We start from the raw sequence: 57,671 nt of genomic DNA on the forward strand, positions 1-57,671 counted from the left end.
CTTCTCCTTCGGCTGCGCGGCGATGACGGTCTTCGCACTGCTCGTGTTCTGGTTCATGCCCACGGCGATTCCGAACTTCGCGGTCGATACCGCGCCGGGCACCTCGCTGCAATTCCTCAAGATGGTCGATTCGGCCGGCAACGCCTTTCCCTCGCTGCACGTCTCGTTCTCGGTGTTCACCTGCGTCGCGCTGGCGCGGCAGCTGCGCGAAGTGAGGGCGCCGAGCTGGCTGCGCATCGTCAACGTGGCCTGGGCCGTGGGCATCGTCTATTCGACGATGGCGGTGCGCCAGCATGTGTTGGTCGACGTGCTGGGCGGCCTGGCGCTGGGCGTGGCGCTTGGTGTTGCCACACGGCAGCGCGGCCCGGCGCTCGCACCGGTGCACGCGCGCCCGGCGTAGGCCGATTGCGGTATTCCGCCGCGGCGGAGTGCGCGGTACAACCCGGGCATCGTCGTTCACCGGTGTGGGAGCTCGCCATGAAGATTCGTTTGTCCGCCGTCGCAGCCTGCATCGCGGCCATCGCATGTCCTGCGTTCGCCCTCGACTTCCCTTCGCGCAAACCCGGCCTGTGGGAAATCCAGACCGGGGACGGCACGGGCACGGGCAAGGGCCCCGGCGCCGGCCACACCATGCAGCAGTGCATCGACGCGGCCAGCGACAAGGCGCTGCGCGACATGGGCCAGGGCATGAGCAAGGACATGTGTTCGAAGCAGGAGCTGCGTTCCGACGGCGGCAAGCTGGTGATGGACTCGGTCTGCAAGATCGGCAACACGGTCGCCACCTCGCATGCGGTGTTGAGCGGCGACTTCGGCACGGCCTACCGCATGGAAAGCAAGTCGACCTACAACCCGCCGCTGATGGGCCGTGCAGAGGGCGCGAGCGTCATGGAGGCCAGGTGGATCGGCCCCTGCAAGGCCGACCAGAAGCCGGGCGACATGGTCATGTCCAACGGCATGAAGATGAACGCGCTCGACATGATGAAAAACCGGCCGAAGAAGCCGTAGCCCGCCGCACACCGGGTAGGCGCCGGCCCACAGCGCTTTGCGCCTGCCGTGGTGCGGCGGGAAACCGCCGCTGCGCCTACGATGGCGTGCCATGCCCGCACAGCAGGAAGAAGACCTCCTCGTCGTCGCCCGGCCCGAGGGCCTTTATTGCCCACCCGGCGATTTCTACATCGACCCGTGGCGGCCGGTGGCGCGCGCCGTCATCACGCATGCGCATTCGGACCATGCGCGCGCCGGGCACGCGCACTACCTGGCCCACACCGACAGCGCCGGCACGCTGCGCGCGCGCCTCGGCAGCGACATCGATCTGCAGACGCTGGCCTACGGCGAGGCCATTGAGCACCGTGGCGTGCGCGTCTCGCTGCATCCGGCTGGCCATGTGCTGGGCTCGGCGCAGGTGCGGCTCGAACGTCGCGCTCGCGTGTGGGTGGCCTCGGGCGACTACAAGACCGAACCCGACGGCACCTGCCCGCCCTTCGAGCCCGTGCCTTGTGACACCTTCATCACCGAGTCGACCTTTGGCCTGCCGATCTATCGCTGGCCCACGCAGGCCGTGCTGTTCGCGGAGATCGACGCGTGGTGGCGCGCCAATGCGCAGGCCGGGCGCGCGTCGGTGCTGTTCTGCTATGCCTTCGGCAAGGCGCAGCGCATCCTGCATGGCGTGGATGCGAGCATCGGGCCGATCGTCGTGCACGGGGCGGTGGAGCCGCTCAATGCGGTGTACCGGGCGGCGGGCGTCTCTTTGCCGCCCACCTTGCGTGCGGATGATGAGGGCGTCGACGCCGCATTGCTGAAGCGTTCGCTGGTGCTCGCACCGCCATCGGCGCAGGGCTCGCCGTGGATGCGCCGCTTCGGCAACTACGCCGATGCGTTCGCCAGCGGGTGGATGCAGCTGCGCGGCACGCGCCGCCGAAGAGGCGTGGACCGCGGCTTCGTGATGTCCGACCATGCCGACTGGCCCGGCCTGCAGCAGGCGATTGCAGGCACCGGTGCAGAGCGCGTGTTCGTCACGCACGGCAGCGTGCAGGTGATGGTGCGGTGGCTTACGGAGAACGGCCTCGATGCGCAGGGCTTCAAGACCGAGTACGGCGATGAAGACGATCAGGAAACTTCCTCCTCCTCTGGGGGCGGGGTGGGGAGGGGGCAGGCGGCGCTCGATGGGGACGCTGAAAGCCCCCATCCCAGCCTTCCCCCGGAGGGGGAAGGAGAAATACCGTGAAAGCGTTTGCCGCGCTTTACCGCGAGCTCGATGCGAGCACGTCTAGCCTCGCCAAGCAGGCGGCGCTGCAGCGCTACCTGCGCGAAGCCGATGCCGCCGACGCCGCATGGGCCGTCTACTTCCTCGCCGGTGGCAAGCCGCGCCAACTGGTGCCCACCAAGCTCCTGCGCCTGCTCGCGCAGGAGGCGGCCGGCCTGCCCGAGTGGCTGTTCGACGAAAGCTACGACGCCGTGGGCGACCTCGCCGAGACCATCGCGCTGCTGTTGCCGCCGCCGAGCGAGGTGCACGATCTCGGGCTCGCGGGTTGGGTCGAGCAGCATCTGCTGCCATTGCGCGACGCCGCGAAGACGGCACCCGAGCAGCTCGCGGACCGGCTGCGCGCGCAGTGGCGCCAGCTTGCGGCCGAAGAGCGGCTGGTGTACTTCAAGCTCATCACCGGTGCATTCCGCGTGGGCGTGTCGAAGCTGCAGGTGACGCAGGCGCTCGCCGCGGTCGGCGGCATCGACGCCAAGCGCGTCGCGCAGCGGCTCATGGGCTACACGCACATCGGCGCGCGACCCCGGTCCGATGACTACCGCACGCTCATCGCACCCGAGTCGAGCGCCGAACAGGAGCAGAAGACCAGCGGTCAACCGTACCCCTTCTTCCTCGCGCATCCGTTCAACATTCCGCTCGAGCAGTTCGATGCCGTGCTGGGATCACCGTCCGGCTGGATCGTCGAGTGGAAGTGGGACGGCATCCGCGCGCAGCTCGTGAAGCGCGCGGGCGTGGTGTGGGTCTGGTCGCGCGGCGAAGAGCTGGTGACGGAGCGCTTCCCCGAGCTTGCCGTGCTCGGTGAGGCGTTGCCCGACGGCACGGTGCTCGACGGCGAAATCGCCGTGTGGCGCGAAGACCGGGTACAGCCCTTCGCCGAGCTGCAGAAGCGCATCGGCCGCAAGACGCTCGGTGCCAAGTTGCTGCGCGTCATTCCCGTGGTGCTGCTGGTCTACGACCTCCTCGAATGGGAAGGCCGTGACCTGCGTGCAGTGCCGCAGTCGGAGCGGCGCGTGTTGCTCGATGAACTGGTCACGCGCATGCAGCATCCTTCGCTGCTGCCGAGCCCGATGCTCACCGGGCTCGACTGGCCCGATCTCGCAAGGCAGCGCGAAGCCGCACGCACCATGGGCGTCGAAGGGATGATGCTCAAGCGGCGCGATGCGCAGTACGGCGTGGGCCGCACCAAGGACGTCGGCGTGTGGTGGAAGTGGAAGATCGACCCGCTCAGCATCGACGCGGTGCTGATCTACGCACAGCGCGGCCACGGCCGGCGCGCGAGCCTCTTCAGCGACTACACCTTCGCGGTGTGGGACGGCCCGCCCGGGCAAGCCGACCGCAAGCTCGTGCCTTTCGCCAAGGCCTACTCGGGCCTCACCGACGCCGAGATGGCGCGCGTGGACGCGATCATCCGCAAGACCACGGTGGAAAGCTTCGGACCGGTGAAGAGCGTGAAGCCGACGCTGGTGTTCGAGCTGGGCTTCGAGGGCATCGCGCGCAGCGCGCGGCACAAGAGCGGCATCGCGGTGCGCTTTCCGCGCATGCTGCGGTGGCGGGAGGACAAGCCGGTGGCGGAGGCGGATACGTTGCAGACGCTCGCTGCGTTGCTTCCCTCATGACCGACCCACTGCATCCCGAATTTCTTCCTCCTCTTCCGGGGGAGGGCAGGGGTGGGGGCAAGCGGCGTATCCAAAGTCAGCTGCCTGTCGCAGGCCGCTTGCCCCCATCCCAGCCTTCCCCCGGGAGGGGAAGGAGCAAATCCAAGGCCGTGAAGGCTGCGCTCGATGCATGGTTTGCCGCGCGCGGGTGGAAGCCTTTCAAGTTCCAGCGCGAGGTGTGGAAAGCTGTCGCCGAAGGCAGGTCCGGCCTGCTTCACGCGACCACCGGCGCGGGCAAGACCTACGCCGTGTGGCTCGCCGCACTGCAGGCTTTCTCTCAGGCGCGCAAGGAAGCGGCACGCCCCGCCGCCCAGCCGCTCACCGTGCTGTGGCTCACCCCGATGCGCGCGCTTGCGTCCGATACGCTGCGCGCACTGCAGCAGCCGCTCGACGCCCTCGGCGCCGAAGTGCATCCATGGAGCGCGGGCGCACGCAGCGGCGACACCTCTTCGTCCGAACGCAGCGCGCAGAACCAGCGCCTGCCCACCGTGCTCGTCACCACGCCTGAAAGCCTGTCGCTGCTGCTCTCGCGCGCCGATGCCCGCGAAGTGCTCGGCCATGTGCGGATGACCGTCGTCGACGAATGGCACGAGCTGCTCGGCAACAAGCGCGGCGTGCAGGTGCAGCTCGCGCTGGCACGGCTCAAGCGCTGGAACCCCGGCCTCGCGATCTGGGGCATGTCGGCCACGCTGGGCAACCTGCACGAGGCGATGCATGCGCTGCTGGGCCGTGCGGACGGCGTGCTCGTGCAGGGCCAGGTGCCGAAGAAGCTCGTCATCGATTCGCTGCTGCCCGGCACCGCCGAGCGCTTTCCCTGGGGCGGTCACCTCGGCCTCACGATGCTGCCGCAGGTGATCGCGGAGATCGCTGCGAGCAAGACCGCATTGGTCTTCACCAACACGCGCTCGCAGGCCGAGATCTGGTACCAGGCGATGCTCGAGGCCAGGCCCGAGTGGGCGGGCCTCATCGCGCTGCACCACGGCTCGCTCGACCGCGAGGTGCGCGAGTGGGTCGAGCTGGGCCTCAAGAGCGGCGAGCTGAAGGCGGTGGTCTGCACCTCGAGCCTGGACCTGGGCGTGGACTTCCTGCCGGTCGAGCGCGTGCTGCAGATCGGCTCGCCCAAGGGCGTGGCGCGGCTGCTGCAGCGCGCGGGTCGTTCGGGTCACGCACCGGGGCGGCCGTCGCGCATCACGCTCGTGCCCACGCACAGCGTCGAGATGGTCGAAGGCTCGGCCGCGCGCGCGGCCATTGCGGCGGGGCACATCGAGGCGCGCCATTCGCCGCGCCAGCCGCTCGACGTGCTGGTGCAGCACCTGGTGACGGTGGCGCTCGGCGGCGGCTTCGTGCCCGAGGACCTGTACGGCGAGGTGCGCGGCACGGCCGCCTACGAAGGCCTCTCGCGCGAGAGCTGGCAGTGGTGTCTCGACTTCGTCTCGCAGGGCGGTCCCTCGCTCGCGGCCTACCCGGACTACAAGCGCGCCGTGCCCGACACCGAGGGCGTCTGGCGCGTGCCCGATGCGCGGCTCGCGCGGCGGCATCGCACGAACATCGGCACGATCGTGAGCGACGCGAGCATGTCGGTGCAGTACCTCGGCGGCTCGAAGATCGGCAGCGTGGAGGAGGGCTTCGTCGCGCGCATGAAGCCCGGCGACTGCTTCCTGTTCGGCGGCCGGCTGCTGGAGCTGGTGCGCATCCACGAGATGACCGCGTGGGTGCGGCGCGCCAGCGGCAAGCGGGCCGTGGTGCCGCGCTGGAACGGCGGGCGCATGCCGCTGTCGAACACGCTGGCCGATGCGGTGGTGCAGCAGCTGGCGCTGGCCGGAGAGGGGCGCTACGACTCGCCCGAACTGCAATGCGTGCGGCCGCTGCTCGAGATACAGCAGCAGTGGTCGGCGCTGCCGACGCCGCAGACGCTGCTGGCAGAAACGCTGGGCACGCGCGAGGGTTCGCACCTGTTCCTCTATCCGTTCGCGGGCCGGCACGTGCACCTCGGGCTGGCGAGCCTGCTGGCCTGGCGCGTCGCGCAGCACGAGGCGCGCACCTTTTCCATCGCGGTCAACGACTACGGCTTCGAGTTGCTGAGCGCGACCGAGGTCGATTGGGCCGTGCTGCTGCCGCAGGTGCTGAAGCCGCCGGAAGGCGACGCGCCCGAGGCGCTGCTGCACGAGGTGCTGGCCTCGCTCAACGCGGGCGAACTTGCGCAGCGGCGCTTCCGCGAGATCGCGCGCGTGTCGGGGCTGATCTTCCAGGGCTACCCTGGCGAGAAGCGCAGCAGCAAGCAGCTGCAGGCCTCGTCCTCGCTGTTCTGGGAGGTGTTCCGCAAGTACGACCCCGGCAACAGGCTGCTGCAGCAGGCCGAGCAGGAGCTGCTCGCGCAGGAACTCGAGATCGGCCGTCTGCGCGCCAGCCTCGCGCGCATGGCCACGCAGCAACTCGTGCTGAAGCCGCTCGCGCGGCCGACGCCGTTTTCGTTTCCGCTGATGGTCGAGCTGTTCCGCGAGAAGCTGTCGAACGAGAACGTGGCCGACCGCATTGCCCGCATGGTCGAGCAACTCGAGAAGGCCGCGGGTGGCGTGCTCACGGCCGGCGGCGTCGAGCGCGTGAAGGGCACGCTGGCCTTCGGACAGGAAGGCTCGGGCAAACCGGCGAAGCCGCCGGCCCCACGGCGCGAGCGCAGGCAGCCGTCAAGGCCTTTGCCGCCGCTGTGAGCCGGTCAGCCGGCGCCGTGCGCCTTCACCCACCGCACGATGTCCGCTGCGCCCATCGCGCCGGCCTGCCGCGCCACCTCGCGGCCGCCGCGGAACAGCGCCAGCGTCGGGATGCTGCGGATGTTGAAGCGCGCACCCAGGGCGGGCACGGCCTCGGTGTCGACCTTGGCGAGCCGCACCCGCGGTTCGAGCTGGGCCGCGGCCTGCTCGTAGCCCGGCGCCATCTGGCGGCAGGGGCCGCACCAGGGCGCCCAGAAATCGACCAGCACCGGGATCTCGTTGCGCGCAATGTGGCGGTCGAAAGTGGCTTCGTCCGGCAGCGCGGTGGAATGGCCGGCGAACAGCGGGCGGTGGCAGCTGCCGCAGTCGGGCGCACTGTCCAGCTGCGCCGCGCGCACGCGGTTGGTCGTGTGGCAGTGCGGACAGACGATGTGCAGCGGGGGCGATTCGGTCATGTGCAAGAACTGGGGGTGGGCGGGGGCTATTGCAAGGCGGCCGCCGGCCCGGTCGTCTTTTGCGACACTTCCAGCCCGTGACGCATCCAGACTCTTCCGCCTCGTCGTTCCCGGTCCACTGGGCAGGCGAACTGCTGCAGCTGCTGCCGGAGCGGGCGCTGTGGTGGCCCGATGCGCGCGTGCTGTTCGTGGCCGACCTGCACCTGGGCAAGGCCGCGACCTACCGCGCGCTCGGCCAGCCGGTGCCGGGCGGCACGACGCAGGAAAACCTTGCGCGGCTCGATGCGTTGATGACCCGGCTGGCCCCGCATCGCATCGTGTTCCTCGGCGACTTCCTGCATGCGGCGCAGGCGCGCACGGTGCTCGCCACGGTGGAGGCCTGGAGGGCGCGCCATGCGGGCATCGCGATGACCCTGGTGCGCGGCAACCACGACAGCCGTGCGGGCGATCCGCCGGACGCGCTCGGCATCGACGTGGTCGACGAGCCTTTTCTGCTCGGGCCGTTCGCCTGCTGCCACCATCCGCAGACGCACGCCACGCACTTCGTGCTCGCGGGGCACCTGCATCCAGTTTGCAGGCTCCACGGCCCGGGGCGCGACAGCGTGCGGCTGCCCTGCTTCGTGAGCGATGCGCAGCAGGCCGTGCTGCCGGCTTTCGGCGAGTTCACGGGCGGGTGGTTGATGGAGCAGGCGCCGGGGCGGCGCTTCCATGCGGTGGGTGGTTCAGCCGTGTGGGCGCTGCCCGCATCGGATTGAATCTCAGAGCACGACGGGCTCGTCCGGCAGTTCGTTCACGTCGATTTCGTTCTCGCCCAGCGGAAAGTACCGCACCAGCAGGGCCGAGATTTCTTCCAGCGCCTGCGTGAGCCCGTCCTCGAAGCGCCCTTCGCGAAAGGCCGCGCCCATGCGCTGCGCCATCGCGGCCCATTCGGCATCGTCGACGCGCGCGTTGATGCCGCGGTCCGCCACGATCTCGATCGCGTGCTCGGCCAGCAGCAGGTAGATCAGCACGCCGTTGTTGTGCGCGGTGTCCCACACGCGCAGCTTGCCGAACAGCGTGACGGCGCGCTCGCGCGGCGGGGCATGGCGCCACAGATACGACATCGGCAGGCCGGCCTCGACGCAGATGCGGATCTCGCCGCTATGGCGCCGCTCGCTCGCGGCGACGCGGCCCGCGAGGCGCTCCAGCGCGGCCGCGGGCAGCGCGCGGCGAACCTCGGACTCGTCGATCCAGCGATGGCGCCAGATGCGGCCGAGCTTCGAGTAGAAGGTTGTGCCGGTTGCCGTCATCGTGGTCACCAGTCTCCCGACGCGCCGCCGCCGCCAAAGTTGCCGCCGCCACCGGAGCTGAAACCTCCTCCGCCGCCACCACCACCACCGCTGCTCCAGCCTCCGCCGCCGCCGGAGCTCCAACCGCCCCCACCGCCGCCGCCCATCCGCCCGGCACCTGCGACCAGCGAGACGACGAGCGCGACGAGTGCCGCGATCACCGCGATGGCGATGCTGGTGGTAATGAAGAACACGACCACGCCGACACCGCCGCCCACGACCACCGTGCCCAGCTTCTTGCCGAGGATGGCGCGCGCGATGGGCGCGCCGATGAAGACGCCGACGAACAGGAAGATCGCGAGGTTCTCCCAGTCGAAGCCGCCGCCGCCGCCTCCGCTGCCCGTGTCGCGCGAGGGCTCGGGCAGCGGCTCGCCGTCGACCAGCCCGATGAGGCGGTCCACCGCCGCGTTCAGCCCGCCCGCGAAGTCGTTGCCGCGAAAGCGCGGCTTCATCTCCTCGTCGATGATGCGCACGGCCGCAAGGTCGGGCACCGCGCCTTCGAGCGCCTTGGCGGTGGCGATGCGCATCTTGCGGTCGTCCTTGGCCACGACCACCAGCAGGCCGTCGCCGATGTCCTTGCGGCCGATCTTCCAGGCGTCGCCCACGCGCTGCGTGTAGCTGGCGATGTCCTCGGGCGCGGTGGTCGGCACCATCAGCACCACGATCTGCGAGCCCTTGCGCTGCTCGAAGGCGGCGAGCTTGGTGTCGAGGCCGTTGCGCTGTGCGGCATCGAGCGTGCCGGTCTGGTCGATCACCCGTGCCGTGAGCGCAGGCACCGGCAGCAGGCCTTGCGCCAGCGCGACGCCGGCCAGGACCGCGAGAACAACCGCAGCCAGCGCGCGACGGAGCAGTGCGGCGACGGCCATCGGGTTGTCGGCTTATTTCTTCGGAGCGCTGAAGTCGACTGTGGGAGGTGTCGAAATCTGCGCCTCGTTCTGGACCGAGAAGTTCGGCTTCGGCGCGTAGCTGAAGATCTTGGCCGTGATGTTCGTCGGGAAGCTGCGTGCAAGCACGTTGTACTCCTGCACGCTCTCGATGTAGCGGTTGCGCGCCACGGTGATGCGGTTCTCGGTGCCTTCGAGCGTCACGCGCAGGTCGCGAAAGGCCTGGTTGGCCTTGAGCTCCGGGTAGCGCTCCGCAACCACCATCAGCCGCGACAGCGCCGACGAGAGCTCGCCCTGCGCCTGCTGGAACTTGTTGAAGGCCTCGGGGTTGTTGAGCGTCTCGGGCGACACCTGGATCGAGGTGGCCTTGGCGCGCGCCTCGATCACCTTGGTGAGCGTGTCCTGCTCGAAGCTGGCCTCGCCCTTCACGGTGGCCACGATGTTGGGCACGAGGTCGGCGCGCCGCTGGTACTGGTTGAGGACCTCGCTCCAGGCCGACTTGCTGGCCTCGTCGAGGGACTGGAACTGGTTGTAGCCGCAGCCGCTCAGGGACACGACAGCCGCAAGGATCAATAGCCAGCGCTTCATCATCATTTGCATTACCTCCGCAGAAGATGCGGAAGGTAGCATAGGTGGCCCGATGTCCCTCGATCCCCTCCATGCCCTGCAGGCCGCCAACCGCGCGGTAATGCCCGTTGCTTCCGACGCCTTCGGCACGCTGTTGGTCGCCGGTGCGACTGGGGCGTTGGGGGCGGAACTGCTGCGGCGGCTCGCGGGCAGCCACCGCCATGCCCACACGCGCGTGCTGGCGCGCGAGCCGATCCGCGACGGGCTGCGCGGCGTCGAGACCTGCCTGAGCCCAGCCGAGCCGATCGCGCAATGGCCGCTCACCTCCGCCCACACGGCCATCGTCGCCTTCGACCCGCCGCGGCTGTACCACGACCGCGAACGCGCGCTGTGGGTGCCCGAACCCGCAGACCTGCCCGCGCTCGCGCGCTGGCTGCGCGCGAGCGGCGTGCAGACGCTGGCCATCGTGCAGCCGCACGACCAGGGCCGACTGCCCGAGGCGCTCAAACATGGGCTCGCAAGCCTCGACGAGCAGGCGGTGGTGGCCTGCGGCTTCGAGCGCGTGATCCTCGTGCGCTCGGCGCGCAAGCCGGTGAACGCGAAGTTCGCCAATCCCCTCGAGCGGCTGGCCGCGTGGATGCTGTCGATCGTGCGCTTCATGGTGCCGAGCAGCGAGCAGCCGGTGCGCGCGTCGAAGGTGGCGGAGCTGGTCGACGTGGCGCTGCGCATCGCGCCGCCGGGCGTGCACGTGGCGGCGCCGGAACTGGTGTGGCAGGCTGCGCAGGGGCAGCAGATGCAAGTGGTCGCCGAACGCTGGCTGGGCACGAGACCGCAACAGCGGTAATAGTCGATTTGCATGTGGGCCCTGGGCGTTGCGCGGCTCTTGCCCGGTGAGTTCCCCTGGGTTTTTCGGCAGTAGTGCCAATCGCGCAGCTTGGGACGCGGGTGTGTGCGAATCGGTCAGGCAACCGTCAGCCCGCTTGAGCATCGTCACCCCCCTTGTCGAAGCCTCTGGAGGATGCTCATGAAGGATCGCGTACGAGCAAGGGCGACCATGGTATCTCTGGCTTCGGCTTCATCGCGTCAAAGAACGCGCACTGATGACCCGATTTCTCAACGCACTCAACCGATTTCTCGCGCCCGCCACAGCAGTCCTGGTTGTAGTTGCTCTCTGGCGGCTGGTGTCGGAGATTCATCCGTCGACCGTTCGCGACGAATGGATGGGCCTGTCACGCGACCAGTCGATCGTCTATGGAATAGCGCTGATCGCGCTGGCGCTGTGGATCGTCGTTCTCTCAGGCTGGATTCATTCGAGGCGACCGCCTCACACCGGACAGAAAAGCAAGCTCATGGACATTCTTGACAGACTGACCAACCGCCAAGCGCTGGAGGCACGCCTCCAATTAGAGGCTACTTCAGAGATCATCGACGCGGCGGCACTCGCCGATGCGCTCAAGAGCAAGGTCATCGGGCAGGATCAGGTCTGTGACGACATCGCTGCGCAGATCAGGCGCCGCCTGGCGTTGCAGCAGCGTGGCAAGCCCATCGGTGTCTTCCTGTTCTGCGGCCACCCCGGTACTGGCAAGACCTACCTTGCCAAACAATTGGCGATCCAGTGCCGCCGCAAGCTGCTTCATTTCGACATGACTCAGCTCTCCCGCGGCACCGGCGGCTCGATGCTGTTCGGAACGCCGAAGGGCTACGTCGGTTCCGATTCGTACGGCAAGCTCACGGCGGGCCTGCGCGACACCCCGAATGCGATCGTGCTGCTCGATGAATTCGAGAAAGCTCATCCGGACGTGCACACAAACTTCCTGACCGCCTGGAATGACGGTTTCATCACCGAAGCCTCCGACGGAAAGCAGATCTCTACAACGCGTGCCATTTTCATCATTACCACCAATGCGGGGATGCAAGCGCTGGATGAATTGCAGTCGAGATTCGAGAACGACGGCGAGGAGTTGCGCAAGGTCTCAACCAACATCCTGCTGGAGAACGGGCTCGCGCCTGAAGTGTTGAGCCGGATTGATCGGATTTTCATTTTTCGTCGCCTGTTCGGCTTGGATGTTGCGCGCGTTACTGCGCTCGAGATCGAAGCCATGATCAGCAACTATGGACTGTCGGTGTGCGAGGGTGGCATCGATCCAGAGGTGCTCTGGAAATTCATGGAGACGCAGGAAAAGCTTGCGGGCCATGCCTCGTCGCGTGATCTCGTGCGCAGCATTGAGGAGAGCATCGCAGACTCCCTGATCGTACAGAAGCAGGCGGGTCAGACGTCGATCCGCCTGCTGTACAGGGACCAGAAAATCAGTGCTGTTGCCGGCTCATGAACTCTCCGCGTTCAGACAATGTGATGTTGCTTGCGCAGCCCTCTTTGTGGCGTCGCGCGCCGGCTTGGCGCAATACGCTGGTGATGGCCATTTTGGCGACGAGCGCAGCAGCGTCTCTCTTTGTCGGGCGGAACGTATCCAGGCCGCAGGAAGTTGTTCCGACCCCGCCTCTTGCGCCGGCTGTTGTTGTGCCCGCACTGCCATCCGCTGTCGGCAATGGTGTTGTCGCGCAGGCCATCACCAGCGATACGCCCGTCAATGCGCCCGTTCACGCAGATAGCCCAACCGCCAAGCTCACGGACACTCCAGCGCACAAACAGGATGCGCGCACCGTCGCGCCCGCGCCGCGTCCGCCGGAGCGGGTCGCCGCGAAGGCGCCCAAGCCCATGCTCCGCGATGAACCGCGTCCAGTGCAGAAGACGGTTCTTGCAACGGCCAGCATGCCGGAGATCGCAATGCCAAAGCCGCCGGCATCCCCGATGGTTCAACCGTCAGAGGCAGACTCCGCCTGCCCGAACCTCGCTCGGGTCGTTCCGCTGACCGAGCCCCGCTACAACCAGGGGCAGGTTGCGGCTGTGCAATCGGCCGAAACGTCAGCCAACACGACCCGGAGGAGCCTCGCAGAGACGGGGGGCTCTATCGATGCGAAGTACCAGTACCAGATTCACGCGACGCTCCGTAGCAAGGTCCCGCAGTTCAGAAATGGCCAAGAGGTCCATATCGCGGCGGTCATCCCGCCGGACCTGCGCGTGCAGCCCGGCGACATCGTTGCCTGGGACGGAGCCTATCGCGACGTGCCGGGCACATGCCACCTTGTCCCGGCACGCATCCGCGCCGTGCTGGGCCATGCTGAATTGCCGTCCGCGCCTGCGCGCAGCGAGGTGCCCGCGTCTCCCGCGGCGCCTCCGGCACCGAGCTCCTGAGCGAATGGACTGCCGAAATGACGTATGGATTTTGATCAGTTGGTCAAAATTGAAGAAGTTGTTCCAACAGAATTGCGGCAGCACGGTACGGTACGGCCGGACCAAAGCGGTGTAGCGCCCGCCGTCACGCACGGCGCGGCAAAATCACGCCATGCCCAAGACCCCACTCCGCGCCGCCGCGGCCATCGGCGGCACTGCCGACGACCTCGAGGCCGCCTTCTACGAAGCGCTGCAGCGCGGCGACATCGACGCGCTGATGGCCTGCTGGGCCGACGAGGACGAAGTGTTCTGCGTGCACCCCGGCGGCCCGCGGCTGGTGGGCGCCGTGGCGATCCGCGCCGCCTTCGAGCAGATGTTCGGCAACGGCGCGATCCACGCCACGCCGGCGCGGGTGCGCAAGATCGAGTCGCTCGCCAGCGCCGTGCACAACGTGCTCGAACGCATCGAGGTGCTCACGGCCGAGGGCCCGCGCCATGCCTTCGTGCTGGCCACCAACGTCTATCACAAGACTGTCCAGGGCTGGCGCATGGTGGCGCACCATGCGAGCCCGGGGAGTGCGCGCGAACCGGACGAAGCGAACGATCCGCCCCAGGTCCTGCACTGATGTCCTCCTTCGTCGCCACCTCCGGTCCCGTTTCCGCGCCCCAGCCGCTGGACTACGCGGCGCCGCGCTGGCTGCCCGGCGGCAACCTGCAGACCATCTGGGCTGCGCTCTATGCGAAGCGCTTCGACGGGCCGGCCCCGGTCTACCGGCGCGAGCGCTGGCCCACGCCGGACAGCGACTTCATCGACGTCGACTTCGTCGATGCGCCAATGCCGGGCCCGAGGCCGCTGCTGGTTCTGTTCCACGGGCTCGAAGGCTCGTCGCGCAGCCACTACGCCGAAGCCTTTGCCGCATTCGCCGCATCTCGCGGCATGGCCTTCGCGGTGCCGCATTTCCGCGGCTGCAGCGGCGAGCTGAACCTGGCGCCGCGCGCCTACCACTCGGGCGACTTCGAGGAGATCGGCTGGATCCTTGCGCGCATGCGCGACCAGCATGCACGCAAGGGCGGCGGGCCGGTGCTGGCGGCGGGCGTGTCGCTGGGCGGCAATGCGCTGATGCGCTGGGCCTCGGAGGCGGGCGAGAGCGCTTCGGGCGTGGTGAGCGCCGTGGCATCGGTCAGCGCGCCGCTCGACCTTGCGGCGGGCGGCGAAGCCATCGGGCAGGGTTTCAACAGGCTGGTCTACACGCGCATGTTCCTCGCGACCATGAAGCCCAAGGCGCTGGCCAAGCTGGGGCAGTTCCCGGGGTTGTTCGACCGCGAGCGGCTGATGTCGTCGCGCAACCTCTACGACTTCGACAACGTCTTCACCGCCCCGCTGCACGGCTTTCGCGATACCGAGGACTACTGGACGCGCGGCTCGGCCAAGCCGCACCTGGCCTCGGTGCGCGTGCCCGCACTGGTGGTGAACGCCCGCAACGACCCTTTCATTCCCGCGGGCAGCCTGCCGAAGCCCGGCGAGGTCGGCGCGCACGTCACGCTGTGGCAGCCCGCGCACGGCGGGCACGTCGGCTTTCCGATGGGCCCGCCACCGGGGCATGTGCGCGGCATGCCGGAGCAGGTCGCCAATTGGCTGGCAACGCACGCCTGAGGGCGAGCAAAATAGCGCGATGGACGACATCGTCAAACAAGCCCTCGCCAAATGGCCCAACGTGCCGCACTGCTACGGCTGGCTCGGCCTCGACGCGCGCGGCAACTGGTACATGCGCGACGACCGCACCCAGGCCATGGGCCCGTTCGGCGCGGCCAAGGGCTCGATGCTCAGGCACGACAAGCTGATCGACTTCATCCACCGCAACTACGAGCACGACGACGAGGGCCAGTGGTTCTTCCAGAACGGGCCGCAGCGCGTTTATGTGGAACTGGAGGCTGCGCCGCTGGTGTGGCGCGTGGCCGAAGAGGAGGGCGGTGGGTTCACCGTCACGTCCCACACCGGCAAGGCGGTGGAGGTGTCGGGCTGCCTGCTCGATGGGGAAGGCCGGCTCTATCTGGTCTCGCCCCTGGGGCTTGGACTGGTGCACACGCAGGACGTGGGCATCGCTGCCGAGGCGGTCGAACAAGGCCTGTGGACGCCGGAGGCGGTGCAGGCCAGCGAACTGCCCGACCGCTTCGGGCATGTGCTGAGCCCGGCGCAGCGCCATGCCGGCACGGCTTCCGCGCCGGCGAAGCCCTGAACTCCGCAGTTTGCCGACCCGCCATGAAGAAAGCCGGCGCTGGGCCGGCTTCTTTGCGTGACTAGGGAAAACGCTTACTTGGCGGGAGCACTGGCCGCAGAGGCCGCGCCTTCAGCGGGGGCCGCGGCTGCGGGGCGATCCGGCACCGGGAACTTGGCGCCGCCGGCATTGGCCATGTAGACCACGGCGCGGCCCACTTCGAGGTCTTCGAAGTCGCCGCCGCCTTGGGCTGGCATGGCGCCCTTGCCCTTCAGGGCATGTTCGAGGAGGGTGGCATAGCCCTGGCCGATGCGCGGGCCCCAGGCGGCCGCGTCCTGGAAGTGCGGTGCGCCGGGAATGCCGGGTGCGCCGTGGCAGGCGACGCACTGGGCCTTGAACACGGCCTCGCCTGCAGCGAGCGGGCGGTTGGCGTCGCGAATCTCGATGGTGCCGACCTTCCGGAGGCGCTCGGCCACTTCGCGGTCGCGCGCTTCCTTGGTCACGCCGTAGAGCGCCATGTTGTCGCCTTCCGCGGTGCCGGCGGGCTTGGTGCCCGAGACCACGTAGGAGACAAGACCCACGATGATCAGGATCGGGGCTATGAAGGAGAAAAATACCGCGAGCAGCAGTTGCTTCGGGTTCTTGATCGGCCCGGTGTGGGCTTCTTCTGTGGCCTGGTAATGCGGGTCTGCGCTCATTGGCGTCCTCAATAACGGGGGCTCGTCGGGGGGCTTTTCCTAACCAACCGGCGATTATAGAGAGGCCCCTTGCCCGAAGGGACAAGGGACCACCCTTATCGAACGCCTCGGCGCCTCAACCCTTGTCGCGCGCGGCCCAGCCGCCACCCAGCGTCTTGTACAGCGTGACCTGGTTCTGCAACTGCAGCAGGCGCGTCGTCACGGCCGATTGCTGCGCGGTGAACAGCGAGCGCTGTGCGTCGAGCAGGTCGAGCGCGCTGGCAATGCCGTTGCGGTAGCGCAGGTCGGAGAGCTTGAAGCGCACCGCCTCCGCATCGGCCTGCGCACGCTGCGCGCGCACCTGCTCGCCCAGGGTGGCGCGGCCCGCGAGCGCATCGGCCACTTCGCGGAATGCCGTCTGGATCGACTTCTCGTACTGCGCCACCGCGATCTCGCGCCCGGCCCTGGCCGAGTCGAGCGTGGCGATGTTGCGGCCCGCGTCGAAGATCGGCAGCGTCACCGACGGCGCGAACGACCACGCCTTGGAGCCGCGGTCGAACAGGCCCGAGAACTCGCTGCTCGCGGTGCCGATGGAACTCGTCAGCGACACGCGCGGGAAGAAGTTCGCGCGCGCGGCGCCGATGTTGGCGTTGGCCGCTATCAGCTGCTGCTCGGCCGAACGGATGTCGGGCCGTTCGGCCAGCAGGTCCGAAGGCAGGCCGGCCGGCACGTCGGGCATCGGCTTGATGCCGTCGAGGCCCTTGATTCCGCCCGCCGTGGCTTCGGCCGGCACCGGCGCGCCCAGCAGCAGGGCGAGAGCGTTCTCGTCCTGCATGCGCGCACGCTGCTGCTGCGCATAGGAAGCGCGCGCCGTTTCCAGCAGCGAGTTCGCGGCCTGGAAGTCGAGCTCCGACGACACGCCGTTGTCGAAGCGCATCTTCGTGAGGCGCACCGACTCTTCGCGCGTGACCATCGTCTGGCGCGTGATCTCCAGCAACTCGTCGTCGGCCAGCAGCGTGAGCCAGCCGTTGGCGACCGACGCGATCAGGCTGATCTGCACCGCCTTGCGGGTCTCGTCCGTGGCGAGGTACTGCGCCAGTGCCTGGTCCTTCAGCGCACGGATGCGGCCGAAGAAGTCGATTTCCCAGGACGTGAAGCCGACGCTGACGCTGTACTGCGAGGCCACACTGCCGGCGCTGCTGTTGTAGACCTGAGCCGGGTTGGGGCTCGAGCGCGAACCGCTGCCCGTCAGGCCGAGCGCCGGGAACAGTGCCGAGCGCTCGATCTGGAATTGCGCGCGCGCCTGCTCGATGTTGAGCACCGACACCCGCAGGTCGCGGTTGTTCGCGAGCGCGGTCTGGATCAGGCCCGCGAGCCGCGCGTCGGTGAAGAAGTCCTGCCAGGGCAGGTTGGCCGCGGCCTGGCCGGGCGGCTGCGCCGGGTCGCCCGGGAAGGTGGTCGGCACCGGCGCCGCGGGGCGCTCGTAGGTCGGAATCAGCGAGCAGCCGGCCAGCAGCATCGCGGCCGCCAGGGCCGTGGGAATCAGTTTCTTAGTCATGTGCTTTTTCTTCCGTGATGCCGGCGGCTTCGGCATGCCGCTTGTCGGCTTCATGCTGGCGCGCGCTGCCCTTGAACAGGCTGCGCACCACCACGAAGAACACCGGCACGAAGATCACGGCCAGGGCCGTGCCAGTCACCATGCCGCCCAGCACGCCGGTGCCGATGGCGCGCTGGCTGGCGGAGCCGGCGCCCGAGGCGAGCACCAGCGGCACCACACCGAGGCCGAAGGCCAGCGAGGTCATGATGATCGGGCGGAACCGCAGGTGGGCGGCGGCCAGTGCCGATTCGATGATGCCCTTGCCCTGCGCCTGCAGGTCCTTCGCGAACTCGATGATCAGAATCGCGTTCTTCGCCGACAGGCCGATGATGGTGATCAGCCCCACCTGGAAGTACACGTCGTTCGAATAGGAGCGCAGCATCGTCGCCAGCAGCACGCCCAGCACGCCCAGCGGCACCACCAAAATCACCGACAGCGGGATCGACCAGCTCTCGTACAGCGCGGCCAGGCAGAGGAACACCGCCAGGATCGCGAAGCCGTAGAGGATCATGGCCTGCGAGCCTGCGAGCTTTTCCTCGCGCGACTGTCCCGTCCATTCGAAGCCGAAGCCTTGCGGCAGCTGCTTGGCGAGCTTTTCCATCTCGGCCATGGCGGCACCCGTGCTGAAGCCCGCGGCGGCGGAGCCGCTGATGCGGATCGCGGGGTAGCCGTTGTAGCGCACCGTCTGCGTGGCGCCCGTGACCCACTTGGTGGTCGCGAAGGCCGACAGCGGCACCGGCTGGCCCTGCGTGTTGCTGGCGTTCAGCTTGAGCAGGTCGTCGGGCTGCATGCGTGCGGGCGCATCGGCCTGCACCACCACGCGCTGCAGGCGGCCGCGGTTCGGGAAGTCGTTGATGTAGCTCGAACCCAGGCCCGTCGACAGCGTTGCGTTGATCGCATCGAAGGTCACGCCCAGGGCGCTGGCCTTGTCGCGGTCGATGTCGATCTGCAGTTGCGGCGCGTCTTCCAGGCCGTCGGGGCGAACCTGCGTAAGGATCTTGCTCTGCGAAGCCATGCCCAGCAGCTGGTTGCGCGCGTTGATCAGTGCCTCGTGGCCTGCGCCCGAGCGGTCCTGCAGCCGGAAACTGAAGCCGCTCGCGTTGCCCAGTTCGGGAATGGGCGGCGGGCTCAGCGGGTAGATGAAGGCATCGCGGATGCCCGACAGCGCACCGAAGGCACGTCCGGCCAGCGCACTGGCCGAGTGGGCCGGGTCCTTGCGCTCGTCCCAGTCCTTCAGCGTCACGAAGGCAAGGCCCGCGTTCTGGCCCTGGCCCGAGAAGCTGAAGCCCATCACGCCCACCATGCTCTGCACTTCGGGCTGCTTCAGGATGAAGCCTTCGACCTGCTGCATGACCGACAGCGCGCGCTCTTGCGTCGCACCCGGCGGCAGCTGCACGTTGACGATGATGTTGCCCTGGTCTTCTTCCGGCAGGAACGAACTCGGCAGGCGCATGTAGGTGAACGCCACCGCGCCGATGATCGCGACGTAGATCACGAGGTAGCGCGCGGCGCGGCGCAGGATGCGCGCAACCACGCTCTCGTAGCCCTTGGCGGTGCGCGTGAAGCCACGGTTGAACCAGCCGAAGAAGCCGGTCTTCTCGTGGTGGTGGCCGGCTTCCACGGGCTTGAGCAGCGTGGCGCACAGCGCCGGCGTGAGCGACAGCGCCATGAAGGCCGAGAAGCCGATCGACGCCACCATCACCGCCGAGAACTGGCGGTAGATGTTGCCGGTCGAACCCGCGAAGAACGCGAGCGGCACGAACACCGAGATCAGCACCACCGTCACGCCGATGATGGCGCCGGAGATCTGCTTCATCGCCTTGCGCGTGGCCTCGAGCGGCGGCAGCCCCTCTTCGCTCATGATGCGCTCGACGTTCTCCACCACCACGATGGCGTCGTCCACCACGATGCCGATCACCAGCACCATGCCGAACATGGTCAGCACGTTGATCGAGAAGCCCAGCGCCAGCAGCGAGGCGAAGGTGCCCAGCAGCGCGATCGGCACCACGATGGTCGGGATGATCGTGTAGCGCCAGTTCTGCAGAAACAGGAACATCACGATGAACACCAGCGCCACGGCTTCCAGCAGCGTCTTGACCACTTCGGTGATCGAGATCTGCACGAAGCGCGAGCTGTCGTACGGAATGTTCCACTTCACGCCCGGCGGAAAGAAGCGCTCGAGCTCGGTCATCTTGGCGCGGATCGCCTTGGCCGACTGCAGCGCGTTGCCGTTCGGCGTGGGCTGCACGCCGATGCCGACCGCGGGCACGCCGTTCAGGCGCGCCGACGTGGCGTACGACTGGCCGCCGAGCTCGACGCGCGCCACGTCCTTCAGCCGCACGGTCGAGCCGTCGGTGTTGGCGCGCAGCACGATGTTCTTGAACTGCTCCACGTCGGCGAGCTGGCCGTTCACCACCACGGTGGCCGCGATGGCCTGGCCGGGAATGTTGGGCAGGTCGCCGATCGTGCCGGAGGACACCTGGGCGTTCTGCGCCTTGATCGCGTTGTTCACGTCGGTGGCCGACAGGTTGAAGCCCTGCAGCTTGGCCGGATCGATCCACACGCGCATCGCGTTCTCGGTGCCGAACAGCTGGGCCTGGCCCACGCCCACCACGCGCTGCAGCTCGGGCACGATGTTGCGCGAGGCGTAGTCGCCGAGCGCGACCGGGTCGAAGTTCGGGTTGTCCGAAGACAGCATCGCGAACAGCAGGAAGTTGTTGCGCGACTTGTCCACGCGCACGCCCTGCTGCGTCACCGCGGCCGGCAGCCGCGGCGTTGCGCGCGAGAGCCGGTTCTGCACATCCACCTGCGCGAGGTCGGGGTTGGTGCCGGCCTCGAAGCTGATCGTGATGGAGCCGGTGCCGTCGGCCTGGGCCACCGATTCCATGTAGATCAGGCCCGGCGAGCCGTTCATCTCGCGCTCGATGACGGACAGCACGCTGTCCTCCAGCGTCTGCGCCGAGGCGCCGGGGTAGGCGGTGTTGATGACGATGGCGGGCGGCGCCACCGGCGGATACTGCGAGATCGGCAGCTGAGTGATTGCCACGCCGCCCATCACCAGGATGAACAGCGCGATCACCCACGCGAAGATCGGGCGGTCGATGAAAAATTTGGCCATTTGCGGGCGCTTTCCTGATTACTTCTTATCGGTCTTCTCGGCCTTTTCGGCCGTGGCAGCCGCCGCCGGTGCGGCCCCCGCAGCAGCGGGCGTGGCCGCGGCATTCGGGTTGGGTTTGGTCCACGGCACCGCCTTCACCGGCGTGCCGGGCGGCATCATCTGCAGCTTCTGGAAGCCGTCGACCATCACCTGCTCGCCGGCCTTCAGGCCATCGAGCACCACCCACTGGTTGTCCTTGGCGGCGCTGATCTTCACGGTGCGCTTGCTGATCTTGCCGTCCTTGTCGACCACCGACACCGTGTCGCCCTGCTGCGTGCGCGTGACGGCCTGCTGCGGCAGCGTGATCGCGTTGGTGGCCTGCGCCTGTTCGAGCTTCACCCGCACGTACAGGCCGGGCAGCAGCTCGCCCTTGGGGTTGGGCACTTCGGCGCGCAGCGTGACCTGGCCGGTGGTGGAGTCGACGGTGAGGTCGGAGAACAGCAGCTTGCCTTCCAGCGGGTAGTCGCTGCCGTCTTCCAGCACCACGCGGACGCTCGCGGCTTCCTCGCCGCTCGCGCGCTTGTACTGGCCGCCGGCCATGGCGCGGCGCAGCTTCAGCACGTCGGAGGCCGACTGCGTGAAGTTCACATACAGCGGGTTGATCTGCTGCACCACGGCGAGCTCGGTGGCGTCGCCCTGGCCCACCAGCGCACCTTCGGTGACGAGGGCGCGGCCGATGCGGCCCGCGATGGGCGAGGTCACGTCGGCATAGCCGAGATTGATCTTGGCCGTCTGCACCGCGGCGCGCCCGGCGGCCACGTCGGCTTCGGCCGTCTTCTGCGAAGCCAATGCGACGGAGTATTCCTGCTTGCTCACCGCATTGGCCTCGACCAGCGGCTTGTAGCGGTCGGCCAGTGCCTTGGCCTGCACGGCGTTGGCTTGGGCGCGGGCCAGCGTGGCCTGCGCGTTCTGCGAAGCGGCCACCAGCGGCGCGGGGTCGATGCGGAACAGCAGCTGGCCGGCCTTCACGTCGCTGCCTTCGCGGAATTCGCGCTTCAGCAAAATGCCCGAGGCGCGGGCACGAACCTGCGCCACGCGCGAGGCTTCGAGGCGGCCGGGCAGTTCGGTGACAAGGCCCACATCGGTCGGGGCCGCGACCACCACGCCCACCTCGGGTGCGGGGGGGGGCCCGCCGCCGCCAGCGCCCGGGCCAGCGGGTGCATCGCTCTTGCCGCAGCCCGCGAGGACCAGCAGGACGACGGCGGCCACGGTCGCGAGACGCGGCGAAAAGGACGAATGACGCGAAACATGCAGGAGAGGCATGCGATTCCTTTGAAGCGAAAACAGGAGATGGCGCGTTCGCGGGGCGAACCGGAAACCTGTACAGCCAGGCGGGCCATCGGGAAAGCCGGCTAGTTTACATACATTCATGGATGTATAGTGACAGCCAAGCAATGGCCCCACGATACAGAGAGGGCGTTGCCTTTACAAATCTGGAGATTTAGTGGCACGTCGTACGAAGGAAGAAGCACTGGCCACGCGGCATCGTTTGCTCGATGCTGCGGAGCTTCTGTTTCAGGCGCAAGGCGTTTCGCAGACCACGCTGCAGCAGATCGCGCAGCAGGCCGGTGCGACGCGCGGCGCCATCTATTGGCACTTCAAGGACAAGGCCGACCTCTTCAACGCGATGATGGAGCGCGTCATCCTGCCGCTGGAGGCCCTGCCGAAGGCGGCTATCGCCCCCTTCATCGATGACCCCCTGGCCGAGATTGAGGAGGGCATGGTCCACGCGCTCACCCTCATGACCACCGACCCCCAGGTGCGCCGCGTGTTCGACGTGGCGACCCACAAGGTCGAATACACCCACGACATGGCCTCGGTGCAGCAGCGGCACCTCGATGCCCGCAACGCCTGCGTGAGCGATTTCGAAAAGGCCCTGCGCCTGGCCGCGCGCCGCAACCACGTCAAGCTGCCGGTGCCCGGCCACGCGGCGGCACAGGGGCTGCACGCGCTGATCAGCGGGCTCATCCAGAACTGGCTGCTCGACCCCGAAGCCTTCGACCTCGTGCTCACCGGCAGGCGCACGTTCCGCGTGTATCTGGCGGGGCTCGGGTTCGCCCGGCCGCTGCCGGGAACCCCCGCCGTGAACGAAGCCGAAACAGCCGCCGCCTGATAGGCGATAATGTGTGGCTCCGGTGCATGCCGGACCCCAATTCCTCGCTGTATTTCAACGGATAGAATTCGGCCCTCCGAAGGCTGAGATCCAGGTTCGATTCCTGGCGGCGGGACCATCTATCAGGCCGGACACTTCCGAAGGTGTCCGGCTTTTTTGTTTTCTCCCTTGGAGAATGCCGTTCTATCGTCCGTTTGGGTCCGAGGAAGTATGCCCGAATCCGGAGGGGTCGGGGGGTACAAGTTGGGGTACCACTTCTCGAAAGTGGGGGTACATGACTCTCCGAGCGTACCCGCTGACGGCGATCCACCTGCACCACATCGACGAGGTGATCGGCAAGCGCCCGGGCGGTTGCGCCAGTGTTCCTGGTCGACACCCACGTCAACTACGACCCGACGCCCGAGGAACTGACCGAGATCACCACCATGGCGGCCAGCTCCTTCGACTGGCAGGTGTGTAGGACCGTCGGTTTCGCGTACGTATGCGCTAAGACCATCCGTCTTCCGCGTATGACTGAAGCGCAGGTATCGAGGGCCGCAACCTTACTCGCGACCGGCAGACCGGGTCGTAGTTCCCATTGGGTTCCAGCTTTGGCACTCGGTTCGGTTCCTGTATCGCGCCCAGGTCGTCCAGTTCAAGGACAAGGGTCCTGGCCCCGTCTTCAGGCGAACGCAGCGCTTCGATCTTTCGAAGCCCTCTTAAAGTCGAAGGCCTCGCGCTCGACGTATGACCTTGGAACTGGCTCCTCCCGCAGCGTCGGACCGGATCATCGTTGCTGTTCAGCTTCTGATGACTTGCAGAGGCCGCCAGGAGCGGCAGATCTGTCCCGTCGGCCTTGCAGTGCGCTACGAGTCAGACCGCCTCCCTCTATGTTTTGCCGACCCAAACAGCAATGCCATCTGGGGGGCATGCCCTTCTTTGCTCGCTGCTGTGCAGGAATTGATGCAAATCATAGGAAAGTGAAACGTTAGGTCCAGGAATCGAAGGAAACTGGGGACAATGACCGAGCTTGGCCGGCGACGAAAAGACCGCCGCTGACGGAGGAGAATCAATATTGCAGGACTTCACCGGTTGGGTAAGGGAGTTTCTCGCGCGGCGTGGGTTGGAGCGCCCAAACGGGCAGATGCTCTTCTCATACCGCGCAGCAAAGGAGGAATACCTGGCTTTGCGCGCTATGTTCGCGGAGCGGATTACCGCTTTGCAGGGCGATCCGTGGGTATTCAAGCAGAGAGCGGAGAGCGCGTGCTTTGTGCTATATGCGGCCGAGTGGTGGCGCAGGGAATACGCCGGCGGCGCCTGGCGCTGGTTGCACATTCTCGAATCGATCGCACAGTCGCCGGTCAACCTTGATGTACTCGAGCGGAGTGCCGCCGTGGAGTGGGGGTTGCGGGCGTGGGGTCACCTGCCGAGCGGCGCCGGCAAGCGCTATTTGGGCGCGATCGTTGCGAATGGAGGCTTGCCCCTGCAGTTAGTCGCCAAGGGGGATGGGGCGATCTCGCGCCTACTTATCCGCGGTACCAGGCAGGCGCAGCAGTTTGGGTGGGACGCAGCGCGGCTCGAGGCGTTCTTCCAAGCCTATGAACTGGAGCTAGTGCAGCACCTGCGCGACGAGGACATCTATCGCCTCCTGGCCATGGTAGTCACCACGGTGCTGGACTTGCGTCGGCAGTACAACCTCGCAGGCTCTGCCGATCCCGTCGGACACCTGGACCGAATGCGTCCCGACTGGCGGCAAGCGTTCCCCATGGCCGTCGATGACAAGTCTGCTGAACCGCTATTGGTCGGCCTGGTGAAGGAGGCGGCGCGCGAGATGAGCACGGCGGCCGCCTACCCGGTGATCGCCACTCGGACGTTACGTGAGTCTGCACAAAACGGCGCGTTTCAACTCGTGCTTTCGCTGCAAATGCCAGCGACTATTGCGTTGGAGTCGCTGGCGGCTGCTTGCGACATCTCTGCCGACTCGATCCCACAGTCGTTCAGCATGGAGGCAATAGGATCGGGCAAGCTAGCTCTGGGGGAGGCTCGACAACTTCTTGGTGCGCAGTCGCAAGTAATGCTGTCCGCTCGGACGCAAAGAGTCGTGGGCCAGGATGCGGCGCAGGAGCACATGCTCGTCCTGCGTTCGACAGGCGAAGCGTTGCACGAGGCCGTGGGAATTCCTGGTGCGGACGGCCTGGACGACTTCCAGCCATGGGTCTTCGCCATTCGCCAGTCTGAGAATGTGCTGATGGGCGTCGGCTCTTGCCGCGTGGCAGAGGAGCGTGCGTTGCTTGCCGTTAGCGCAGAAGCTCAGGTTATTGCGGATAGTGAAGACTCGCAGGCAACGGTAGTAGGAGAAATGCAAGATGTGCAGCCAGCGCGCCGCATTTACGAGATTTCGGGGTCAGTGTCCATCCAGCTGGACTCGAGTCGTTTCTTCGTACGGACGAAGCAGGTAGCAGGCGTTGCGGAGCAACTGTTATGGCGGGGCACCCGCGCGCCCTACTCAGCGGGGCCATTTCCGGTGTACCAGGGCGTTCCCCACTTGTGCCGGCTGACCGCCGACGGGCTTCTTGCACCGGTGCATCCAAAGGATATTCACTGGGTTATGCCAATGCGGCAGGGCACGCAGGTGGATAGCCCAAAGGGGCATCGCGGCCCTATCGATGCATGGCTGGTCGAGGGCGGCATGCGGGTGCGTCGTTTCCGCATGGCACTTGTGGCGCAAGACGCGCGCGTTCGCTTTCGTTCCGGCGACTCTCCGCGCGAGGGTAGTGTCGAGTTCAAGGGTTGGGGATTTAGCCAACTCGACACTTCCGCTGAACTGACGAAGCGCGTCGAAGTGCTTCCAGATGTGGCGCGGTGGGAGCTCGCAAGCGAAACGAAGCCACCGGCTCAGATTGGCGCATCAGTCGTCTGGCCCCATAGTACGTTGGCGCTACGGCTTGAGTTGCCTTTCCCATCGAGCGGCGGGCGTTTCCTGACTTCCAATGGGGCGCAAGTGACAAAAGGTGCGTTGCTTCCCCTCAAGTGCTTGCCCGAACTGCGCGCGCAGGTCTTCTCGCGAAACCCAGAAGCCCCGAAACGTTATACGCTGATGCTCGAACTCGCGGGCACAGTGGGCGGGTCTGTGGTTTCAGAGCATGCAATCTCGTTGGATAAGCAAGGCTTTGGCGAACTTCGTCTGCTCGAACTCGAGTCGAGCGTGCGCGGCATCATGTGTCAAAGTAGCTCCCTCGACGCGCGCCTGAACATTCGAATCTATCAGGCGGGCTCTGTAATTGCTGAGATGCGCCTGGTTCGCTACGACGCCGAGTTGGAGACGAAGGGCGCGAGCATGACGCTCTCCGAGCAATGCCTTGCAAGCCATGGCGTCCAGGTCATTGAGCAAATTGTGCTTGAAGCGGTGCCGCTGCTAACAAGCGACGCCGGGTCGAAACTCTCGCAATCGATGTCGGACGGTGTACCAGTTGGAAGCTGGCCCGTGGCGCAGCTGGCCGCGGACCGTGGTCCCTGGTTGGTGTACCCGGCCGTCGAATCTTCGTTGCAGTTGAGGCCTTCGCTCTACGCGGGATTTGCGATCGGAACTCAGAACGCAACAAGCATCGCAAGGCTTTGCCCGCTAGGCCAAGCGATGTCGTCCGAAGAGGCAAGCGAGCGCGCGATAGAGATCGAAGCGGTGGTGTCTGCCATGTCCTGCGATCTAGATCATCGGTCATGGGGCTTGGTGAGGCACCACTACCAGCAGCTCTCCCACTTGCCGCTCAGTACCTTGGACTATTGGCGAGCCATTGGGCGAGACCCGCGTGCTTGTATCGCTGCCGTGCTGAAGCTCGCAGGCGGCACGCAGCTCATGGACCGCATGCGCGATGAGCTGGGTCTCATCTGGGCGCTCACCCCAAAAGCAGTGCTGTCAGAGGTTCTGGCTCTGCTTACTAAGACCTGGGCGCGTCAGTTCAATGTCGAAGAGCACAATTCGCTTGTTCACACGATTGTGAAAGGGGAGTTCCCGCAGCTTGGGCTCGGTGACACCGTGCTGCAATCGCTGGTGGATGTGGTGTGGTTCGAATCAGGAATCGAGCATAGCCAAGAGCTAACATCGCGGGTTGCGCGGATGGCGGCTACTTCCCCGTCAGCGCTGCTGCAGAAGATCTGGGTTGGCGAAGACTGCCTCGTGCAGCGTTTTCTATTGCGCCAGCACGTTGACGATCGTGTGTGGCCATGCACGGGCCTCGCGAACGATTTGATTCACATCATTCAAGCGAACGAGCCGGCATACGCTTCGCGCTTGTCGGCGGAATTCGGGAAGAGACTGGTGTGGATGCCAACTGCCGGCCAATCGGGACCGCATTCCAAAAATCTGAAGGAAGACGTTGCCAATGCGCCGCTGCTTGCCGGTTTACTGGCGCAGTTGTGCACAAAGCCGCAGCAATGGCGAACACCCGAGATCATGTCTCGCCTGCTCCGCATCAGGAGCTTCGATCCGGCGTGGTTTGACGAAAGCTGCCGCATAGGAACCCTCATCGCCCTTTCCCTGACAGCCCCTCAGGCCTCCCACCATCGGCGTGCGCCTCGCCCGGCCGAAGTCGGTTGACACATACGCAATGCAACTCAGCTATTTTTCCTCTCTTCTCCCTGAACTGAGCACTCGCGCCGCGCGCGCCACGCTGAGCAAGCTAGGGTTCTCGAATGCGCCGCTCCGGCGCCACCTGCTGGACGAGTTCGCGCAGGGCTACGGTGATTCGGGTTGTTTCCTTGGCGATCCGGTCTTCGAAGCGACGTTTAGGTGGCAACAAGCCCATGTCACCATGGCCGAGCTGTCCAAGACTCTTCTTCATCCTGATCTGGTTGCAGCGATGGACAAGCCGTGGGGCGAAAGCGCCAAGGACTACCGGTTTCCCCGAGAAGCTCGGCCGTATACGCACCAACTGGAAGCTTGGCAAGCATTGTTGGGCACGGCGCCTAAGTCGGTGGTAGTAACAAGCGGCACGGGGTCGGGCAAGACCGAGTGCTTCATGGTTCCGGTCCTTAGCCGACTTGCATCGCTGCGTGCGGAGGAGGGGGCCGTGCAGGGGGTGCGAGCTCTATTCCTATACCCATTGAACGCCCTGATTCAGAGCCAGCGGGAGCGCTTGCGAGCGTGGACAGGGCCGTTCGGGGGCGATGTCCGATTTTGCCTCTACAACGGTATGACGCCGGAAGAAGAGAAGGCGGAGAAAGCCAAAAACGCGCCCAACGAGGTTCACGATCGTGCGACGCTACGAGACCGACCACCGGCTATCCTAGTGACCAATCCGACGATGCTTGAGTACATGCTGGTGCGCGCCCAAGACGCAGCCATCTTGGAAAAGTCGAAGGGCAAGCTTGAGTGGATCGTTCTTGACGAGGCGCACAACTACATCGGTTCCCAGGCGGCTGAACTCGCACTTCTGCTCCGTCGCGTCCTGCACGCATTTGGGACTGATGCGGACAAGATCCGTTTCGTTGCTACCTCTGCAACGATGGGTGCAGGTGATGTTGAAGCGAAGCGGAACTTGCAGGAATTCTTGGCGCGCCTCGCCGGTGTCCACTCAGACCGCGTCGTCGTAGTCGAGGGGGAGCGGGAAGTACCTGCCCTGCTTGAGAAGCTAGCCCCGTCATCTTCCGACACTCCTCCGACCTCTATTTCTAGGATGGAGAGTGCGCAAGAGCGATACGATGCTCTTGCAGCAAACCCGGTGGCGCGGGCGTTGCGCGAGTTGTTCGTCCCGGCGGCGAGCGGCCGGAGCTATCAGCCTCTGTCTGAGCTGAAATCCAGATTGCGGGCGGACAGCGCGAAGTCGGACAATGAAACCGCGCTTGCATGGGTCGATGCCCTGACGAGCGGCGTCAACGGAACAGGCCGTGACGCGTCGCCCTTCCTCCCCCTACGCGCTCACATATTCCACAACACACTCAATGGGCTTTGGGCTTGCTCGAGCGGCGCGTGCGTGAAGCGCTCCGGCACGAAGCTGGACGACCCAGAGTGGCCGTTCGGGATGGTCTTTACAGACGATCGACGCCGCTGCGAATGTGGCGCACCGGTCTTCCCGCTCGTATCCTGCAACGACTGCAATGAGACGTACCTTGAAGCGGAGATCAATTCCCGTGCAGGTCGCAGGTGGTTGCTGCCGCCTTTGCCCAGCGAGGTCGATGAATTCCTGCTAGACCGCGATCCGGAGGAACGGGAGAACGAGGCGGAGATGGACGACGCGGACGTTGGAGGCCCCCCCACTTCGGTACTGCGTTCACCGGTGTTGATCGTGAATGTAGACACCCGTGGGGCCCCGGCACGTCTGAACCCGAGCAGTGCTGAATTGCTTGACAAGCAAGATGAACCCGCGCTTTCCATCCGCGTTCAAGATCAGGTGACTGTAGAGGGGCGCTTGATCTTGAAGTGCCCATGCTGTGACGGCGACGCTTCTCGCTTGGAGCAGTTTCGCACCCCGAGGATCGGGGCACCTTTCTTGCTGGGCAACATCATTCCGACTCTGCTGGAGTTCTGCCCTGAAGGGGACAACCCGCTTGACGTTCCGATGCGCGGACGCCGGATGATCACGTTCACGGACAGCCGGCAGGGCACCGCTCGAATAGCAGCACAACTTCAGCAAGACTCCGAGAGAAACGGGCTGCGCGCCGCCGTGTACCGGAGGATCGCTTCCTCTAACGCGGGCGCAGAGGAGTCGAGAGCGCAGATCGAGGCCGATATCCTGGCTCTGAAACCTGCTCTGGGGCAGGTGAAGGGAACGCCCGCGGAGGCCAGCATCGCGAAGCTAATTGCGCAGCATGAGCAGACTCTGCTGGAGTTGTCTGCCGGCAAACCAGTGCTTTTCAATGACATGGTGGGTTGGCTGTCCACACAGGCGCCCGATGTGTCACGCTGGATCTACGGCTTCTACGCCGAGTCAGACCAAGAGTTCAAGCGGGCGGATGGCAAGGAGCAATTGGCGCGCGTCCTGATGTGCCGCGAGTTCGCACGGCGTCCCAAACGCCAGAACAGCCTGGAGACCATGGGCCTCGTGTCTGTTGCATACCCCAAGCTCTCCAACGTCCGCACGCTGAAGCCGGCGGTCCAGCTGGCGGGGCTGTCGTTGGTTGAGTGGAAGGATTTCCTCAAGATCAGCCTCGATTTCGTAGTTCGGCAGAGCATGTGCCTAATGCTGCCGAGTGCATGGAAGCGTTGGGGCGGCAATCGCGTCTTTGCCAAACAGATGCTGCCCGCTGGCTCCACGGAAAGACCCAATTCTCAGTTGACGAAGTGGCCACGAGTGTTGCCCGGCGAGCGGCAGAACAAGCTTGTTCGGATCCTCGCTTTCGTGCTCAAGGTGGACCCTGCCACGGAGTCCGGGCGAGATCGCATAGACAGCCTGCTGATCGCCGCATGGGAAGATCTCACGCTGACAACGAATCTCCTGCAACTAGGCGGCGGGCAGGGCCGGGCGCTCGACATCGCAGACATGGCGTTTCGCACCATCACCGACGCCTGGGTGTGCCCGGTAACGCGCCGCGTCTTGGACTGCACGTTGCGGGGTGTTACTCCGTACTTGCCACAGAAGCAGTTGCACGAGGCAGTCGCTCTGTGCAGGCCCGTGCAGTTGCCGGTGTGCGACGTCGCGGCGTTGGACTACGCGAACGACCAGGCAAGAGTTGAGGCGGCCCGCGAGTGGGTCAATGCGCAAGCGTCACTCACAGACCTGCGCGTGGAAGGCATTTGGTCCAGCATCAATGACAGGGTCGTGGAGGGCGCGGGCTACTTTCGCGCTGCAGAACACTCCGCCCAGCAAGGCGGCAGCCGGCTGCAGGTCTACGAGGCGCAGTTCAAGCGAGGCGCGATCAACTTGATGAGTTGTTCGACGACGATGGAAATGGGGGTGGACATCGGGGGACTGAACACCGTCGCGATGAACAACGTGCCCCCGCATCCTGCGAACTACTTGCAGCGCGCGGGGCGAGCAGGGCGGCGGGGCGAAACCCGGTCCGTCGCGCTCACCGTCTGCAAGAACAACCCCCACGACCAACACGTTTTCCTGAACACTGCCTGGCCATTTGAGACAAAGCTCAAATCGCCGGGAATTTCGTTGTCCAGTCCTGTGTTGGTGCAGCGCCATGTGAACTCGATGGTCCTTGCGCAATTTCTCCGACAGCAAGACCGCAAAGGCAAGCTCGACAAGTTGACCTTGGACTGGTGGATGCTGCCGCGGGGCAGCAGCAGGCAGGAGCGATTCACGGCCTGGTGTGAGTGCTTTGACGCTGCGAAGCAGGCCGAGCTGGACCAGGGGTTGAGGGAGTTGTCAAGGCGAACGGTGTTTGAGGGAAGGAAGAGCACCGGCGCGCTGGTCGCTGAAACGGGTCGGGCGGCGGGTGAGCACGCACACGCCTGGAGCCTCGAGTACGACGCGATCGTTCAACAACTCAACGAGTTGTCCAAGAAGGACGAGGAAGATCGGGTGCCCATGCGGGCCCTCACGGTGCAGAAGACGCGGCTTCTGGACGAATACTTGCTGCGCGAACTGGCAACGAGCGGGTTCCTGCCCGGCTATGGCTTCCCCACCGATATCACCACCTTTGAGACGCTTAACAAAGACTCCGTCGAGCTCCAAAAGCACCGAGATGGTGGAGGTCGGGAGGACAACAAGTTCCACCGGCGTGAATTGCCCAGTCGGGACACCGTTACAGCGCTCCGGGAATACGCGCCGGGCGCAACGGTCGTGATCGATGGGCTGGTATACGAGTCGGCAGGCATTACGCTGAACTGGCACGCACCAGCGAGCTTGGACCAAGTAAACGAGTTGCAGAACATCCGGCAGGCGTGGCGGTGCAAGCATTGCGGGGCGAGTGGCACGAGCGTGCTTGCCTCACACCTCCGTTACTGCACCGAATGCGGATCTGATCTTGCGGCCGGGGAGCAGACCGGTATGCAGTATTTGGAGCCGGCTGGATTCAGCGTGGATCTTTATGCTGAAACGCACAACGACATCACGCTTCAAAAATACGTGCCCGTGGAGGCGCCCTGGATCGCGGCGAGCGGTGACTGGATGCCGCTCGTCAATCCGGCATTGGGCAGTTTCCGGGCTTCGGCACAGGCATCGGTCTTTCATCACTCCTCTGGCTTGTACGGCTCGGGGTATGCGGTGTGCCTGGAGTGTGGGCGGACAGCGCCCATGGGGGATGCTCAGGACGAGACGGCGACACCGTTCGTCTTTCGTCAACCACATAAGCGGCTGCGCGGTCGTCGCGGACAGGGCGACGATTGGATGTGTGGGGGCAGCGATAGCGCATTCAAGATAAAGAAGGGCGTGAGGTTCGGCCGCGAATACACCACCGATGTGCTCGAACTCTGCCTGTTTGACGCGGAAGGCCACGCGCTTATCGACGAGCCCGTCGCGTACACGTTGGCGGTGGCGCTGCGTCGCACCATCGCGGCGCGGCTGGGCATCGCGGAGAGCGAACTCGGTTGCGACACGAAGCTATTGCGGGACGGGCAGGGGCGGAAGGTCCGGGCGGTGCAGATCTTTGACATGCGCGCGGCCGGGTATTCCAGCCTTGTTGCTCCGGAACTCCCCGCCCTTTTGCGAGGCGCACGGGAAGTTCTTGTTTGCGAGCGCTCGTGCGACTGCGCGTGTCAGAGCTGTCTACTCACGTTCGACACGCGATTCAAAGCGGAGAGCTTGAATCGGCAGGCCGCACTCGAGTTCATCACCCCAAAGTGGACCGATGCGCTCGCGTTGCCGGAAGAGTTGATGCTGTTCGGATCGCTGTCGCAGTCCGAATACCAGCCGGTAAGAGAAGCCGTGTCGCGGGAACTCAACCGCTCCAATGCGAAGCGGTTGTTTGTGTACGTGGGTGGTGAGATCGCGGAGTGGGACTTTCCGTCCTCGCCGTTACGCCGAATGTTGCATTGGCTTTCGGCAAAAAGCGACGTGGAGTTGGTCCTCGTCGTGACAACTGTCGGTTTTGAGGGCCTGAGTGCGGAGAATGCGTCGGTGCTGTCGAGTTTGGAGCAGTTGTGTGGTGTGCGGCTGGTGTGTGGGAACGGCATAGCGCTGCGGGCGCCAGGTGCCTGCTTGGCAACTGTCGAGTTCGCGGACGGCACATGTCGGTCGTGGGCGACGCAGAGATTGGACGCAAGCCTACCCGCGGCCGGCTGGGGCGAGAGCGGCGAAGGAGGCGTCATTAGCAGTTTGACCCAGGCGCCCCGTTTGAATGTCGATCCCCTCGTGTTGCCGACCATTTCCGCAGGCGCGCTGGACTCTGTTGGCATTACGAATGAACTGGACGGAACAGGGGCGGGGTTTGGATCCAGGTTCTGGGGGAAGATGAAGTCGCACCTTCCGCTGACCAAGACGATCACTGCAATCACCTACGAAGACCGCTATCTCGCCACACCCATCAGCTGCGCGCTGCTGGTGGAGGCGATATCTGGGCTTAAAGCCATGTACGAGCCGCTGGGTGGGTGGGCAAATCCGGTAGTCCAAATCATGACGATGCAGATCGAGCAAGGGCATGTGGCGCGGCGTCGGAATCACTGGGCGGGAGATTGGGAGGACTCGGATACGCGGGGGGCCGCGGTCGAGGCGGCGTTCGAGTATTGCGGCATTGAGGGGAGGGTGTGGTCGAAGCGGCGTAGCGACACTGTCCACGGTCGATGCCTCACGATCGATTTCGAGGATGGAAGTGTGAGTACGGTGTGGCTCGATCAGGGCTTCTCGTACTGGACGGTGGCGCAGGCTGCGGCCCGATCCGCCGCAGCGAGCTTTGACGCGAACGGACCGGCGACGAGTCTCGGCGAGCAACTCGCGGAGATCAAGACCAGCGTGCAAGGACACGCACTGCCAACACGCCTATTTTTTGAGCACCGCGCGGAAAAGACTGGCGTTGTTGCGGCTTAGCTGAATGGATGTGCGCGAATGACGAGTTCGGCGTCGGCTCGGCCAACCCGTCCGCCGCCTAAGGAAATGCTGATCAATGAGTCGCGGCGGGCACGCCTGCGAGTAGAGGGCGCTCCGATGTCAGGGCAGGCAGAAGCGCGCGTCATTGCAGGTCATGAATACTTCGTTCGGGGTCGAGCGGTTAGAGTGCCGTCTCCGGAAGAGAGCATGTCAATGGTTGCCGTGTGCGCGGACGTCGGCGATGTCCGCTGAGTTGTCCCGTCTGCAGAGCCCCGCCGCTGTCCAGGCAGTGCTGGACGAGTTCGTCCGATTAGGCCGCACTGCTTTCCTGGCCCGCTACGGCTTCGGTAAATCACGCGACTTCATGGTGCGCGATGCGAAGTCCGGACAGTTGTGCGACTCCAAAGCCGTCGTAGGTGCTGCTTTCGGCCATCAGTTCCCCGAGGAAGGGCCACTCAAGGCTGCCGACTTTTCCGGCGGAGAGGCCACCGTTGTGCCCAAGCTCCAGCGCCTGGGCTTCGAGGTGGTGCGCATCGGCGAGGACTGGAGCGCGGCCGAAGTGCAGGTGACCGTGGCTTCCTACTTTGAGATGCTGCGGCTCGAGGCGGCCCAGGAGCAGTACACCAAGACCGAGTTCAACGCCCAACTGCGCCAGCAGCTGCGAGGACGCAGCAAGGGCTCGGTGGAGCTGAAGTTCCAGAACATCAGTGCCGTCCTGCACGGCCTGGAGCTGCCCTTCATCTCCGGCTACAAGCCCCGTGCCAACGCACAACTCTTGCTGCGCCAAGCGGTCCAGCAATTCGTGCTGGACTATCCCGATGTCGTGGGCCAAGTGGTCGATGCCATGGAAGAGGTCAAGACACCAGGGGAGGCTTCCTTCCATGCTTCTGTCGTCGAGCCGCCACCTGTTGAGACGGTTGTTCAGGTGAAAAAGGGCATGCCCAAGCCAAGATTGCCGCGCAAGGTGGACTGGGCTCTGCGCGATGAGGCGAACCGCAAGCTCGGCCGCGCTGGCGAGCAGTGGGTGATTGGCTTCGAGCAGCGGCGCCTCAGCGAAGCAGGCTTTCCGGAGCTCTTTCAGCAGCTGGACTGGATCTCGGAACGGCTCGGAGACGGTGCGGGCTACGACATCCTTTCGCACGAGCGACCCGGTGTGCATCGCTTCATCGAGGTCAAGACCACCAACGGCGGCCATGCCTCCTCGTTCATCATCAGCCGCAACGAATTGGAGTTTGCTGCCGAGCGGGAGGATGCTTTCCGCCTGTATCGGGTGTTTCAGTTCCGGGATGAGCCCAAGCTCTACGTCCTCAAAGGCAATCTCGCCGAGCAGTTGCACCTGGAACCCATCGACTACCGCGCTTCCTTCCGTCGCCTGGTGGCATAGACCCGCATGACCAAGAAACCTTGCCCCTTTTGCACCTTGCCCTCAACTCGCGTCCTCGGGCAGAACGAACATGCGGTATGGATTCGAGATGGTTTTCCTGTCTCACCTGGCCATAGCCTGGTGATTCCCAAGCGTCATGTCGGCTCCTTCTTCGAGATCACGCCGGCGGAGCGGGCTGCGTTGCTCGAACTGCTGGATCAGGCGAAAGCTGCGGCACAAGCGGAATTTCGTCCAGATGGATTCAACATCGGAATCAACGATGGTCCGGCAGCGGGCCAGACTGTGCCGCACCTGCACGTCCACCTGATCCCCCGCTTCCAAGGTGATCAGACCGATCCGCGCGGCGGCGTGCGCTGGGTGATCCCGGACAGGGCGGACTACTGGAGCCCACGAGATTGACGGCCGTGAAGGCGGCCCCCTCGGCCGAAGTGCAACTCGCGTTTCTGTGCAAGCTGCAGCGCCTGTTCGCAGAGGGCGATTTCACGGCGACCTACAAGTTCGCGCTACTGATTGCACTGTCTGACCTGGCGGTGGAGCTGGGTGCGGATGATGGAAGCGAGCTGACGCTCTCGATCCAGCAGATTGCGGATCGCTTTGTGCAGCTGTACTGGCGCCATGCATTGCCCTACGGATCCGGTAGGCCGGATACGGATGCTGGTGTGCTGGTCCAGAACCTGGGCGCCCAAGCGGCCGTGCTAACGAGCATCGCAGCGTTCCGAGCGAACTGCGGTGCGGCGACGTCGACGCAGGCACGCGCTGTGCCGACCTACAAGGCGCTGGTCGCCAAGGTGGCGGCGGTGGTTTCTGCTCAGCCTTTGACCTATCTGCAGAACTTTGGCGGCATCACCGACCTGTTCCTCTACGAAAGGTCGGGGCGCGGCTTGATCCAGCTCAAGCCCAACGTGGCTTATTGCTTTCGTCGTTTTCACCCCTTGGTGCAACAGCTGGCGCGAACGCATTGGGTAGACCACGTCAAGGCCAACCGGCGCAACCACGGCATCTTGGGCGATGCGGGGGACCTGGAAGATTTCCTTTTCGGCATCTCTCGGCAGTCGCTGGCCATCATTAGCACGGGACTGCGCAAACTGGACGGGGCGCGTTGCTTCTACTGTGGGCGGGGCATGCACGAGGCCGACGTCGACCACTTCATCCCATTCGCGCTCTATCCGCGCGACGTGGCTCACAATTTCGTGTTGGCGCATCCGGCGTGCAACCGGAGCAAATCCGACTCCTTGGCTGGCAAGGGGCACCTCGAGCGTTGGTTGCAGCGTTTGAGCAAGCAGTCGGCGCAGCTTGTCGAGATTGGGGTATCTGCTGGCGTGGCGGTGGACGATCGAACCGTGCATCGCGTGGCCGCCTGGGGCTACGCGAATGCTCACGCAGCCGGTGGGCGGGCGTGGATCAAGGCTGCGTCGTACGAAGCGGTCGGCATCGATCACTTGCAGCTTCTGGGGGCGTTGTGATGACGCGCATCTGGAAGCCCTCCGCGCCTGGCAAGCTGTTCACCAGTGCCCCCGAGTGGACTTTTGAAATGGATGGCGAAAACATTCGGCTCGGCGTTAGCGGCCAGATGCTTACCAGTAGCGTCGGCGAACTTGAGAGCCTCGCGGTCAAACCGGGCGTCTTCTGGGCTACTCTTTTCATTTCCTTCGGTAACGGTAAGCACCTTGAGCTCGACGGCATTCCTAACGCCGAAGCTCAGCAGCTCAAGCGTGCAGTCATTGCGGCGCGAGAAACAAAGCGCGAACGCGAGCAGATCGAGATCCTGCTCCGCGATTTCGACCACCAGGTTCGCCCGATCCTGCGCTGGTCACTGTCGACCATCGAGGCCTGCAAGCGCCAGATCGCGCGTCGTGGTTGGCTCAGCCACGAATTCGTGCAGCGCATGGGAAGCTCGAAGCCGACGCTGGCGAACGCGCCTATGAGCACCCCCGAGGTCCAGCAGCACCTGGCGCGTCAGCCGCAGGGTGTGCAGGACGCCGTTCGAATGTGGCAACGTTCCTTGGAGGAATTCGCGCTGGGCGTCAATCAGCGCCACGCAGCCAAGGTCGCCAAGGACGATCAAGCGTTCTTCGAACGGGTGGAGAAATCTCCCTTGACTCTCGAACAACGCAACGCGGTGGTCTGTTTCGACAGTCGCGTGCTGCTGGTGGCCTCCGCCGGCTCGGGAAAGACTGGAACCATGGTGGCCAAGGCAGGCTACGCGCTTCAACACGGGTACTTCGCGCCCGAGCGCATGCTGTTGATGGCCTTCAACAACGATGCGGCCGCCGAACTGCGTGAGCGCATCCGGGCGAGGCTCATGCCCTTAGGCCTGCCGGCTGACAAGGTCACAGCCAGAACTTTCCACGCCTTCGGTCTGGAGGTCATTGGGGCCGCCACGGGGAAGAAGCCTTCACTTGCACCCTGGCTGGAAGGAGGGAAAGACCTGGAAACCTTGGTGAGCCTGGTTGACGACCTCAAAGATCGCGATCGCCAATTCCGCACCCAATGGGATCTGTTTCGCGTCGTCCTGGGGCAGGACCTTCCCAAGTTCGGAAAGGAACAAGACAACCCCAACGCCTGGGACGCCCAGCAGCGCCGAGGCGGCTTCTGGACGCTCAACGGTGAAACCGTCAAAAGCCAAGGGGAGGTGGTGCTGGCCAATTGGCTCTTCTACAACGGCGTGCGCTATGTTTACGAAGGCGCCTACGAGCACGAGACGGCCGATGCCAGCCATCGTCAGTACCGCCCTGACTTCTACCTTCCGGACGCCAACGCCTATCTGGAGCACTGGGCCTTGAACGAAAAGGGCGAGCCGCCCCAAGAGTTCACCGGGTACAAGGAGGGGATGGCATGGAAGCGCGCGTTGCATTTGCAGCACGAAACGATCCTGCTGGAAACGACCATGGCCGACCTTTGGTCTGGCAAGGCGCTTGAATATCTCGAGCGCGAGCTGCCCAAGCTGGGTGTGAGCTTGGACCCGAATCCGGATCGACCCGTGCCGGGGCGCCAGCCCATCGAGAACCCACGCCTCGCCGGTACTTTTCGGTCCTTCTTGACGCACGTGAAGAGCAACCGCCTGTCGATGCACGACTTGCGAGAGCGGTTGGCGCAGGGTGCCGCCGGAGATTTCCGCTTTCGGCATGAGATGTTCCTGCAGCTTTTCGACAAGTTATCGCAGGCCTGGGACGAGAAGCTGCGCTCAAGCGGGTGCATTGATTTCGAGGACATGCTCAATCTGGCGACCGATTGCATCGAGTCGAACAAATGGGTCAGCCCTTATGAGCTGGTCATGGTGGACGAATTCCAGGACGCAAGCCAGGCGCGTGCGCGGATGGTGGCTGCCTTGATGCGCGGCGAAGACAAGTACATGTTTGCCGTGGGCGACGATTGGCAAGGTATCAATCGCTTTGCCGGCGCAGATCTCGCGGTGATGACGGGATTCGAAGCCCGGTTCGGCAAAGCTACGACGCTCAAGTTGGAGACCACCTTCCGCTGCCCGCCATCACTGTGCGAGATCAGCAGTACGTTCGTGCGCAAGAATCCGAGTCAGATCGACAAGCAAGTTCGCTCTCCCAAGGCGGACATCGCCGAGCCAGTGCGCATTGTTCGGGTGGAGGAGGAGCGGTACATCCGGGCGGCCATCGAGGGGCGGATTCGAGAGATCGCGCAGGAGGCAGCTGCGCTAGGGACGAAGGCCACGGTGTATTTGCTGGCCCGCTATCAGAAGGATCGCTCCTTCATGCCGCCGACGTACGACAGCCAGTGGGTCGACATCTCTTTCCTCACAGTGCATCGTTCGAAGGGGCTGGAGGCCGACCACGTCATCGTTCCGCGAGTGACGGCTGAGACGCTGGGATTTCCAAGCAAGATTGCGGACGATCCGGTGCTCCAGTTGGCGATGCCGGCTGGTGAAGCGTTCGAGTTTGCGGAGGAGCGACGACTGTTCTATGTGGCGCTCACGCGCGCTCGGTCGACGGCGACACTCATTACCGTACAGCACATGGAATCGAGCTTCATCAGCGAACTCGTCAAGGAGCAAGGATTGCGCGTGCTCAACGGCGACGGGACTGAGGGAGAGAGTGAGATCTGTCCGAAGTGCGGCAAGGGGTTCCTTAGGACGAAAACCTCCCGGTATGGCCCGTTCCTGTCTTGCAGTACGTTTCCGAAGTGCGACTTCAAGCGCGACGAGCGCAGAGAGCGTCGTGCCTATAGTGGGCGTCATTAGGGAAGCGAGCAGTGCCTCGCTCGGTGACGATGACCGCTTCGTCGGCCTATTCCGATTCAGGCCTCCCAGCCGGCTGGGTTGTCGTCGAAGTGTTGTTTGAGTGCCAGCTTGCTCGGGCAATGGCCGAGTGCGCCACCGACCTTCGTGCCATGAAAACTCGCGTAGTGCGGATCAGATCTGACATCAGGGTGCACCTGGACGATCATCGTTTCGGGGTCGATGAGCAGTTGCCCAAGGTCAAACAGTGTGTGCAGGTCGGCGCGCAGCAGCAGGCCGTTTCCCAGCACGTCTGTTGCCGGATTCTTGTGCGGGGTGATGTGTGCCGCCTCCAGCAGCGCGACGATCGCGCAACCTGAGATGCAGCACTTGCCTTGGTAGGCCTGGATCAGGCCGTTACGAAACTTCTGCTCGACCGCCAAGATCGGAGTTGCCATTGGGTTCCAGCTTAGGCACTCGGTTCGGTTCCTGCTGCTCCACGGCGGCCACCCAAATTTCCCCGTTATGGCCACCTCACGCGCCACCGCAAACCAAGGCTGTTGCACAGCGGCCTCCATCGCGTTTTTTCGTTCTCACGGACCGTGGCACTTCGTAGACTATGTTCTCGTTAGAACAAATAGGTGGCGCTTTGCCCGTGTAGCGGCCACATGCAGTAGTGATCGCTCAGCCACCTCAGTCTCACCCGAGACACCTGCGTCTTCCTCCCGCGCGAACACTTCGGCGTACTTGGTCGCGCCTTTGTACGCAGCGATGATCACTACGCCGAACTCAAGCCCTTTGATGCGGTGCATCGTGGCGGCGCGTACGCCGGGCGCGGACGGGTCATCGGGCGTCGACCGCTCCAAGCGGAGCGTAGCCACCCCGGCCTTCTTCAGGCCGTCTACGATGGAATCGATATCGTCGTTTGTGCGTGCGGCGATACACACTTGGCGCGGCTCGATTGAGACATCGGCAAGTTGCTTCAGGATCGCCTCGATGTGCTTGACGTCGTCTTTTAGGGAAGACGACTCGATCACGTCCGGTCGATCGCCGTGCGTCAGGGAGCGGTACCCGCGCAAGGTGTCGATGTTGCCGTCCAAGTCGTCGATCGCGCAACCTTCCAGCTGGGCACAGGCCCAGCGGCGAATCTCGTCCGTTGTTCGGTAGTTCACCTTCAGGCTCCGGCTGCGCCCACGCACCTCGATCCCCACGCGACTGAGCACGACCTTGTGTCGATAGATGCGCTGGTGCGCGTCGCCGACAATGAACAGGTCATTCGCTGCGACGGGCACTGCCCCACGGATCAATTCGAACGCCGCAGGACTGATGTCTTGTGCCTCATCGATCACCATGGCCCGAATGCCAAGTTCCGGCGCTTGGTCTGCCAAGAGCCGACGCGCATCGCGGAAGGCCTCCTCTGGTTCACGAAGATTCGCACCGTGCAGCTGTGCGCGGTACTCGGCGAACACCGGCCAGATCGCTTTCCGAGTCGCACGTCCCAACTGCCCACCACGACCAACTCGGCTGGCTCGCATGTAGTCCTCTGCCGTCTCGCATCCCTGCGGAAGCACCACACGCTCGTACTCAGCACGCATGAAGTGCTGCGACAGGTCCGCCGACGTCGGCATGGCAGACATTGCGGCCTGCCAGTAGCTCCGCCGCGCGCTCTCGTCGTACAGCAGCTCGGGCTTGTAGCCGAATCGTCGCAGCACCGTTGAGGCCCATTGGTCCAGATTGACGACCAAGATCTTCTCCAGCTCTTGCGGTGTGCAGAGCAGTTCCAAGTGCTGGCGGATGTCATCCGACAGTGTTTTGGTGAACGTCGTAAAGACGACTGGTCTGCCTGGGAGCGTAGAAAACTGCCGTGCAAGTCGCGCTGCTCTGTGCATGGCGACAACCGTCTTCCCGGTCCCGGCACCGCCCGTGACCTTCACCGGCCCTGCCCAATCGCGCTCCACGAGCTTGCGCTGGCTGGGGTGCAGGAACACCCGCCAACGTTCCAGCGGTGCAGCAAGCAACGCTTCCAGATCGCTGTCGTCGGTAAGCACGACAAAGTGGCGCTTGGTGGCGTCCCGGTCCAATGCCGCAACGAAATCCGCAGGGTCGACGGTCTCCAGCGCAGTTTGGTCGGCGACGATCTTTTCGTACGGTTCACCGGCGGCGAACATGAACAACGCCTCGAAAGCCTCGTCCGGGAGCTGCGGCTCCAGCGCCTCCAATGCCTCGTCTGAAGCTACCGCGCGTACGGCGGGCAGCATTTCGTCAGGCACGCCCAAGCGCCGAATCTCTCGGTCTTTGAGGCTGGCAAAGAGGCCAGTGGCCACCGCAGCTGCAACGGGCACGGCCGCAGTGGCGTCTGAGGAAGGCGCTGCCTCCACCGCATAAATCTGAATACTGCCGACATCCGGGTGAATCGCAACACGATGACGACGAGCCCACTGGTAAGCATCGTCGTGACGGTCGACCCACAGGAGGCAATAGACGTTGCCCACATCCGGCTTCAGCACGATTCCGCGAACGTTGTCGTTGACGCGAACCGACCGCATGTTCGGGTCGGCTGCATCGCGGATGCGTTCGTAGTTGATGCCGGAAGCCGTAGGGTTCTGTCTGAACTTGGCCACGAACGTCAGCACGGCTTGCTGCTGGTCGCGCGGCACGGCAGAGAATGACTTAAGGAAGTCATCAGACATCGCGATCTTGGGTGCCAGCGTCATGCTGAGGCCTCCTTCAGGTTGTTCATCAGCGCCACGGGCAACGGGCCCTCGGTCACCACAAAGCAAGTCCACCCAGCGGCTTCGAATTTGGCCTCGGCCCCTGTGTCTGGCAACAAGATGGTCACCCGAACTGCCGGCCAGGCCATCTCGGATTCGGCAACGATGCGCCCCTTGTCATCCAGCAATTCGTAGCCGACCTGCGGTGCGGGCAGGCCTGCAACGGCCAGGGCATGAGCCCAGGCTTGAGTCTCGCGCAGCACTAGGCTCAACGCCTCCACCCACGCGGCAGGCAGGCCACTGGTCTGCTGTTGCAACACCGGGGCGTTTTGCAGCGCCTCCAGGCCTGGCATATCGACAGCGCCGGCCCAAACGTGCCGCAGTGGCAGCAACAGATTCATGCACTGCCAGAGCTGTTGCCAGCGGGCTTGGCGTTCGGCTTCCGGCACAGTGTCGGGGACCCACTCAGCGACGAGGATGGGCTCGTGCTGTGCAACACCGGTGCCCTTCATCAACTCGCTGAGATGATCAGGGTGGCTGCCCGCAACAAGCCGCACCACACTTCCAAGCTGTCGAACTCCAAGCCGATGCTTGTTGTAGTCCGGCAGCAGCGACAGCTCTTCCAGCCGGTGCCAGAAAGCACCCTGGCGCATCGCCGCGAGCACAGTCGTATCCCCAGGTGGCATGACCAAGCCGATCGCCAGTGCAATGCCGAGCTTGCGCATCTCTTCGTGGCGCCAGTCGCGTAGTCGCTGATGAAGTTGCATGAACGGGGACAGAGACTTGAAGCCGTTGATGGTGACTGGCAGGCCTTGCACCTCACACATCTTGGGTACGACATTGCCACCGCCCTCGATCAAGAGCGTTGGCCAGGGCGACGGCGTCGCCGATTCTTTGCCCTGCAGCACAGTCTCGATGTCGTCCCAGGTCAGCGTCCAGACGGAGAACTCCCCGCTCTTGGCGACGGCCATGCGCTTGGCCAAGTCGAGCGGGATCGATTCCTTGTGGAACTGCCATCCATCAAGGAAGACGGCAATCGGCAGCTCCTCTGTGCCGTCGTCTGGCCAGAGCACGAAGTCCGGTTTACAGGCCACAAGAACGCCATCGCTGTGAGCCAGATTCACCTGCAGTTCCACCCGCCAGCGGCGGCTGTCGGCCTGCAACTGGTACCCAGGCTTGCCCTTGAACAGCACCTCCGTCAGGCTGTAGCGCTTGCCGCCATGCTCGCGCCGCAAGGCCTCAATGAAGCGCTTCTCCAGCGTGCTGTCAAAGAGCTGGTTCCCGGTCTGCACGCCCGACAGGTTGACTACCTGCTTGAGCGATCCCTTGTGCTGCACCACCTCGCTCAACAGCTTCTGAGCGATTCGGCGCGAGACTGACTCCCGGTCGTAGCTGTTGTGATACGCGTAAACGCAGCGATAGCAACCATCCGCCTCGGCATCCTGGTTGCAGACGCACTCGTTCAACGCCTGAAGCGCCAGTTCCAGCACCTCCAGCAGAGGCTCGGGGGACCGCATCAGTTCCTTCAGGTAGCCGGTTCCGCCAGGCACGCTGTCATAGATCACCAAGTAGCACCGAGGGATCTCTTGCCCTGCGGCCATTCGGATGTCTAGCGCGATGCGAAGGTGATCCACCGCCCCGCGGAAGCGCCGTGTGAGTCCCAGCTCCAACGCTGAGACGAAGCTCAACAATCGCTCTTCCGTATCGCCAAACCCCACTTCGGGAAGGAACAGTCGGATCCCCTCGCTCGCGAACTCTCGGTACAGAAAAACGCACTGTTGCGCTGTTGCCTCCGGGTCCTTGCGCTTAGAACAGTACGGCGCGTGGTTGCGGTACATATCCTCGGCCTTGCGGCGCCGTTGGATCGTGCCGCACTCCGGGCAGATGCTGAACCCGGGCCGATTCATCTCGGCACCTGCGATGGCCATCGGGGAGGCATCGGGTGCCTGCTCGCCGAAGTTCACTTCGCGGAAGGTTACCTTGTCCAGAAACTCGAAACCGAACGGGAACTCCGGCTTGTCAATCACATAGGCATCGCGGACAGCATCGGGCGGGCTGTCCACCAACGCCTGGCGAACGTAGAACCCGCGGTGCCGCTCGTCCGAGTCGTCGGCAATCCGACTGTCGCGGTCTAGTGTTCGTGCGAAGACCGTCGTGAGCTTCAGCATCTCACGCACTCGACCGCTGTCGCTCCACATCGTGTCGCCGCAGCGCGGGCAGTTGGTGTGGTGGTGGCCCGAGGAAAGCGGCTCGGTATATGAGCATTGCCTGCAGAACCGCCACGCCTCGGGCTTGATCTTGGAAACGTCCACTTGGTTCACCACCACACGTCGCCCTTCGGCGTAGAAGGTGTTGTTGGGCGCAAGCTCGGTAATTGCGGAGGCGCTTGGGCGCTCGTACTCGAAGGTCAGCGGATCAGGCGCTCCGCCGCCGGGCTTGGCTTCGCGCACGATGATCGAACGCAGCAACACCCCCTGCTCAGGAAACGCATAGTTCGGCAGCAGGCCCTCGTCGGTCAGAACGTTTAGCGTCGCCTTACCCTCGATACTGCCGACCAGGCGCGAAAGCGCGGTCCGCTCTTGCATCAAGCGCACCAACTCAGCCTCGTCTTCCTCGCCGCGCACGGCCAGGGCCTGGAGCTTTTCAATCTCCTTCTTCGTGCGTTCGGCTTGCCGCTTTAGCTCATCCACGTCCTTCGCGATGCCATTGAGCTTGTCGATGATCTTCCAGCCCAATGAGCCAGGCTGGTCTTTGCTGCCGTTGATGAACTTCGACAGCCAGTCTTGCGTCGATTCGGTCAGCGGATTCCTGTCTGCCTGATTGAACAGGCGCACGAAGCGGTCCAGAAGCTCGCCCCGATGCTGCTCGACAAAGCTCAACCACGGATAAGGGAACTTCGACCTCGCTTGGCCGCGGATTGCGTTGAAGACTGAGCGAATCTCGCGGGGAATGCCCCCCGCCTTGCCAGACTCCCGGACCCAGCAATCCAACGTGAAGGCGGTCAGCTGCCGTTCCAGGACAGCGGACGCGTTGAGAAAAACGCCAGGCGCTTTCACACTGCCGGCCATCATCTCTCTGGGCTCTTCCCAGAAGAAGAGGTCATGCGGGCGGCTGGCCGCCATGGTCATCAGCAACGCATTGCCAGTGCTCCGGCCTGCACGTCCGGCGCGCTGCACATAGTTGGCCTGCGTCGGCGGCACGGAACACAGTAATGTCGACGACAAGTCGCCGATGTCGATGCCCATCTCCAAGGTTGGCGTCGCTGAGAGAACATTGATGCCACCTGGCCTGTCGCTGTCGGACTTGAAGTCGCGCTCCACACGCTCGCGCGTTTCGCGGGGAAGCAGGCCTGTGTGCTCATGAGCAACGACGCGTTGAATCTCTGCAGTGAGATACAGCTTGCGGTAGAAGTCGCCCCAACCACCATCGGCATGCAGGCTGCCCTTGCATCCCGTGCGCCGGCAAGGCTGATCTTCGAAGTCCTCGGACAGACCCGATAGCACCTCGTTGTGACACGTGGCGCACCGCCACTTGCGCCCGCCCAACTCGACCCTAAAGGCGGCCGGCTCCAACCCCCAGACGTTTATCTCTGGCTTGTCCAGCGCTTGCTCGTAGGCCGCCACGCCTGCCTCAGCCAACGCGTCAAGTGCCAGGCGATACACATCGCACACGACCTGGTCCGCGCCCAGCGCAACCAGGTTCAACTCCTGCAACGCCTTGAGCGCCCAGTCCCTGAACACCCGCGACTCATCGCGTTCGATGCTCGTGCACAACTGGTACTCGGGCAGCGTCAAGAACCGCGGTGGCCTAGGCCCTGACAGCATCCTTTCTTGGCTGGGGTTTTTCCTGTAGGCCTGCGGTCGGCAGCCGACGCGCGCGAAAAAAGCTAGCAACGGGTCGCGCCAGGCTCCAATGCGCTGCATCTCGCCAATCAGCCCGCGCAGGAATACGCCGATCTCCTCGGGCGTCACGTCCTTCAGGACTTCCACTTGCTCGCGAAGGCGGACCCGCAGCCAGTCGATGGCGGCAGTCATCGCGTCGGTCGCGGGTGTGACGCATGCCGTTCCGGTCGCCACCAAGGTACGCCCCACATGTGCGTCCTGGCCAAACTCGGCGTTGACAACCCACGGCACTACCTGTGCCATCTGCACCGGCACCTGGCTGCCGTGTGGCAGCTCGCCGGTGGCCATCAGCGTGTCCACGTCCCGCATCCAGTGCAACTGCGGCGGCAGGAAGTTCGCCACATAGTGGTTGTCGCCCAAAGCGGCCCGCCACTGTGTTTCAAAGGCCTTGGGCAATTGCGCCAGCGTCAAGGGCTGTCCAGTTGCGTCGGCAGCTGCGATGGCCTGTGCCAACGCTGGACGCAGATTCAAGCGCCAGGTGCGTGCGGCCAGGAACCCTGCCCTGTGCGCTGCGTCCTGCACCGAGTCCGAAAACGCGATGAGCTTCTTGTCCTGGTTGTAGCCACTGCTGAAGAGTTGGCCCACCATTACGGCCGCCAAGCTGGCCGCCTGCGAACCCACGATGGTCAGCGTGTTGTGCCCGCCACAGTACGGGCAGTTGTGATGCGATTTGGTGAACGGGGCGCCGTTGCGCATGCCCTGCTTGAGGTTGGCCGTGATGTCCACCGCCAACAGCGTCTCGTGCCCGCAGTGCGAACAACCCTGTTGTGTCACAGGGTGCAAGGTACAGCATCGGGGACAAACTTGCTTTCGCTCGAAGACGCGCCGGTCCGCGGCCGGCGTTGCCGGAAACAGAAAGCGCGTGGACACGTCCTCGCCGAAGAACGCGCTGTAGAACAAGCGCAGGTCCTGCTGCAGTTGGTTCGGGCTGGTCTTGGGCAGCGTTGCACCCCACCCGGTGGCGTGGCAGTCACGGCAGTGGATCACCGGCAAGTGCTGATGATCCTTGTCCGCTTTGCCCAGATCGTCATGGTGCCGAAGTGCCGGCTGCGCATCCACCTTGGCCACCATGCGCCGCAGTTCACGCTGCCAGATCTCCACCTTCACCTGAAGGAAGAAATCCTGATGACCCGGCTTTCTGGCATGCGCCACGAGCGCGAGCAGGCTGGACAGCCACAGCAGCACGAAGCGCTCACTCGTCGCGTCACTCTGGCGCTTGGGCAAGCGTCGGCGCAAAAGCGCCAGCAGGTCATCGACGGGCACTGACTTCGGCCCGAGCCGGTCCAGGTCGCGAAGCAGGTTTTGGAATGCGAAGTGGCTCTTCAGCCGTCGGCCCAACTCGCAACGTTGCTCGAAGTCCCAGGCAGCATCCGATGACGCCGTCTCGCCAAACCAAAGCCCTGCCTGCTCCGCGAGGTATGCGTGGAGATTGAGATGGTTGGACGGGTCCAGGCGCTCTTCGTCGGCGGGCTGCGGGCTCATCGTGTGCTCCACGACGGCGTCACTCAGGTAGTCGCCGACTGCTACACGGTCTTCGCCGATCACGGCGTCGGCATCCATGGCTTCGCCAAAGATGTCGCGCGCAAAGTTCAGCAGGCTGTCGCCACCTCCCTCGCCCAGCGTCGCCGAGGTACCCACACACACCAGCTGACCGGGCGCGGCTCCCAGCCGGCCTTTCAGTCGGCGAATCAGACAGGCCAAGTCCGTGCCCTGTGCGCCGTCGAAGGTGTGCAGTTCGTCCACCACCAGGTAGCGCAGCGTGTCTGGGCGTTGCTGCGCCCAAAGCGGAGCGTCGGTTGCACGCAGCAGCAGAAAGTCCAGCATCTTGTAGTTGGTCAACAAGATATCCGGTGGATTGGCTCTAAGGGCGTCGCGATCAGTGATAACCGTGAACGTGCTTGGGTCCAACTCCTTGACAGTGCTGGACTCTTCCGCGGGCGTGTCGCCGACATACAGACCTGCACGCACCCCGGCCAGCGCTGCCGACTTCACAATGGTCTTCGCCACGCGCCCAGCTTGGTCGGCGGCCAGGGCGTTCATCGGGTACAGGATGATCGCCTTGATACCAGGCCGCCCTTCACCCCGTGCCTGGCGGCAGTGCTCCAGGATGGGGTACAGGAAGCACTCCGTCTTGCCCGAGCCCGTGCCTGTTGCGACCAGCGTAGAGCGCGCGTCCGCGCCCGCCAGCCGGTCGAAGGCCTTGGCTTGATGGGCGTGGGGCTTGAAGTCGGCAGTGAGCCAACTGAACGATGGTTTGCTCTGCTTCGGACCTGGGCTATAGGGGAGCGGCACCGTGAGGTACGGTCCTTTGAAAATGTTGTCGCGCTGCTGCAGGAAGCGCTCCAGCAAGCCGATGAATCCGGGCGTGGTGGACGGGAATGCCGTGCGCAGAAAGTCAGCGACCCCTTGAGTGACTTGTTGCGCAACGATTAGAGGCTGCATTGATTGATGTCCTTGGCTCAGTGCGCCGGCGCCGCTTTGCCCGCCAACCGCAGTTCAGGCGCTGAGTCGTGCTCTTCAAAAAACCCGTGCTGGCTCAAGCCGGGAAATGACTTCTTCAAATGCGCTACGAACCTTTCATCGGTGATGGTCTCGTAGGTCAGATCCTTGAAGATCACCTTCACCGTTGGCTGGAAGAACCGGTCCCCCAGGTTGAACGCCTGCGAGAGCTCTGCCTCAACCGCGGCACGGTAGTCGTCGTCGGTGGGTGCATGCGACATCGAGTACTTCATCAGACGCGCTGGTGGCCGTTGCAGCACACCAGGTAGGAGGGCTTGGGTCAAGTCCTTCACTGACGCCTCCACGGCCTGATCCAGTTGCTGCTTTACGGCCACTGTGTACGACGCCACACGCGCTTTGAACCACTCCAGCCGCGTATCGAAAGCATTCCGACGCATCTTCGAGATGAGCTGCCCATGGCCTGGAACGGGTGTCAAGAAGTCGGTGTAGATCTTCTTGCGCTCTTCTTCGATTGCTAACTCGGAATAGTTCACCATCGAGGGCTTGCCCTGTTTGTCGAATCGTGGTTCGCCGGTGTCGGGGTCTGCGTCGGCAATCTGAACGACCAGAGATTCCTTGCCCTCCAGCAACGAGAAGCTGTTTCGCAACCTGGCCTCCAAGGTCTTGTCGGTGCCTACCAACAAGTCGGTGGGAATCTGCACGCGCCGGGCTGTCAGCTTGTAGCCTGTGACTTCAAAGTCAACGTACTGGAGCTTGGTGTTGTAGACGCGCTCGGTACGCGCCACGTCGAACGGCTTCGGAGGCAGGCGCTCCAGTTCGTTCAAGCTCTTTTGCAGCAGTTCCGGTGTGGCGACCACAGCGCCCACCTCGGCCTCACTGGGCAGGGGCGTGGTTGAGTCAAACTCGCCTTCCGCTGCACAGGCCTTCAGCACCCGATCCAGTGGATTGCTGGCCCCCAGAGTGATGGCGTTGGGCTGGTCTGCCCGGTCGGAACCAGCTTCAATCAGCAAAGGCGTGGGCGAGTACACCGCGATCTGGTCATCCGCGACCAGTACACCCAACCGCAGGCCCGGTTGGTAGCGGATCGGCAGCATCTGCCCTGTCGCCAAAGCCTGCAGCGCCTTCAGGCCGTCGACCGTGCCATAGCCCAGGCGGCACACTTCGGGGTCGGCGTCGATGATCACTGTCAGGGCCGGGGGCTGCGCCCGCTGCATCGCCTCGGCCATGGCAGCGACGATCTTCTCTGTAATGCCGGGTGCGATATAGACCAGGCGCTCGCGGCAGTGATCCACCGCTGCAGCCAGTGTGTCTTCGTTGACGACGCTAAAAGTAGTCAAGTGCAATGTCCTCTCTGGGGTCCAGTCGACTTCGATATGGCCTACTTCACTCGGGCACCAGGGCCCACTCGGGACGCGCCCGCGTAACCCTTACCAAGCAGCTCAAGCTCCTCCGCAACGAGTCGCTCGACATGGTGCTTCTTGCGAAAGACGATGCCGCGCTCGTCGCGAGGGCTGCCCTGCGAATCGCCCTTGTAAGAGAGCCAGTTGAAGCTCGTGACTACTGCGAACTGGTCGTCGCAAACAAGGGACTTGCGGTGCGTGTTGCCTATGTGCACAAAGTGGAAGTTCTTGTACCGGTTCGCCAGCTCTCGCAAATCAGTCTCGGCGCGCGCCGTGATGTCGGGTTTGTCTTTGGCCGCGTTCCTCTTGCCGTTGCCATCGGCCTTCTCTATACCGTACCCGATGTACACCTCGACGCCAGACCGCAAGAGGGCGTCCAGCGATGCGATGAACGGCCAGTCGATGACGGAATCGCGAATCCAAGGGGACACGATCACAAGCTTCCGCTTCGCCGACAGGAGCGCCTTCTTCAGATACGGGGGGTGTTCATGACAAAGCAGCGTCTGCATCGTTTCCACATCCGGGACGACCCGCGACTTCGTCGTGGCTTCGGCTGGGATTGGTACGGGCGCGTCGCTAGGTTGGGCCGGGGCAACAGGCGTTGGCGCTTCTTCACGTGTGACCGTCGCTATCACTTCAGGCAGCGCAGCCTCAACGGACGCAGTTGCATCCGTCATCAGCAAGCGTGCACCGACAAGATCCGGACCACCGATCGCCTGAAACCGGACCTCGTGCTCCATGGCAGGACCGTCTTCACGCCAGAATGAGACTTCCACCTCGGGTGGTTGAGCGTGACTCTTGTAGAACAGCATGACGCACCGCAAGAAGTGCAATTCACGCCGCTCGATTCTTCGAACTGCCAGCAGCGTGCCTGTCGGTTCAGCCGTGGTCGACTGTCGCTGGAGAACCTTGTCAAAGTCCTGAAGTGGGATGTCCTCAACTTCGGGCCGCTTTGAGCTTCCTGTAGGCACTTCGAAGTATCCCAACTGCCTCATGTCTCGCGACCGGTCCAACTGTTCTGGCGCGATGAGCAGCAGCTTCTTGGTCAGAGCATCAAAGCAGACCGATACCACGCGCTCCTGTGGCTGCACCGTCGCCGCCTCGGCCAAAGCAAGACGGCCCTTGGCGGCGAGCGTCACCTTGGCGTCAGCATCCGCCGCACCTCGCGAATAGTTGATGAGTTCCGCCGTATTCAAACTGGCCAGCACCGGAGTGAGGACCGTACGCGGCAACCCCAGGAACTCGAAGATGCTTCCGGGTGTTTCGAGGCCCGCCCGCACTGCCTTTAGCACCGCCTCTTCAATGGGGCTGAGCGCCTTGCGCTCCAGAACCAGAATCCGCAGCTTCAGCACATAGACCGGCAAGCCGGCCTCCTTGAAGGAAACCAGGTCGTACCCAGGCCGAGCGTGTGCTGTCTGTTCGAGAATTTGCTCCAAACTCATGGTGCAACCTCCTCGATGACGCAGGTCTGGGGGTTGCGGCGGATGTAGTCGATGACATCTCGCAGCGGGTTCTTCGCTCCAGCCGCTGCCTGGCAGAAAGCGTGGTCGCCGACGATAGCGAGCAGTTCCTTACCTCGGGATAGCGCCACATTGATGCGCTCCATTTCCCTCAAAAAACCCAGGCCCTTGACTTCGGAACGCGTCACAGAGAACACCAGAATATCTGCCTCGCGACCTTGAAACGCGTCGACCACATTGACAAAAATCTCAGAAAAGCTCTTCCATTGCGTGCGCCTGGTCTGGACTGCGGTCTGCAATCGCTGCCGCTGGGGGTCATAACCGGCCAGAACGGCCACGCTCACTCTCTTGTCCTTGTTTCGCCCTCCTTGTATATAGAAGTCGATGCGCGAGAGCAGGTTCATCACCAACTCGACCTCGGCGTCGTTGTAGAAGGATGTTCCCTGGGGCCTTGAGCCTCGGTTGGGTTTGCGGGCGGTTGAATACCACGTGACGGGCTTCGGCATGACGCCCGTCAGGTGCGACGCAGGAGTCCGTTCGATGCTGCGCAGGTCCTTGCCGTAGAAGCACTCCGAGATCAGATCGCCGATCGCTGGGAGCATCCGGTGCTGTGTCGTCAGCGTCTTCTTCAGTGCACTGGGCAAATGGGCGCTCAAGTGGTTGAACAGCGTCGCCTTCTGGTCCTCGGGTTTCAGTCCCCATTTCTCCAGCAGGCCGAGCGCCTTCAGCTCTGGGTCTTGGAACGGTGACAGTTGCTTGCTATCACCCACCACCACCGTGCGGCGCGCTCGCGCCATCGGGACGAGCACCTCGGTAGGCGTGGCAATGGAGGCCTCGTCCACGATGCACAGGTCATAGCTGATGTCGTTGCGCCCGGGAATGCTCATCACGCCCAGGCACGTTCCGGCAACGACCTGGCTGGCCGCGATGACCGCCGCCTGGAACTCCCTGCCGCGCCCGAAGGCTGTCTCCCATTCCGCATGGGACTGGAGCAACTGCTTGAGTTGTCCACCTGCCGGCGTGCGGGCGGCATAGGCCTCGGCCCATCCTCGCAGGTCTGCCGCCGAGCATTCTGCGAACTCCTTCAGCTCTTCTTTGGTGTCGACGTAGGTCCCAAGGTCCTTCATCGACTCCTTGAGCATCCGTTCGAGCCCGTCACGCTCCTTGCTCAGCCCTTCAAACTGATCCTCGACTGCGGCAACTTCTTCCGCACTCAACGTCTTACGGTTCTCATCCGACAACTGCGGCTCCAGGACCTGCATGCAGCCTTCCACTTCCTCCAGATGTGTCTTGAGGAAGGCGTGACGCTCCAGCGCCATCGCGCGGCGAACGTCCCTCACGTTCAAGTCGTGCTCGAGTGCCCAGCGCTCCATGAATGCATTTCCGGCGGCCAGTGCCTGCTTACGCATCTCGGGCAACTTGGCGTCCAGCATCAGCTTGCGCGTGGAGGTGGCAATGCGCTCGTCGTCCTCTTGCCCAATGCGCACTGCGCTGACCACCATTCCCGACTGCCCAACGATGCGCTCAAGCGAGTTGTCGAGTGCCACGTGCGTTTGCGAGGTCAGCAACACTCGTGCATTCGGGTTGACCTTGAGGGTCTGCAGAACCAGCTCGGTGATGAACGTCGTCTTGCCCGTCCCTGGAGGGCCTTCAACCAACAGTAGGGCGGGCCCGGACAGCGCGGCAACCACTGCCTCTTTCTTGTCATCGTCAATGTTGGGATTGATGAACTCGACATCGACTTGTTCCGGGACTGGAACGCGATCCGGGCTGACGATGTAGCCGCCAAGCTCTGGATTAACCGAGCGACCGTAGCGCACGGCGTCGACGGCCGACTTCTGCTTGCCCAACGAACCGTCAGTCTTGGCTGTGTCCGTTTCGACAATGCCCTCTTCCGGAATTGCACCCGCGTCGATGCGATTCCTGATGCTCGGCCGGATGATCAGGTTGCCTTCTGACCGGGATACAGCCCGGCCGCGGAACTCGCCTAGCCGTCCTGCTTGAACCATCACGTCCTGACCAACAAGTGCGGAACCGTCCGTGTCCGGCTTCAGCTTCAGTCGAACGAACTCTCCCGACGCCTCGCGGCCTGCATACGCCAGGCGCACGCATCGCATCTTCTCCAGTTCCGTCTTGGCACTGAGCAGATCGACCCATGTCTGGTAGAGCGCCAGCTCTCGCTGTTCGAGCTTGCGTTGCTTCTGGTCCGCCGAAAAGGTGAGCAGTCTGTCCAGCAGACTATCCAGCGCCTCATTGGACGCCTGGCTGGTGGTGCCTGAAAGCGCGAGTCGCACTTCAGGGTCTGCTGCGTTGTTTCGCTTGCGATCAATCTCTGAAGGCTGGTACTCCAGCGCAGCGACCAAGACCAACTTTCCGCCAGAACTATCGCGGAGGGCGGTATAGCCGTACTTGCCGCCATACAGACGAAAACTGCGGTCTGGCTTCTCGGCCGTTAGGGGCAGTTCTTCCATGCGAGCGCCTTCCAGGTCTCGCTCGATGAACCGTTCTCCCTGCGGACCTCGCAAGCCGAGGTCATGTTCGACCGCATCACGGACCTTGTTTGTCAGCGCGACCAGTACCAGCGGAAGAGTCTGGGCCATCGGCGCGGGTGCAGCGCGCTCTAACTCCGCCTGCAGGAGCACCGCATTTGCCGGCCTCAGCTCGGGCTGATTGAGTTCCAGGCAGCGCCGCAGCACCCGCCGGATCGGCTCCTCAAGTGGCGCCTCCTCCAGCAACGCGAATAGCTCCTCGTACTTGGAAGGTGCCCTGCCCGTGAGCGCGGCAACACTCAGTGCAGCGAACCCAAAAACGTCTCGGCTGTAGCTGTAGCTGCCGTCGTCCAGTTCGGGCGGTGAGTACGGTGCCGACGAGAACCTGGCCAGCGTCACACCCGGCGCCAGGAAGTTGCGAATCTTGGAAATGCCGAAGTCGCAGAGCTTCACAACCCCTTCGTCAGTCACCAGCACGTTGGAAGGCTTCACATCCCGATGCGCGGTGGAACGGGTGTGGGCAAAGGCCAATGCATCGAGAACGCCCTTTCCGACGGATCGGTAGTAGGCCTCCCAGTTCTCGTACTTACCGGGCGCCAAGACGGCGCCGAGATCCTGCTCGACCCACTCCATCACGACGAAATGCACGCCGTTTTCGTCGTCGCGCCCTGAATCGAGGATGCGCACAATGTGCCGGTGCGCCAGATCCGACAGCGCCTGGACCTCGCGCCGAAACGACTCTTCAATTACCTCGTCGGTATTGCCTTCGCTCCTGAAAACCTTCAGCGCGACCATGCTGCTGGTCTCAATGTCGGTGGCGCGGTAAACCGACGAGAGCCCTCCGCTCTTCGGATTTCCCCGTGTGATGTAGCGCCCCTCACCCAGGCTCAGTCGTTTGGCTTCTTTGCGCTCAGCGATATCCTTGAGCGTGACCTTGTTGTTCTCCGACATCTGCGTGTGCTCCTATGACGCCCTTTCGCTACCAATGCGAAGGGCCAATGAACGGTCGTACTTCCTGTGTTGGCGGCGGCTCGGCTACTTCATCATCTCCACCAGGTTCAAGCCCTTCGCCATCACTTGGACGCCCTGCGGACTCTTTCCCGTGGCGAAAACCGTTTCCCAGAAGCTGTTGTTCGCCTTGCCGCCGAACACGGTCTCCGAGAGATCCTTGTTGGCCCACAGCGGCAAGCCCGCCAGATTGCGCACGAAGTTGCGGATGTTGGTCCACAGTTGCTCTGGAAACGGGTACTGGAACAGCCGCTCCTTCTGCGTGGGCATGCCTGTATTCACGAAGTAGGTGTACGCGATCTGCTCCACGAATTTCAGCCAGTTGTAGAGCACTTCCTCCTTACTCATGCGAAAGGCGCGCAGGTGCGGCAGTGGGAAGTTCGTGCCCTTCTGCAGCTGGCTCTCGATCTTGTCGGTTCCGATGTCGCTGTCGAACTTGCCGATGTAGATCTCTTCGGCAATCACGTTCATCAGCCGGATCAACTGCGACGTCTCCAGCTCCCGCGGGTTCTGTCCGTCCTCCAGACCAAAGTGCAGTGGCGTGTCGAGCACCTCTTGGTAGATGAAAAAGGAGTAGAAGGTCTTGTCGATGGAGCTGTATGAAAGCGGGCGTTCCTTGCCCCGACCGCCGTAGTCGATGAAGTCGCGCAGCTTGTTGTCGGCGGACGAAGTCACGCCATCGCGCACGGCATCCAGGATGTAACGCTTCATCTCGCGCGACTGGCCCTTGAAGTACGACACGAGATCGCGCTCGCTGAAGGCTAGATCGTCACTTGGGCGATTGGTCTCGGTGCGAAAGCGGTCGATGCGGTCACGGTACAGCGTGCTGCCCAGGTGCCGCTGGACCGACTTGTCGAACGCCACCTGCTTGAGCGTGGTGCCGGCGTTGGTATTGGTGGTGATCAGCGTATCGGGGTTGGGGTCGACGAACACGCGCACCGGCATGGCCTTTGCGCCCAGCATGATCTGCGCTGCAGCCTTGTGCTGGCCGTCGAACACGTGCACCGCACTCTTGCCGCCCTCGGATGTCATCCACGCCAGCGGGACGTGCAACTGCGGGCGCTTCAGGTAGAACTCTTCGACTAGCTTGCTGATGTTGCTGCCTATGGCGCGCGGGTTGATGCGGTCGTCGTGCCGCAGGTACTGGATTGGCAGCTTGACAAAGAAGTAGCGGAAGCCGCTCAACTCGTCCAAGTACACCGGCACCGTGTAGATAGCCTGATCGCCCACGGCGCTGAGCGTGAACTGAATCTGGTCGCCTACCAGCTTGAAGCTCAGCTCGGCCTGGCCGCCGCCAGCCTGAGTAAGGATGTCGCCCAGATTGGGGCTGCGGTTGTCAGGCTCCAGCGCCTCTTTCAATGCGGCAAAGCGCTGCAGCAGCCGGGCCACTTCCAGATTCGTCGCCTGCTTGGAGCGGTTGCAGCTGTCATGCGTGAGCGCGAAATTGCTCGGGTCGTCCTTGCCACCCGTCTTGAGCGGGATGACATGGTCGACGTCCAGGTTGTCCTTGTGCAACTGAAGGTCCAGCACCTTCTCGCAGATGAAGCAGTGCCCGCTCTGGGTTTGGTGCAGTGTCTCGATCAGCGCCTTGCGCTCGTCGGAGGTCTGGCGGTTGAGGAACAGCGATGACATCAATGGGGTTCCTGACGTTGTTCAAAGTGCGCCCATGCGGTGCGGTAGTCTGCCTCGCGGTCGGCCAGCGCGAAGGGAGCGACGTATTGGATTGAGCGGTCCACCGGGCCGGTGGGCAAGGTGTCGTCGCGCACAGTGCGCTCGATTACAGTGCCGACGGGCGCTGGCGACTTGCCGTCCTTGGGCTGGATGTCTTCCCAGCCGAGGCGACGCGCTTCGGTGCGGCCGTCGGGATAGCGCACCGTGCACGGCCGGTCGTTGCGGCCGGCTTTGCGCGGCAGGCCTACGCCCACTAGGCCCTTGCTGGCGGTAAACACGATCCGTCCGCGGGCGTCGTACCAGGTGTCGCGCTCGTACTGGCGCATCACCGGGAACTGCACGCGGTAGATGGTGAGCAGTTCGTCCAGCGTCAGGCCCAAGGCCTGGGCTGCCAGCACGTCGATCTCGACCAAGAGCTGGCGGCGGGCGTAGTCGGTGCGCACGGCGCAGTGGCGGTGCCAAGTGGGCTGCAGTGCGTCGAAGAAACCTGCTGGTAGGCGGGCGTCGGTGCTAGTCCAGGAATCGTTCCGAAATCGCGGATCCCAGGCGGCCTGCCAGACGCTAGCCCAGTGCTTGGTCAAACAGTTGAGGCTGAGTGCGCGCGCGCACAACTGCGGCGTTCCTGGAAGCAGGGGCATCAGGCTGGCCGTAGCGTTCCGAAAGTCCTTCTTGCCCGACACGCGCACGAAGAAGTCGAAGGGCAACGAGGCCCAGTAGCCGGCTGCTGGCACGAGTTCGCTGTTGTCCTTGATCGCGACCGAGAAGACGCCATCGATATGCGCGAAACCCGGCGGCAGCAAGACCGGGCGTACCGACCGCTCGTCGCCTGGGTGCGCTCCGCGACGCGAGGCCACGCGAACATAGGCGGTCACTGGCTTCTGACGCGTCTCGCCAATTTCCAGCCAACCTACTCGACTTGTGCGCGCGACGTACTGTTGCTCAGCCAACGCTGGCACATAGTTGCTCCGCGGCAGGTAGTCATCCGGCACCGCCTCGAGGTCGATCACGTCGTAGTGGCTGTTCTGCCTGCACACAGCGCGCGGCGTCTTGTTCAGCGGGTTGCCAACGAAAAAGTGGGGGCCGGAGAGGACGAACTCGGCGGGCGAGGCCACGAAGTCGGTCTGGCGACGAATAGTGCCGTCGCGCTGTGCCCCTGTCTCGTGCCACATCTCCAGCGTGAAGTAGTCGTCCTTCAAGTCACCCAGCCGCCGTGGCACCTGGGCAAACTTCTCCAGCACTGACACCAACTCGCGGCTGTGCACCGCC

General features: G+C 64.1%; 35 protein-coding genes and 1 tRNA gene (2 of these 36 running past the window's edge). 20 read left to right on the top strand and 16 right to left on the bottom strand.

Going from position 1 to position 57,671, the window contains the following annotated elements; translation table 11 throughout:
• From ASC92_RS09730 to ASC92_RS09750, 5 genes are all read left to right on the top strand, one after another.
• Window positions 1-400: the 3' portion of a phosphatase PAP2 family protein gene (locus ASC92_RS09730; RefSeq protein ID WP_056513949.1), read on the top strand. Its footprint begins 305 nt before the window's first position; only the last 400 of its 705 coding nucleotides appear in the window; its start codon lies off the left edge, out of view; its stop codon occupies window positions 398-400.
• A gap of 77 nt (window positions 401-477) precedes the next feature.
• Window positions 478-1,005 carry a DUF3617 domain-containing protein gene (locus ASC92_RS09735; protein WP_056514132.1) on the top strand — a complete coding sequence of 176 codons (528 nt, stop codon included), beginning with the start codon at window positions 478-480 and terminating at the stop codon, window positions 1,003-1,005.
• A gap of 91 nt (window positions 1,006-1,096) precedes the next feature.
• The gene (locus ASC92_RS09740; protein ID WP_056513952.1) at window positions 1,097-2,224 is read left to right on the top strand and encodes a ligase-associated DNA damage response exonuclease; all 1,128 of its coding nucleotides are present in this window, start codon (window positions 1,097-1,099) and stop codon (window positions 2,222-2,224) included.
• Window positions 2,221-3,876, top strand: coding sequence for an ATP-dependent DNA ligase (locus ASC92_RS09745; protein WP_056513960.1), 1,656 nt, complete (start codon window positions 2,221-2,223; stop codon window positions 3,874-3,876). The genes ASC92_RS09740 and ASC92_RS09745 overlap by 4 nt, the downstream gene beginning before the upstream one ends.
• Entirely contained in the window at window positions 3,873-6,623 is a 2,751-nt protein-coding gene (locus ASC92_RS09750) for a ligase-associated DNA damage response DEXH box helicase (protein WP_056513963.1), read from the top strand. The genes ASC92_RS09745 and ASC92_RS09750 overlap by 4 nt, the downstream gene beginning before the upstream one ends.
• Before the next feature lie 5 nt (window positions 6,624-6,628).
• Here the strand turns inward: ASC92_RS09750 and trxC are convergent, their stop codons facing one another.
• Window positions 6,629-7,078, bottom strand: coding sequence for a thioredoxin TrxC (gene trxC / locus ASC92_RS09755; protein ID WP_007830221.1), 450 nt, complete (start codon window positions 7,076-7,078; stop codon window positions 6,629-6,631).
• 77 nt (window positions 7,079-7,155) lie between these two features.
• Between trxC and pdeM the strand changes: the two genes are divergently transcribed.
• Window positions 7,156-7,833, top strand: a complete 678-nt coding sequence (pdeM, locus tag ASC92_RS09760; protein WP_056514136.1) for a ligase-associated DNA damage response endonuclease PdeM — start codon at window positions 7,156-7,158, stop codon at window positions 7,831-7,833.
• A gap of 3 nt (window positions 7,834-7,836) precedes the next feature.
• Here pdeM and ASC92_RS09765 read toward each other — a convergent pair whose 3' ends face one another.
• The 3 genes from ASC92_RS09765 to ASC92_RS09775 are packed head-to-tail and all read right to left on the bottom strand — an operon-like array spanning window position 7,837 to window position 9,884.
• Window positions 7,837-8,367, bottom strand: coding sequence for a TPM domain-containing protein (locus ASC92_RS09765; protein WP_082519561.1), 531 nt, complete (start codon window positions 8,365-8,367; stop codon window positions 7,837-7,839).
• A gap of 5 nt (window positions 8,368-8,372) precedes the next feature.
• The gene (locus tag ASC92_RS09770; RefSeq protein WP_056513966.1) at window positions 8,373-9,272 is read right to left on the bottom strand and encodes a TPM domain-containing protein; all 900 of its coding nucleotides are present in this window, start codon (window positions 9,270-9,272) and stop codon (window positions 8,373-8,375) included.
• A gap of 12 nt (window positions 9,273-9,284) precedes the next feature.
• Window positions 9,285-9,884 (bottom strand): LemA family protein, encoded by a 600-nt coding sequence (locus ASC92_RS09775; RefSeq protein WP_413331655.1) that lies wholly within the window; start codon window positions 9,882-9,884, stop codon window positions 9,285-9,287.
• Window positions 9,885-9,930: 46 nt separating this feature from the next.
• On the opposite strand from ASC92_RS09775, the gene ASC92_RS09780 reads away from it, so the two are divergent.
• The 6 genes from ASC92_RS09780 (at window position 9,931) to ASC92_RS09805 (ending at window position 15,325) form a co-directional block, all read left to right on the top strand.
• On the top strand, window positions 9,931-10,701 hold the full coding sequence (locus tag ASC92_RS09780; protein ID WP_056513971.1) for a hypothetical protein: 771 nt from the start codon (window positions 9,931-9,933) through the stop codon (window positions 10,699-10,701).
• Between the two features lie 256 nt (window positions 10,702-10,957).
• The gene (locus ASC92_RS09785; protein WP_056513978.1) at window positions 10,958-12,187 is read left to right on the top strand and encodes an AAA family ATPase; all 1,230 of its coding nucleotides are present in this window, start codon (window positions 10,958-10,960) and stop codon (window positions 12,185-12,187) included.
• Window positions 12,184-13,110 (top strand): hypothetical protein, encoded by a 927-nt coding sequence (locus ASC92_RS28545; RefSeq protein ID WP_157609020.1) that lies wholly within the window; start codon window positions 12,184-12,186, stop codon window positions 13,108-13,110. Before ASC92_RS09785 ends, ASC92_RS28545 begins: the two co-directional genes overlap by 4 nt.
• 151 nt (window positions 13,111-13,261) lie before the next feature.
• Window positions 13,262-13,714, top strand: coding sequence for a YybH family protein (locus ASC92_RS09795; RefSeq protein WP_056513983.1), 453 nt, complete (start codon window positions 13,262-13,264; stop codon window positions 13,712-13,714).
• Window positions 13,714-14,742 (top strand): YheT family hydrolase, encoded by a 1,029-nt coding sequence (locus ASC92_RS09800; protein ID WP_056513987.1) that lies wholly within the window; start codon window positions 13,714-13,716, stop codon window positions 14,740-14,742. Before ASC92_RS09795 ends, ASC92_RS09800 begins: the two co-directional genes overlap by 1 nt.
• A 19-nt stretch (window positions 14,743-14,761) precedes the next feature.
• Window positions 14,762-15,325, top strand: coding sequence for a DUF2946 family protein (locus ASC92_RS09805; RefSeq protein ID WP_056513989.1), 564 nt, complete (start codon window positions 14,762-14,764; stop codon window positions 15,323-15,325).
• A 74-nt stretch (window positions 15,326-15,399) separates the two neighbouring features.
• Here ASC92_RS09805 and ASC92_RS09810 read toward each other — a convergent pair whose 3' ends face one another.
• From ASC92_RS09810 to ASC92_RS09825, 4 genes are all read right to left on the bottom strand, one after another.
• On the bottom strand, window positions 15,400-16,002 hold the full coding sequence (locus ASC92_RS09810; protein WP_007837382.1) for a c-type cytochrome: 603 nt from the start codon (window positions 16,000-16,002) through the stop codon (window positions 15,400-15,402).
• Between the two features lie 115 nt (window positions 16,003-16,117).
• Window positions 16,118-17,539 carry an efflux transporter outer membrane subunit gene (locus ASC92_RS09815; RefSeq protein WP_056513992.1) on the bottom strand — a complete coding sequence of 474 codons (1,422 nt, stop codon included), beginning with the start codon at window positions 17,537-17,539 and terminating at the stop codon, window positions 16,118-16,120.
• The gene (locus tag ASC92_RS09820) at window positions 17,532-20,696 is read right to left on the bottom strand and encodes an efflux RND transporter permease subunit (protein WP_056513995.1); all 3,165 of its coding nucleotides are present in this window, start codon (window positions 20,694-20,696) and stop codon (window positions 17,532-17,534) included. Before ASC92_RS09820 ends, ASC92_RS09815 begins: the two co-directional genes overlap by 8 nt.
• A gap of 18 nt (window positions 20,697-20,714) precedes the next feature.
• Window positions 20,715-21,998 (bottom strand): efflux RND transporter periplasmic adaptor subunit, encoded by a 1,284-nt coding sequence (locus ASC92_RS09825; protein ID WP_056513997.1) that lies wholly within the window; start codon window positions 21,996-21,998, stop codon window positions 20,715-20,717.
• Between the two features lie 181 nt (window positions 21,999-22,179).
• On the opposite strand from ASC92_RS09825, the gene ASC92_RS09830 reads away from it, so the two are divergent.
• From ASC92_RS09830 to ASC92_RS09865, 8 genes are all read left to right on the top strand, one after another.
• Window positions 22,180-22,848 (top strand): TetR family transcriptional regulator, encoded by a 669-nt coding sequence (locus ASC92_RS09830; RefSeq protein ID WP_056514000.1) that lies wholly within the window; start codon window positions 22,180-22,182, stop codon window positions 22,846-22,848.
• Between the two features lie 43 nt (window positions 22,849-22,891).
• Window positions 22,892-22,966: transfer RNA gene (locus tag ASC92_RS09835), tRNA-Arg, on the top strand.
• Between the two features lie 891 nt (window positions 22,967-23,857).
• Window positions 23,858-27,421, top strand: a complete 3,564-nt coding sequence (locus ASC92_RS09840; RefSeq protein WP_056514009.1) for an STY4851/ECs_5259 family protein — start codon at window positions 23,858-23,860, stop codon at window positions 27,419-27,421.
• Window positions 27,422-27,431: 10 nt separating this feature from the next.
• Complete coding sequence (locus tag ASC92_RS09845) at window positions 27,432-33,734, top strand: DEAD/DEAH box helicase (RefSeq protein WP_157609021.1); 6,303 nt, start codon at window positions 27,432-27,434, stop codon at window positions 33,732-33,734.
• A 241-nt stretch (window positions 33,735-33,975) separates the two neighbouring features.
• Window positions 33,976-35,118: a DUF3883 domain-containing protein gene (locus ASC92_RS09850; protein ID WP_056514012.1), complete on the top strand. Its 1,143-nt coding sequence runs from the start codon at window positions 33,976-33,978 to the stop codon at window positions 35,116-35,118.
• 6 nt (window positions 35,119-35,124) lie between these two features.
• Window positions 35,125-35,517 carry an HIT family protein gene (locus tag ASC92_RS27985; protein ID WP_082519554.1) on the top strand — a complete coding sequence of 131 codons (393 nt, stop codon included), beginning with the start codon at window positions 35,125-35,127 and terminating at the stop codon, window positions 35,515-35,517.
• A gap of 5 nt (window positions 35,518-35,522) precedes the next feature.
• Window positions 35,523-36,581, top strand: a complete 1,059-nt coding sequence (locus ASC92_RS09860; protein ID WP_056514145.1) for an HNH endonuclease — start codon at window positions 35,523-35,525, stop codon at window positions 36,579-36,581.
• Window positions 36,581-39,328, top strand: coding sequence for a UvrD-helicase domain-containing protein (locus ASC92_RS09865; RefSeq protein ID WP_082519555.1), 2,748 nt, complete (start codon window positions 36,581-36,583; stop codon window positions 39,326-39,328). Before ASC92_RS09860 ends, ASC92_RS09865 begins: the two co-directional genes overlap by 1 nt.
• A 56-nt stretch (window positions 39,329-39,384) precedes the next feature.
• On the opposite strand, the gene ASC92_RS09870 is transcribed toward ASC92_RS09865, so the two are convergent.
• The 8 genes from ASC92_RS09870 to ASC92_RS09905 form a co-directional block, all read right to left on the bottom strand.
• Window positions 39,385-39,762 carry an HNH endonuclease gene (locus ASC92_RS09870; RefSeq protein WP_056514017.1) on the bottom strand — a complete coding sequence of 126 codons (378 nt, stop codon included), beginning with the start codon at window positions 39,760-39,762 and terminating at the stop codon, window positions 39,385-39,387.
• A 159-nt stretch (window positions 39,763-39,921) separates the two neighbouring features.
• On the bottom strand, window positions 39,922-42,018 hold the full coding sequence (locus ASC92_RS09875; protein ID WP_056514022.1) for a UvrD-helicase domain-containing protein: 2,097 nt from the start codon (window positions 42,016-42,018) through the stop codon (window positions 39,922-39,924).
• Window positions 42,015-48,359, bottom strand: a complete 6,345-nt coding sequence (locus tag ASC92_RS09880; RefSeq protein ID WP_056514025.1) for a DEAD/DEAH box helicase — start codon at window positions 48,357-48,359, stop codon at window positions 42,015-42,017. The genes ASC92_RS09875 and ASC92_RS09880 overlap by 4 nt, the downstream gene beginning before the upstream one ends.
• Window positions 48,360-48,376: 17 nt before the next feature.
• Complete coding sequence (locus ASC92_RS09885) at window positions 48,377-49,714, bottom strand: hypothetical protein (RefSeq protein ID WP_157609023.1); 1,338 nt, start codon at window positions 49,712-49,714, stop codon at window positions 48,377-48,379.
• Window positions 49,715-49,755: 41 nt separating this feature from the next.
• On the bottom strand, window positions 49,756-51,219 hold the full coding sequence (locus ASC92_RS09890) for a phospholipase D-like domain-containing protein (RefSeq protein ID WP_056514033.1): 1,464 nt from the start codon (window positions 51,217-51,219) through the stop codon (window positions 49,756-49,758).
• Window positions 51,216-54,677, bottom strand: coding sequence for a serine/threonine-protein kinase (locus ASC92_RS09895; RefSeq protein ID WP_056514036.1), 3,462 nt, complete (start codon window positions 54,675-54,677; stop codon window positions 51,216-51,218). Before ASC92_RS09895 ends, ASC92_RS09890 begins: the two co-directional genes overlap by 4 nt.
• A gap of 84 nt (window positions 54,678-54,761) precedes the next feature.
• Window positions 54,762-56,366 (bottom strand): HNH endonuclease, encoded by a 1,605-nt coding sequence (locus tag ASC92_RS09900; RefSeq protein ID WP_056514038.1) that lies wholly within the window; start codon window positions 56,364-56,366, stop codon window positions 54,762-54,764.
• On the bottom strand, window positions 56,366-57,671 hold the 3' portion of the coding sequence (locus ASC92_RS09905) for an Eco57I restriction-modification methylase domain-containing protein (protein WP_056514041.1). It continues 3,644 nt past the right edge of the window; 1,306 of the gene's 4,950 nt are visible here — the last part of the coding sequence; the start codon falls outside the window, past its right edge; it ends in the stop codon at window positions 56,366-56,368. The genes ASC92_RS09900 and ASC92_RS09905 overlap by 1 nt, the downstream gene beginning before the upstream one ends.

This window comes from Variovorax sp. Root411 (genome assembly GCF_001425205.1).
Taxonomy (GTDB): domain Bacteria; phylum Pseudomonadota; class Gammaproteobacteria; order Burkholderiales; family Burkholderiaceae_C; genus Variovorax.

What these genes read in the sequence shown, in the direction of transcription:
- ASC92_RS09785 (WP_056513978.1), top strand. Translation starts at nt 10,958, where the DNA reads ATGACCCGATTTCTCAACGCACTCAACCGATTTCTCGCGCCCGCCACA.
- ASC92_RS09900 (WP_056514038.1), bottom strand. Translation starts at nt 56,366, where the DNA reads ATGTCATCGCTGTTCCTCAACCGCCAGACCTCCGACGAGCGCAAGGCG.
- ASC92_RS09895 (WP_056514036.1), bottom strand. Translation starts at nt 54,677, where the DNA reads ATGTCGGAGAACAACAAGGTCACGCTCAAGGATATCGCTGAGCGCAAA.
- ASC92_RS28545 (WP_157609020.1), top strand. Translation starts at nt 12,184, where the DNA reads ATGAACTCTCCGCGTTCAGACAATGTGATGTTGCTTGCGCAGCCCTCT.
- ASC92_RS09845 (WP_157609021.1), top strand. Translation starts at nt 27,432, where the DNA reads ATGCAACTCAGCTATTTTTCCTCTCTTCTCCCTGAACTGAGCACTCGC.
- ASC92_RS09805 (WP_056513989.1), top strand. Translation starts at nt 14,762, where the DNA reads ATGGACGACATCGTCAAACAAGCCCTCGCCAAATGGCCCAACGTGCCG.
- trxC (WP_007830221.1), bottom strand. Translation starts at nt 7,078, where the DNA reads ATGACCGAATCGCCCCCGCTGCACATCGTCTGTCCGCACTGCCACACG.
- ASC92_RS09870 (WP_056514017.1), bottom strand. Translation starts at nt 39,762, where the DNA reads ATGGCAACTCCGATCTTGGCGGTCGAGCAGAAGTTTCGTAACGGCCTG.
- ASC92_RS09890 (WP_056514033.1), bottom strand. Translation starts at nt 51,219, where the DNA reads ATGAGTTTGGAGCAAATTCTCGAACAGACAGCACACGCTCGGCCTGGG.
- ASC92_RS27985 (WP_082519554.1), top strand. Translation starts at nt 35,125, where the DNA reads ATGACCAAGAAACCTTGCCCCTTTTGCACCTTGCCCTCAACTCGCGTC.
- ASC92_RS09875 (WP_056514022.1), bottom strand. Translation starts at nt 42,018, where the DNA reads ATGACGCTGGCACCCAAGATCGCGATGTCTGATGACTTCCTTAAGTCA.
- ASC92_RS09740 (WP_056513952.1), top strand. Translation starts at nt 1,097, where the DNA reads ATGCCCGCACAGCAGGAAGAAGACCTCCTCGTCGTCGCCCGGCCCGAG.
- ASC92_RS09825 (WP_056513997.1), bottom strand. Translation starts at nt 21,998, where the DNA reads ATGCCTCTCCTGCATGTTTCGCGTCATTCGTCCTTTTCGCCGCGTCTC.
- ASC92_RS09815 (WP_056513992.1), bottom strand. Translation starts at nt 17,539, where the DNA reads ATGACTAAGAAACTGATTCCCACGGCCCTGGCGGCCGCGATGCTGCTG.
- ASC92_RS09770 (WP_056513966.1), bottom strand. Translation starts at nt 9,272, where the DNA reads ATGGCCGTCGCCGCACTGCTCCGTCGCGCGCTGGCTGCGGTTGTTCTC.
- ASC92_RS09850 (WP_056514012.1), top strand. Translation starts at nt 33,976, where the DNA reads ATGTCCGCTGAGTTGTCCCGTCTGCAGAGCCCCGCCGCTGTCCAGGCA.
- ASC92_RS09795 (WP_056513983.1), top strand. Translation starts at nt 13,262, where the DNA reads ATGCCCAAGACCCCACTCCGCGCCGCCGCGGCCATCGGCGGCACTGCC.
- ASC92_RS09810 (WP_007837382.1), bottom strand. Translation starts at nt 16,002, where the DNA reads ATGAGCGCAGACCCGCATTACCAGGCCACAGAAGAAGCCCACACCGGG.
- ASC92_RS09880 (WP_056514025.1), bottom strand. Translation starts at nt 48,359, where the DNA reads ATGCAGCCTCTAATCGTTGCGCAACAAGTCACTCAAGGGGTCGCTGAC.
- ASC92_RS09735 (WP_056514132.1), top strand. Translation starts at nt 478, where the DNA reads ATGAAGATTCGTTTGTCCGCCGTCGCAGCCTGCATCGCGGCCATCGCA.
- ASC92_RS09775 (WP_413331655.1), bottom strand. Translation starts at nt 9,884, where the DNA reads ATGATGATGAAGCGCTGGCTATTGATCCTTGCGGCTGTCGTGTCCCTG.
- ASC92_RS09780 (WP_056513971.1), top strand. Translation starts at nt 9,931, where the DNA reads ATGTCCCTCGATCCCCTCCATGCCCTGCAGGCCGCCAACCGCGCGGTA.
- ASC92_RS09765 (WP_082519561.1), bottom strand. Translation starts at nt 8,367, where the DNA reads ATGACGGCAACCGGCACAACCTTCTACTCGAAGCTCGGCCGCATCTGG.
- ASC92_RS09820 (WP_056513995.1), bottom strand. Translation starts at nt 20,696, where the DNA reads ATGGCCAAATTTTTCATCGACCGCCCGATCTTCGCGTGGGTGATCGCG.
- ASC92_RS09750 (WP_056513963.1), top strand. Translation starts at nt 3,873, where the DNA reads ATGACCGACCCACTGCATCCCGAATTTCTTCCTCCTCTTCCGGGGGAG.
- ASC92_RS09800 (WP_056513987.1), top strand. Translation starts at nt 13,714, where the DNA reads ATGTCCTCCTTCGTCGCCACCTCCGGTCCCGTTTCCGCGCCCCAGCCG.
- ASC92_RS09865 (WP_082519555.1), top strand. Translation starts at nt 36,581, where the DNA reads ATGACGCGCATCTGGAAGCCCTCCGCGCCTGGCAAGCTGTTCACCAGT.